The 40606-nt window shown below is 51.3% G+C and carries 23 protein-coding genes; 13 read left to right on the top strand and 10 right to left on the bottom strand.

Features of this window, described 5'->3' with window-relative positions; all coding sequences use genetic code 11:
• Positions 1-108: 108 nt before the first annotated feature.
• Together KKH67_15035 and KKH67_15030 are read right to left on the bottom strand one after the other, a co-directional pair.
• Positions 109-303 carry a hypothetical protein gene (locus KKH67_15035; GenBank protein ID MBU1320497.1) on the bottom strand — a complete coding sequence of 65 codons (195 nt, stop codon included), beginning with the start codon at positions 301-303 and terminating at the stop codon, positions 109-111.
• Positions 304-957, bottom strand: coding sequence for a hypothetical protein (locus KKH67_15030; GenBank protein MBU1320496.1), 654 nt, complete (start codon positions 955-957; stop codon positions 304-306).
• A 463-nt stretch (positions 958-1420) separates the two neighbouring features.
• Between KKH67_15030 and KKH67_15025 the strand changes: the two genes are divergently transcribed.
• From KKH67_15025 to KKH67_14995, 7 genes are all read left to right on the top strand, one after another.
• Positions 1421-4039, top strand: coding sequence for a DEAD/DEAH box helicase (locus KKH67_15025; protein ID MBU1320495.1), 2619 nt, complete (start codon positions 1421-1423; stop codon positions 4037-4039).
• Positions 4040-4226: 187 nt separating this feature from the next.
• Complete coding sequence (gene lon, locus KKH67_15020; protein ID MBU1320494.1) at positions 4227-6701, top strand: endopeptidase La; 2475 nt, start codon at positions 4227-4229, stop codon at positions 6699-6701.
• Positions 6702-7052: 351 nt separating this feature from the next.
• Positions 7053-9386, top strand: a complete 2334-nt coding sequence (locus KKH67_15015) for a hypothetical protein (GenBank protein ID MBU1320493.1) — start codon at positions 7053-7055, stop codon at positions 9384-9386.
• Between the two features lie 358 nt (positions 9387-9744).
• Positions 9745-12027 carry a putative Ig domain-containing protein gene (locus KKH67_15010; GenBank protein ID MBU1320492.1) on the top strand — a complete coding sequence of 761 codons (2283 nt, stop codon included), beginning with the start codon at positions 9745-9747 and terminating at the stop codon, positions 12025-12027.
• 302 nt (positions 12028-12329) lie between these two features.
• Positions 12330-15266, top strand: a complete 2937-nt coding sequence (locus KKH67_15005; protein ID MBU1320491.1) for a response regulator — start codon at positions 12330-12332, stop codon at positions 15264-15266.
• Positions 15267-15408: 142 nt separating this feature from the next.
• On the top strand, positions 15409-16785 hold the full coding sequence (locus KKH67_15000) for an HDOD domain-containing protein (GenBank protein ID MBU1320490.1): 1377 nt from the start codon (positions 15409-15411) through the stop codon (positions 16783-16785).
• A 147-nt stretch (positions 16786-16932) separates the two neighbouring features.
• A complete protein-coding gene (locus tag KKH67_14995) occupies positions 16933-18426 on the top strand; it encodes a leucyl aminopeptidase (protein ID MBU1320489.1) in 1494 nt (497 codons plus the stop codon).
• Positions 18427-18512: 86 nt separating this feature from the next.
• On the opposite strand, the gene KKH67_14990 is transcribed toward KKH67_14995, so the two are convergent.
• A complete protein-coding gene (locus KKH67_14990; GenBank protein MBU1320488.1) occupies positions 18513-19502 on the bottom strand; it encodes a hypothetical protein in 990 nt (329 codons plus the stop codon).
• 143 nt (positions 19503-19645) lie between these two features.
• Here KKH67_14990 and KKH67_14985 point away from each other — a divergent pair, with 143 nt between their 5' ends.
• Positions 19646-19837: a hypothetical protein gene (locus tag KKH67_14985; protein ID MBU1320487.1), complete on the top strand. Its 192-nt coding sequence runs from the start codon at positions 19646-19648 to the stop codon at positions 19835-19837.
• A 65-nt stretch (positions 19838-19902) separates the two neighbouring features.
• Here the strand turns inward: KKH67_14985 and KKH67_14980 are convergent, their stop codons facing one another.
• From KKH67_14980 to KKH67_14965, 4 genes are all read right to left on the bottom strand, one after another.
• Entirely contained in the window at positions 19903-20505 is a 603-nt protein-coding gene (locus tag KKH67_14980) for a hypothetical protein (protein ID MBU1320486.1), read from the bottom strand.
• Between the two features lie 167 nt (positions 20506-20672).
• The gene (nifJ, locus tag KKH67_14975) at positions 20673-24230 is read right to left on the bottom strand and encodes a pyruvate:ferredoxin (flavodoxin) oxidoreductase (GenBank protein MBU1320485.1); all 3558 of its coding nucleotides are present in this window, start codon (positions 24228-24230) and stop codon (positions 20673-20675) included.
• Between the two features lie 245 nt (positions 24231-24475).
• A complete protein-coding gene (locus KKH67_14970; GenBank protein ID MBU1320484.1) occupies positions 24476-25030 on the bottom strand; it encodes a dCTP deaminase in 555 nt (184 codons plus the stop codon).
• A gap of 66 nt (positions 25031-25096) precedes the next feature.
• On the bottom strand, positions 25097-25525 hold the full coding sequence (locus KKH67_14965; protein MBU1320483.1) for an Rrf2 family transcriptional regulator: 429 nt from the start codon (positions 25523-25525) through the stop codon (positions 25097-25099).
• A gap of 305 nt (positions 25526-25830) precedes the next feature.
• Between KKH67_14965 and KKH67_14960 the strand changes: the two genes are divergently transcribed.
• The 4 genes from KKH67_14960 to lipA are packed head-to-tail and all read left to right on the top strand — an operon-like array spanning position 25831 to position 31060.
• Positions 25831-28566, top strand: a complete 2736-nt coding sequence (locus tag KKH67_14960) for an FAD-binding oxidoreductase (protein MBU1320482.1) — start codon at positions 25831-25833, stop codon at positions 28564-28566.
• A 30-nt stretch (positions 28567-28596) separates the two neighbouring features.
• A complete protein-coding gene (gene cobO, locus KKH67_14955) occupies positions 28597-29145 on the top strand; it encodes a cob(I)yrinic acid a,c-diamide adenosyltransferase (protein ID MBU1320481.1) in 549 nt (182 codons plus the stop codon).
• A gap of 53 nt (positions 29146-29198) precedes the next feature.
• On the top strand, positions 29199-30152 hold the full coding sequence (trxB, locus tag KKH67_14950; protein MBU1320480.1) for a thioredoxin-disulfide reductase: 954 nt from the start codon (positions 29199-29201) through the stop codon (positions 30150-30152).
• Entirely contained in the window at positions 30149-31060 is a 912-nt protein-coding gene (gene lipA / locus KKH67_14945) for a lipoyl synthase (GenBank protein ID MBU1320479.1), read from the top strand. Before trxB ends, lipA begins: the two co-directional genes overlap by 4 nt.
• A 240-nt stretch (positions 31061-31300) precedes the next feature.
• Here the strand turns inward: lipA and KKH67_14940 are convergent, their stop codons facing one another.
• Positions 31301-31924: a PadR family transcriptional regulator gene (locus KKH67_14940; protein ID MBU1320478.1), complete on the bottom strand. Its 624-nt coding sequence runs from the start codon at positions 31922-31924 to the stop codon at positions 31301-31303.
• 127 nt (positions 31925-32051) lie between these two features.
• Here KKH67_14940 and KKH67_14935 point away from each other — a divergent pair, with 127 nt between their 5' ends.
• The gene (locus KKH67_14935; GenBank protein MBU1320477.1) at positions 32052-33605 is read left to right on the top strand and encodes a response regulator; all 1554 of its coding nucleotides are present in this window, start codon (positions 32052-32054) and stop codon (positions 33603-33605) included.
• Between the two features lie 5 nt (positions 33606-33610).
• Here the strand turns inward: KKH67_14935 and KKH67_14930 are convergent, their stop codons facing one another.
• On the bottom strand, positions 33611-34711 hold the full coding sequence (locus tag KKH67_14930; protein ID MBU1320476.1) for a site-2 protease family protein: 1101 nt from the start codon (positions 34709-34711) through the stop codon (positions 33611-33613).
• Between the two features lie 347 nt (positions 34712-35058).
• Positions 35059-39927, bottom strand: a complete 4869-nt coding sequence (locus KKH67_14925; GenBank protein MBU1320475.1) for a hypothetical protein — start codon at positions 39925-39927, stop codon at positions 35059-35061.
• Between the last annotated feature and the right edge of the window lie 679 nt (positions 39928-40606).

Here is a 40606-nt window from a genome sequence, read left to right as displayed (position 1 = left end):
TTTCCACTCGACTTTCCAAATTACTTACATTACTATTCCTCATGAGCGTGTCCTCCTGCTCGGATAAACCCGAGTTCTCTTGTTTACTATTAAGAGGATACGCTCATTCTATTCTATCCACAACTTTTGAATATATCTCCGTACTCCAGCCCTTGCAGCTCTGTCACTCAGTTCTATGATTCTCTCCTGTCCGGAACACTCTACAGTGAGTGCGACAGGCTTTGAGGAGAGCGACGGCTTCTCCCTGAAGATTATCTCCAGCGGGAAATCCGGTATATATGCGCATGCGAATCTTTTAGGCATCTATGCAACCAACTCCACTCTAAAACCTTTTTTCGAAATCCTGCTCTTTGTGACCGTAGCGACAAGCCGAGTGCTGCCGATCCTCTCTATTTCAATCCTGAGCGCGATCATGCTCGTCGGGATGATCTCCGAATTGTTCTCTGTCAGGAATATGATTATCGATCCCGCTTTCAGGGTCTTCTGACGCAGCCTGTGCATCATCGCAAGCGGAAGAATTCCCCGGCTCTTGACCAGATCGAATACGATACAGCTTGCGATTTCATGCCGTAGGATCAACTCCGCAGCACGCAATCCCTCGCGAATATCATTCGATTTGACAATCAATATCCGGCTGAGATCGATTCCAGACGACTCAGCCGCAGATGGGAAGAATGAATTGCTGAAATCGAGATATGCTGCGATTTGTTTCTTTGTGAGCGCCGCAAGAATTCTGAAGAGAAAACTTGTCTTACCCGATGACAGGCTACCGGTGATTTCAACAAGCTGCCCAAGTGGGATCCCTTTTCCTGGGAAGAGGGAATCGAAAGCATCCATACCGGTCGCGAATACCCGATCACTTCGCTCGGATGCCGCACTCAATGATTCGGGCCATTTCTTTTTCACAAGTTCCCTGAGCTCATCATACGACGATCTCATAGTTTTCACTTCTTTCATGTCCATCAGATCACCCAATATTGTAACAACTAATGCTGCACGTTTGTGCAGTACTAAGATAAATAATAATTTCCGCCTGTCAATTGTTTAGTTGTAATACATTGGACATCAATTAGTTATAAGGCACACCGCCTACTCAAAAACTTTTTTGGTTGTCGATTCAAGAAAATAATTGACAGGTGCACAAATGTGCAGTATATTGATCTTCGCCCGCGAATTGGTTGCAGCGGGTGGAGGAAAGAGAAATGAGAAGGTGGATTGAAGAAATAGTCAAAAGCGGGCAAGAGGACAGATCTGAATCCAATGCTGATCTGTCGTGCAGGAGAACGGGGCACACGGTTCTCAGAACAACTATACAGTCATGCTGTCCGGAATGCGGGGGGGCTCTGCAATTCCAGTCTGGCTGCCATTTGTGTCCTGCCTGTGGATTTAGCCCGTGTGGATGAATTTCATGGAGGTTTACGTGAAAATATCAACACTGGCGGAATATGGATTGCCGCAGATACTGATCGATGCGTGGGGGGAGAAGCAGGGAGATGAGTTGCTTCCTCTCCAGGAACGAGCTATCAGGGAGCATGGTCTTCTTAGTGGCGGATCACTGATCATATCTGCGCCGACATCGTCAGGCAAGACATTCTGCGGCGAGCTTGCTGCAGCAAGCGCCCTTTCGCAGCGGAAGAAGGCGGTCTTCCTTGTACCACTTAAGGCTTTGGCCGAGGAGCGTTATCGTGAGTTCAGGGAAAAATATGAGCCGCTCGGCATCCGGACAGTTGTCTCGACGCACGATCATTTCGAGAGTGATCGGGATATCGAAAAGGGGAAGTTCGATCTCAGTGTAATAATCTATGAGAAGTTCAACCAGATGCTGCTCCGCAATCTTGATCTTCTCAAATCGATAGACCTGATCGTTATCGACGAGCTTCAGATGCTGGCTGATGAGAGTCGTGGTGCTGTCCTCGAAATGATAATCCTGAAAATACTGAGTACATCTTTCGGGTGCCGGATTATCGGTCTCTCTGCGGTTATGAGCAATGCTGCCGACATCGCGGAGTGGATCGGTGCACGGCTGATGGTTGAATCTCACAGACCGGTCGAGTTGAGACAAGGGGTTCTTTATAACGGTACGTTCTCGTATCGCTGTTTCAATTCGTGCGAGCGCGGGGTTGAGAGTATGTCGCCGCTCGAAGATGCGACTCCAGTGGAGATTCTTCTCGAGAACGTCGCCCATCTTGCGAACGATGGCGATCAGGTTTTGGTGTTTTTGAAGAGTAAGAGTTCGTGCGTTCAGTTGGCCGCCATGCTTGCGGAGCGGTCGTCGTTCTGGTCCTGCGAATCTGCAGCCGAAGAGCTTGCGGTGGGCGATATGACAGTCCTCTGCGAGCCATTGATGAACGCTGTCAGGCAGGGCATAGCATTTCATCATGCCGATCTCTCGTATCGCGAGAGGCACATCGTCGAGCGGCATTATATGGCGGGTGATATCAGGGTGGTGTTTGCCACAACAACGCTTGCGCTCGGTTTGAATCTTCCCGCACAGACGGTTTTTCTCGAAACGTACAGATATCGCCAGGGAGACTATACGGGCAAACCTGTGATCGAACCTCTCTCATGGAGCGATTATGAGAATATGTGTGGCCGCGCCGGAAGGCTGAAATTCCCCAGCAGCTACGGTCGCTCGATCATCATTTCCGAGAGTGAGATCGAATGCGAGATGCTCTGGAGGAATTATATCCGTGGCAAACCGGAATCGCTGACCGGGCAGTTGTTTTCGCGTCAACTTCCCGACTTGCTTCTCGATGCTATCGTTTCGAGATGCGCCAGAGATCGTGCATCTGTTGTAAGTCTGCTGCAGGGGGCGTTCAGCGTAATGCCGGAGGAGATGCCGCAGCAGATCGATAGTATCATCGCGGAACTCTGCACCGAAGAACTGATCCACGAATGCGAAGGTGTTCTTGTGCCTACTACCTATGGGCAGAGGCTCGCTCATCAGGGGATATCTGTGGCAACGGGAGTCAATCTCCGCAAGCTGTTCGAATCGAATGAGGATTTCTCTGAAATAGTCTGGCTCTTCGAATTGGCAGACAGTTTTGAAGGGAAGCGCGTACTCCTCTCGAATAATCTCAGGGAAGATGTTGAACAGCATCTTCTCGATGAATTTAAGTCGCGGATCACAGGAAGCCAGTCACTTACGAAACGACTTGTGAGTATTATTGAGAATCCCGGAAGAATTGGCAGAGAAACGATTTCGCGACTTAGGCTGGTACTCGCCCTCTGTGACTGGATGGCGGGCCGAGATCTCATGGAAATCGAGCAGCGCTACCGTCTCTGTGCGGGGACGATCTGTAATGCAGGGGAGACTATCGCCTGGCTTGCAGAGGGAGCATTTCATCTGATGGGGGCACTTGGCATCGATCGCAAGCGAAGGCTGCGGCTAAAGAAGCTTGCATTTGAGGTGAAGCACGGCTTGCCGGTGTCTGTGCGCAAGCTGCACGCAATAGTGATAAATCATCTATCAAGAAGGGACCTTCTGTTATTGGCGGGGGAAGGGATTTCGACTGTCGGATCATTCCTCTCAAGTGACAGGGACTTTCTTGCAAGTTTAATTGGACACTCGAGGTTGGAGGAAGTCATGAGAAATTCGATCGAGAAGCGCTCTTCGAACAGAACCGAAGTCTCAGGGCGCGAGTATGGTGGTGGTCCGGGGAGAGTTAAGTTGCATCTCTCTGGGTCGATGGTGCGGGACAGGTTTCGTGTGATGTATTGTAGTGCACCACTGTTACTTACGGCCAAGAGCTTTAAGTATCTCTTTAAGTTAGCTGCGCAGAGAAAACTGGATGCCGAGGGCTGGGTAGACAAGGAAGATCTTGAGCCGGGATTCAATCAGGCTCGTTATCTCTACAATCTGAAGAGAGAGCTTTCAGTGCAACGCGACAATGGAAACGAAGTCATCGAAAATGACCGGCGCGGAGGATACAGGCTGAACCTACCTCCGAATGAAATCGGCTTCGACTTCTCAACGCTGAGCGGATCAGATGACTACGAAGTCGCCGAGATTTCGAAGCGCCTTATGTCTATGTCTTAGCTTCAAATCGAAATGACCGTATCAGAATGAAACAGGATACGGATCGTTGCTTGGTCAGATAACATAGCAAACCGGGCTCAATCTCGTACCTGCAGTCATATCCGCAGTATTGCCGAATTGGATTTAGCCGATACTAAGACTAAGGAATCCGGCAATTTGCAACGTTTGCTTAAGAGGTACAATGGGTATGGATAACCGGAACGAGATTGAATCTGCAGCGTATCCTGTGCTGCCCCTGCTCACCACTGTCGTTTTTCCCGGATCTGTTGCGACTTTGCACATTTGCAGAAGGCAGAGCATTAGTCTCATTCACGAGAGAAAAGAAACCGGTAAATGCGTCGTTCTGTCGCTTGCGCGAGATGTTCTTGCGAGTGAAATCAAGTGTGACGATTTGCACGAAATCGGTGTGCTCGCGCACATTGTCAAGATTCAGGAGTCGCTCAAAGAGAGCCTTGTAGTGACTTTCGCAGCGGAGAGGCGGGTCAGGATTCAGAGATTCGTTACGGAAGAACCGTACCATACCGCATACGTTGAAGAGGCGAACGAGGACTTCGGCAATCCCAACGAGCAGTTTTCATTTACGAAGCGGATTGCTGAACTTGTCGGGAGATTAATTGGAAGCGACGATCGCTATTCACCGGAGCAATGCAATCTATTCGATCTGTCGCGCGACGAACCGCGTTTCTACTGCGATACTATCGCCAATCAGCTGCACATCACGCTCGAACAGAAGCAGCGAGTCCTTGATGCACTCAGTGTGACCGAGCGCGCCGGCGTTCTTCTCGGCATTGTGACCGAAGAGCTGGGAAAGGCGACTCTGGAAAGGGAGTTGAAGTCCAAGGTGGAATTGTCAATCGAGAAGAACCAGCGAGAGACATACCTGAGACGGCAGCTTGCTGAAATCAGACGACAACTCGGCGAGACTGACCCCGATGAGAAGCTTGTCAAGGAGTACCTCGAAAAGATTGAAGTCAGCCCAAACCTTCCCGACCACGTGCGCGATCGTGCGTTTCTCGAAACAGAAAGATTGCGTAATCTCTCGCCGGCTTCCGCCGAATATGGTTCGGCAAAGGGCTACCTCGACTTGCTGTTAGGACTCCCCTGGAACAAGCTTCAGCCGGAAGAAAATAGCCTTTCTAAAATCGAAGAGATCATAACAGAAGGGTACTACGGCCACGAGTCTGTGAAGACGGAGATCCTGGAATATCTCGCAATCAGAAAGCTGACAGCAGATATTCGCTCGCCAGTACTTTGCCTCGCGGGGCCTCCTGGCACCGGGAAGACGTCGGTGGCGGAATTGATCGCCAAGGCGCTTAACAGGGAATTTGTAAATATCAATGCGGCTGGCCTGACATCGGTCGAGGAGATTCGAGGAAGGAACCGCACGTTCCTCGGAGCCGTTCCCGGCAGAATCATTCGCGCTTTCTCCAATCTGAAGAGCTGCAATCCAGTGATTTTGCTCGATGATCTCGACAAGCTTTCCGAGCATCAGCTCGGCTACAGTCTGCCGTTCCTTTTCATTGATATCATCGATCCCAGGCAGAACCGGAATTTCATCGATTACTATCTCGGGCTACCGTTCGATCTATCGAATGCGATCTTCATTGCCACCATCGAATCTCTCGATTCGATTCCCGATACGCTTGCTGAACGGATGGAGGTTATCGAATCGATCGGTTTCATCGAGGATGAGAAAGTCAGAATCGCGACGAACTTCATAATTCCAAGGCTCATGAAACGGCACAGACTTGCGCCATCAGACCTCAAGTTCTCACCGAATGCGGTGAAGAGAATCGTTAGATATTACACGCTCGAATCGGGGCTTCAGGGTCTCAAGCGAGAGATCGAAGTGATCTGCCGCAAATGTGTGAGACAGAAAGCGTCATCCGGCAAAGTGTCGTGGAAAATCAGTGAGAGGAATCTCGAACGGTATCTCGGCACGCCACTCTACATACCAGAGGTCGCGGAGACTCAGCCGGAAGTCGGACTGGCGACCGGTCTCGCCTGGACCGGATCGGGCGGTGAATTGATGATGGTTGAAGGGCTCCGCATGCCGGGAGCGGGTAACGTCTTTACGACAGGTTCTCTCGGCGAGGTAATGCGAGAGTCGATTCAGGCCGCGCACTCGTACATACGATCGAAAGCGGAACTCCTCAGCATCGACTACGCTGATTTCGGCAACTATGATGTCCATATACATTTCCCATCAGGCGGCATTCCGAAAGATGGTCCGTCGGCTGGTCTTGCGGTCTGTGTCGTGATAGCATCAGTGATGTCGGACTGTCCGATCAGAAACGATATCGCTGTCACCGGCGAGGTTTCGCTCAGAGGGAAGGTGCTGACCATCTCGGGCCTTCGGGAGAAAGTCTCGGCGGCTCACCGGGCGGGAATCCATAATGTCGCGATTCCGGAGGGCAACAGAAAAGATATCAAATCTCTGCCAAGTCAACTTCAGGATGACATGGTGTTTATCTTCGTCGAAACTGTCGAGGATGTGTTCGAGTATACACTGCTGAATTTTGATCCGGACGTGCTCTCGTTGCAGCAGATGGTGCAGAACGAAATCGTCAAGGCGACGAGGAATATCCGGAAGCAGAGCCAGTATGGTCGCGGCCCTGCGTCGCAGAAGAGGAAGCGATCCGCTTCCAACAGGAAGAAGTAGCTCAACCATCTTGCGGCGTGGACGGGAGATATCCCGTATGCCACATCATGCGCGCTACTGTCGATATGTCCCCTTCATGGGAATGACATCGGCTGAATTACCTCATCCAACGGTATGACGGCGCTCCGCGATGTTTTCGATCCGCTCAACTGCCTTTCTAATCAGGTTCCGACTCCTCCCACCCCATTTCAAATACAGACTTGACAAATCGTCCTTCAAGCATTAGCTTCAAGTAAGGTTACCAATCGCATGGACTTATCTTATCTGTGGGACGCCTTGATTAGGGTGGGAAATTCATTATCAAAGAAACGCTTCGGTTCATTCTGATAACATTTAACGTTTGGAGGGGAAATGCATAGGAAGCATATTGCCCTGCTGGTGGCCTTAGCCGCAGCATTTATCTTGACCGTTCCATCGCATGCCCAGGATCCGGGCGCGCTGGACACAATTCAGGTCGGCGTCGCAAACGTTGACGCAGGAGATCACTTCCCTGTACCCATTCGCATGTTCAACGACGAGACTGTAGAGGCTATATCTCTGGGGTTCTGGTGGAATGATCCTGATGTATTTCTCGATTCTGTATCGTGGATAGGATCAAATGCCATTCACATTTCGACAAGACCTATTGGCATCGACAACGTGAACTTCAGCGTCCTGATTGGTGTCATCAAGATATTTGAGGCGCCGATCCAACCGGGGGACAGTCTTCTTGCGACCCTCTGGTTTACGGCTGATGGTGGTGCTGTCGATCAGATAATCCTGATCGACTCGGGATTCGTACCCCCGGCGGGAACCTGGAAGTTCAACATAGGTGGTGGCGCGGCGAGTTTTGGACCTCAGTACATTGAGGGCAAGATTATTATTGGTGATCCGCAACCCCCTCCCGAGTTCGTTGTTTCTACCGGCGCTCTCGATTTCGAAGCATTTGAAGGTGGTCCCGATCCGACTCCGCAGACGTTTAGTATTATAAACGGTGGTGGGCAGACGCTCAACTGGACGGCGGCATGGAACTCATCGTGGTTGAATGTGAGTCCTCCGACCGGAACTGCGCCGTCGACAGTAACAGTGAGCCCCGACATATCGGCTCTTCCGGCAGGTGCTTACGAGGACACTATCACATTGACCGATCCGAACGCGACCAATTCACCACAGCAAGTGGTCGTCACGCTTGATGTGATCGTTCCCCCTCCGATTATTGAGTTGGTTCCGGATAACTTCACTTTTCTTGCGCAGCAGGATTCCGCGAATCCGGCAATACAGTCGATGCAGATCAATGACAATGGGTCGGGTGCGCTTAGTTGGACTGCGGCAAACTCAGAGGCGTGGCTGACTCTCTCCGCATACAGCGGCACGGCTGGCGCTTCAGTCGATCTTATGGTCGACATCACCGGCATGACATTCGGGACTTACTTCGATACAATCGTAGTCACCGATCCTGCGGCCAGCAATTCGCCTCAGCGAGCACCGGTCGAACTGACGATTGTGTCTGGTTTCCCGATCATAGCATTGGAGCCCGACAGTTTCTACTGCGCCGCGACCGCCGGCATCGATCCGTACGACAGGCCGATATTCATCACCAATGAGGGTGGAGACTGGCTGCGTTACACGATCACATCGAAGAAGGGGTGGATGTCCTTCACGCCCAATATCGACTCGGTCCTGGCAGGGGAGACCGTTGCCCCGATTGTTTCATTCAGCACCGATCCCCTCAATTATGGATTGCGCTACGACACCATACTCGTTACTGCACCATCGGCCCTGAATTCTCCGCAGGAGATTCCGGTCACTATCTGGAAGATGGAGGGTAATGTTCCAGAACTCAGCGTGTCACCCAATCCGGTCGTCATCAACGCTTGGGAATGCTACAATTGGCCCCGTCTGACTCCCGTACCGATCACAGTCGAAAATATCGGAGGAGAATTCCTGAACTGGACGGCTTACTGGGATGCACCGTGGCTCTCGATATCTCCATCGACAGGTGTCAATGACAAGACCATCTATGCCAGCGCGAGCATCATTGGAATGCCGATTGGCACCTATATTGACACGGTTGCTATCGTTCCCGAGCTGTCCATCAATCCGCCGGAATCGATAGAAGTTGTCCTCACCATTTCCGAACAGACGCTGACTCCTGTACTGGGTGTTCCGAAGACGTATTATCGGTTCATTTTCAAGAATAAGCAGGTTGGCACAAACGAGCAGCCCGTTGACATTGTGAATTTGGCCAGCGGGTGTATGGACTGGTACGCGACGGAAAACACTACATGGCTGGATGTCTCTCCTGACTCCGGCGGAATAAATGACGACGTTTGGGTCGGTGTCAATGGCTTTGGACTGCCGCTTGGCAAGACGTCAGGCTCATTCGAGATCAACTCGAATGATGCGACCAACGGCCCAATCGAGGTCGATGTAGATCTATACATCTGGACATTTGGGGATGCCAACTGCGACGGTCAGGTTGACATTGAAGATGTGGTATATGATCTCGCATATGTCTTCCTGGGTGGCCCCGCACCTTGCCCGGAAATCTGGGTGGGTGATTTAAATTGCTCGCACACTGTTGATATTGATGACGCGGTTTATCTGATCGCGTGGATTTTCTTGCACGGTCCTGCCCCGTGTGATTACGATGTGGGGCCGCCTCTGGCTCCTGCGGTTCATACCTTTCAGGATGACATGAAATAGGTGGCTAATCATTGATGATACAGGCCCGGGAGGAGTCTCTTCCCGGGCTTTCTATTGATGGAACATTGACGTTCTGAGCGTGGTTGATACTATCGAATGGTGTAAAACTACAGACATGCGGATGCATTGTGGCGCGCAGACGCATATAAACATTGACACATAAGGTACGATTTAGTATATTCAATCCGGCTGAGGCTCAATAGGTTAGCTTCGCACAACGAACTGAAGGTTACTCACCGCGCCTTGTAATTTGAAAAGAGTTACAGATGTGCCTGTCTTTATAAGGCTATTTAATCGATAATATGATTGAGATACATATATGGAGCAGAAGCTGCTTTTGACACAATAGGAGGACCAGGTGCGCATCATCATTCTGCTAGCATCATTTGTTTTCGTTGTTCTTTTGTCTGCACTTCCTGCGGTTGCCGAGGATGGCAGTCCCGGGCACGACCACAAAATCGTGAAGGCGTCTGATCTTGACAAGATGTCGCCTGAAGAGCTGAGAGAATACATTCAGGAATGCCACGATATGTGCAGAATCGGCAAGGCTGAGAGACTGCAGAAGGCACGCAATGCACAGGCTGAGAACTTCACCAAGCAGGCGGCCGTATCGCAATGGCAATATGACGCCAACTACTATGATATCTACTTCGACATTAATTTCACCACGGAGATCATTGACGGCTATGTCACTATGATGGCCACCAGTCTCTTTGACGGCCTGACTTCAGTGGAGATTGATCTCTATTTCAGCATGATTATCGATTCGATTGTTCAGAATGGCTCTCAGATTGCATACAGCAGATCGGGAGATCTTGTGACGGCCAATCTTGATGCTGGATACGATGACGGTGATCAATTTACTATCACGACATACTACCGTGGCCACCCGACGGAAGGCGGCTTCCAGGCATTCGAGTTTTCAAGTCACGGAAGCCCGGCAACCGACATTGCGACTACGTTGAGCGAGCCATATTTTGCCCGTACATGGTGGCCCTGCAAGGACTACCCGGACGATAAAGCTGATTCTGTTGATATCACAATCAGGCATCCCGTTGAATTTGTTTGTGCTTCGAATGGTACACTTGTCTCGATCATCAACAATTTTGATGGTACCGCGACAACTCACTGGCATGAGCAATATCCTATAACAACATATCTTGTGTCCATCTGTGTCACAAACTACCAGACGTTCTCGAACTGGTACGTCTCAATGGAAGGCGACAGCATGCCGGTAGATTACTGGGTGTATCCTGAGAACTGGTCGCCTGCTAATTCCGCCTATCCGGTCACCGTCGACATGATAGGGGCACTTGCCCCGGTGATGGGGGAGTACCCGTTCATCGAAGAGAAGTATGCGATGTCCCAATTTACCTGGGGCGGGGCGATGGAACATCAGACCAATACTTCAATGAGCTCCTCGGCGTACTACGAAAGCATTATCGTTCACGAACTAGGTCACCAGTGGTATGGCGACATGATAACCTGCGAGAACTGGCATGAAATCTGGATGAACGAGGGATTCGCATCGTATGTCGAAGCTCTCTGGGTTGAGTCGCAGTCAGGTGCCACCGCTTACAAGAACTACATGAACGGCATGCGATATACATCGGGTGGGACGATCTATTGTCAGGACACGACCAGCGTATGGTCAATCTTTTCCAGCCGCGTATATGACAAAGGCGCTTGGGCGGTTCACATGCTGAGGCATATCGTCGGCGATGCCACATTCTTTGATATTCTCGCCACGTATTACGATGATCCTCGTTACAAGTGGGGTGACATCACCTCGCTCGAATTCCGCGATCTTTGCGAGGATGTCTCAGGAATCGATCTGCATGACTACTTTGATGACTGGATTTTCGGCGAGTACTATCCTAAGTACAGATACTCGTACACGTATGCTCCGGCAGGTTCGGGCAACTACTATGTCTACCTGCATCTGCGACAGGAACAGACGACCAACCCGCAGGTTTTCGACATGCCGGTTGATGTCGATGTCTGGGATGGCACAGCATATCATCCGTTTGTCGTGCAAAACGACCAGCGCGGACAGAATTACATCCTGTATATGACGGGAGCAGCCAATCCGCCCCAGTCGATTTCGGTCGACCGCAACGATTGGATTCTTAAGACTGCCAGCTCGGAAACGCTGAAATTCCATCTATTCTACGATCCGCTGGCCGATGGCACTCAATTCGCACCTTATCTCGACTCGGTGATCGCCAAGGGTGGGGCGACGCCGTATTCGTATTCGATAATAGCCGGAAGCCTGCCGACCGGAGTGGAACTGGGAGCCGCGACCGGGAAGTTTACCGGCACTCCGACCGAGAGTGGCCTGTTCACATTCACGGTGAGAGCTGCCGAAAATGGGCTCGACTTTGAACAGGCTGAGTACACGCTATTTATCGGGGAATCGACCTATATTCCGGGCGATGCCGATGGTTCCGGCACCGTGGATCTGGACGACGCAGTCTATCTGATTTCGTACATATTCACCGGCGGACCGGCTCCGACTCCGATCGATTCCGGTGACGCTGACGGTAGCTGCGCTGTGGACATCGACGATGTCGTCTATCTGATAGCTTACATATTCACTGGCGGGCCAGATTCTCTTGAAGGGTGTGTAACGGCAAAATAGAAGCGCGCTGAAGAGTGTAATGGAATGCCCGGAGGTTCTGCCTTCGGGCTTTCTGCTTGTTTGGAGAAGCTTGTGACGAAGGGATGGTGCTATTTCATTGCGATTTACCAAGTTTTTTGTTGAATCCCCTGAATCGAATCGTATCATAATAGGCGATGAGAAGATTGGGCCGTGTGCCGGCATAGGTTCTTGCACAGCCGACACTTCGAAAAAGCTTACACATCGGTTCGTTTGTATGATGTCTCCGAATTCATGTCACTTCAGTGGGCTGATGTATTGGACTATGTAGGGGAGGTCTGAGAATGACAAGTCTGCCTCTTTGGATGGGATCGGTTCTCACCGCGCTGGTGATAGTATCACTCCTGGCGTTCTCGGATCGTTTCAGTCGCTACGGTCTGGCTGGCTGGAAAACTGCACTTCTCGGCATGGTTCTCATATTTCTCTCGTTTCTTGCACGTGCCGTTTTGTCTATCGACAGTTTCGCGGAATTGTTCATGAGAGGCATTCCGGAGTTTGTTGCGCAGATAGCCGACATCGTGGTCGCTGTCGGAGCTACTATTGTAGCAATGTCGGTATTTGTGGCAGTGCGAAGGCTTGCGATCGATAAGGAGTCGGATAAGCAGAAGGAATCTCAGCTTCAGTTTCTGGACAATCTCAAGAACATCATCTTCGAACCTTACTCTCTCGTCGAAGTTTTGAATTTCTCACTAAATGAGATCTCGCATACACTCGATAACTGTGGAGGGGCGATATTCATCTACAACCCGTCGGCTCGGGATCTCTATCTGTCATCCTCGATAGCGCTCGATCAGGCGCTGGAAAGAAATCTCGAGCGAATAAGCATCGGGGGAGATATTATATCGCGCACTCAGAAGATGTCGAGGTCGCATGCAGTCGGCAAAATGACGAACTCTGACAAGGCTACGCAGGCACTGTTGGCAGGGCGAAGTGTGGATTCGGCGCTGACTGCCCCGCTGATGTCAAGGAACGGTCCCGTCGGTGTGATTGCAATTTTTGGTCAGCAGCCGTACCAATTCTCGAGGCGCGAGTCGGAAATCCTGTGCTCTGCCGCTAACCTGCTCGGCCCGGTCATTGCATCGTTTCGCATGGAGCGTGAAATTCGCAGGCTTAATGATCGAGTCGATTCAACAGTGGAAAAGAGCCGCAGGCAGCTCGAAATTATCGGTGAGCTTGGAGGAAAGAACTCGAAATTGGAGAATATCGGCATTCTGCTCGAACACGCTGAGGAAATTGTGCATGGCGATGGCAGCCTGCTTGCTGTGAGGGCTGCCGATGGTAAGTGGAAGATAATCAGGTCGACCGACGACTCAACATTTGATGTCGATATCTCCGAAAATTTCGCTCGACACTTCGACAAGGCTGTTTCAAATGGCAAGCCTATGATTGTGAAGAGCACATTCAAAAATGGCGCGCAGTCGCGTTTCCTGGTGTTCCCCGTAGAGACAGGGACCTCCGAAACCGCTGTACTGCTTGCATCAGTCTCATCAAGCCGTGAGTCATTTACGTCTGACGAAATCAACCAATTGCAGCTTGTACTTAAACTGGTCGGGATGCTAATCTCGCACGCGGATGAAAGCGCGCCTGAAGCATCCATCGATTCGGATGAGTTCACAGAGGCTTTCAGATCGGTTCTGCAGTCAACCTCAGTCACGGGGCTCGCAAGCGGGATCGAGAAGGTGGTCTACGCGACCATGCCGGAGTTTGACGCGGGCATGCTGCTTGCGGTCGATACAGACAGACGGTACATGAGAGTCTGTTCTTCATTTGGCTACGATGGCCGCAGAGTGAGCGATTTCAAGCTGGAAACGGGGGGAGGACCGTGGGGAAGAGCCGTCAGGCTCGGTACTGAGGTCTTCTGCGATGAGCGCAAGGAACTCGATGAGATGTTCCTCTCCCTCGCAGCTAACGAGCTCACCTGGTTCATGGAGAGAATCTCCGGCAGAAGACTGCCTGCATACTGCCGTGCGGTACCGCTTGTGTACAGAGGTCAGAACGTGGGAGTTCTGTTTGTTGAAGGGGCTGAGGACACACTTCAGCAGAGGCGTGACAGCCTATTCGACAGGATGCTTCAGGACCTGCTTGCATTCAAGTTAAAGCAGATATCGGTCGGCTCCGGTAAGATTGAGGGCCTCGATCAATTGCCTCTCGAAGGCGATGCAGTTTACAGCCTCAATCAAGTGAACAACATACTGACGGGCATTATTGGGAAGGCGCAGTTGCTCGGATTCGGATTGCGCGATGATGAAATGCGCGAGAAAGACAGCGTACTGCTAAATCTAGATATGGTCGCCGATGAGGCATTCCAGGCTGGCGAGATCGTCAAGAATCTGCAGCGGGCAATCAGGAAAGAGGAGCCACTGAGCGGCGAACCACCGACTCTTAATCTCTCAGAGCTTCTGCAGAATGTCTCCATTGTACGATACGGCAGCGACCCGCATTTGCATTATCTGAGAGAGAATCCGACCATAGCGTTCGAGACGGATCTTCCGGCAACTGCTGAAGCACGCGGGAGCATTGATGAGGTAAGACCGTTGCTAAATGAAGTTATCCAGTATGCCTGGGATGAGTTCGGAGTTGATGAGCGCATGGTAATAGCACTGAAAGACAAGGGCGACTTCAGTTATCTTACAATTTCTGATGAGAATCTGTCGGAAGAGGAGTCCAACGTTGACAATTACTCATTCAGGCCAATAGGAATGCATCCTGATCTGTCCCAGAGCGACATCATCGCTGATGTCAGAAACCTCGGGGTATCGTATCATAACGACACTCTGCAGGATGGTGTCCGCCTGTTGTGTCTGAGGTTCAATCACAGCGCAGCCGTTGTCGATGAGACCGGTGAGTCCATATTCAGCATCCTTGCTATTGACGATCAGGAGATAATACGCGAACTTCTCTCGGGGATGTTGATGCAGCTTGGGTACAGTGTAACTGTCTGTTCTTCCGGTATCGAAGGCGTGGAGGCGTTCGGGAAGAAGCACTACGATCTCGTCATAACTGATATCGGGCTTCCCGATATCGATGGCTGGGCTGTCGCGGAGAAGATCAGGGGACGAGTCTCCGATATTCCGATAATCATGATCTCTGGCTGGGGGTTGGGACAGGAAGTGGAAAAGGCGAAGCAGATGGGGATAGACCACATTCTGCCGAAACCATTCCGCCTCGAGAATCTCAGCGAATTAATTGAAAAAGTGAAAACCCGCAAAGCTACTGCCTGATTCAACTGCTTTTGATGTGACATTTTCCTGGAAGCTGTGTGGCTTTCCGAAGAATACCCGTTTGTGAATCATGTGGTCTGGCATTGAGACATTGCATTGTTAAGTTAATTGCATGTAGGCCGATAACTAGTGTGAAGGCACTATGACAGACATCAATCAGCAGACAGACATAACTGCTCATCTTGATAAGATGGATGAGATGCTCGCCCTTCCTCAAGTGTTGGTCGAGATTCTTCACATGGTCGACAATGAGCAGACGACGGCCAGCAAGCTCGCAACAGTAGTCATGCATGATCCCAATATGACCGCGAAGCTGCTCCGGATGGCCAACTCGAGCTTCTACAGTCGGGGCAAAGAAATTACAACTGTCAAGCAGGCAATTCTGATATTGGGAGTATCGATGGTGAAGTGTCTGGCGTTATCCACATCGATTTTCCAGTCCGAAGCACTGATTGATGAAGACAAGAGCTTTGACATTCGCGATCTTTACAGCCACTGTCTCGGTACCGCGATCGCCGCCAAATTCATTGCGGAAGAGGCGGGGTTTAGTCGCCCTGAAGAAGCGTTTACTGCAGGGCTTCTTCACGATCTGGGACATCTGTTCCTTCTCAAGGTATATCCCGATCATCACATGAAGCTGCTGCTGAAGCATCAGTTCGACCAGGATCTTCCGGTACGAGAGAGAGAGGCCTATGGCATCGACCATGCCGAGCTTGGCGGTCTGATAGCAGCCAAGTGGCATCTTCCGCAGTGCTTCAGAAGCGCGATCGAGAATCACCACTGCAATGTGAGCGTCGACAGCGTTATGCAGTTGGATAAGCTCGATCTCGTCGTACTGTTTGCTGACTTTCTTGCCGGGAGAATTTACTCCGATTCTGAACAGAATATCGAGTCGAGTCTTGAAGCCCTCAGCGTGTTGACAGATGCACTCGGACTGAAACCCAGCACCGCAGGCGAGGTCAGCTTCAAGCTGCTGAACGATATCATGATGGCTGCGGAATTTCTCGGTGTCGATATCGGTGATCCTTTAAAGGTGCTACAGAAAGCCAATCGCAGATTGTTCGAGGCCTATGCCACTGTGGAAGATCTTTTCAGAGAGCGCCGTGAGCTGTCTCGCCGTATCATCCAGGAAGAGCACCGCATCGGTGCGATGCGGTGCAAGGACATTGCAATTGCAACGCTGTCGCACTATATAAACAATGCAGCCACCATAATATCGGGACGAACCCAATTGCTGCAGCTCATGCTCAAATCGGATCAACTTGAGGATCCCGACCGTAAGCTCGATAGCGCACTTCAGATCATTGACGAAGCTCTTCTGAAGATCATGGCTGTGCTTGCCGAACTGAAATCACTCAGTTCACTGGATGATCTCAAATTCTACAACGATTCCGATGCAATCAACATAGATGAGAGCATCCAGCGAAGAATGGACAAGATGGCCGTGCAGGGTATGGAGATCTTCGATGAGACCCAGCCAGATCGTGAAATTGCTTCCCCCACAGAGCCTTCCAGATAATAGCTTGACATTGTAGCCGTCTCTCAGTTTTTTAAAGCTTCAACGTGCGTTGCATCAGTCTGCATGCGGTACGATTTCGGTGTGCCACGAAACGCACGTTAGAGGTTGGAAAATCTTTCTTTCATATATCAGAATGGAGGAGACACTATGAAGTTTGTGTCGCGACACCTGACAGTTGAAGCACCCGGGAGTGAACTCGCTGTATTCTATGCCTTTGAAGGGAAGTTTTCAGCCAACACTCACCTCAAGGATGCGGATGTGTGGTTTGATGGATACTTCTCCAATCTCTTTTCTCTGGAGCAGTTTTCGGGAAAGGCTAATGAGACAGCACAGGTGTTTCCCAAGGATGGTATCCCTGTCAAGAAGATTCTTTTGGTAGGACTCGGGAAGAAAAGTGATCTCAAACCGGAAGCAGTCAGAGAGTACGGCGGAACCATCGGCAAATCTCTCAAGGATTTCAAGGCCGAAACGTGCACGGTGTTTCTTCCGGAAGCTAAGTCGTCGGTGATTTCTGCGGTACAGATTGGTCAGACGGTGACAGAAGGCATACTACTTGGATCACACACGATAACTGAATACAAATCTGATCCGAAGCCGGATAAGCTACCGACCGAAATCTGTCTCAGTCCGTCAGCCAAAGGCATGGTTGCGGCGGTCGACAAGGGGGGAGCGATCGGCGAAATCACCGCCTGGGCGCAGAATACCACGCGTGAACTGGTCTCCCAGCCTGCAATGTTTCTCACACCAACCAAGCTGGCAAAATACGCTGAGCAATTCGCCGCAGAGTATGGCTTCAAGTGCAAAGTGCTCTCTACTCCTGATATCAAGAAGCTCAAGATGGGCTGCCTTCTGGCTGTGAACGCCGGTTCTGATCAACCGCCTAAATTCATCGTGCTCGAATATGTCGGACCGAAGGCGCACAAACGCAAAGTCTGTCTCGTTGGAAAAGGTATCACTTTTGATTCGGGCGGTTACTCGCTCAAAGATGCAGTGAACATGCTCGACATGAAGGGCGACATGGCCGGCTCAGCGTGCGTGTTGACGTCGATTGCTGCCGCTGCAAGGCTCAAACTGCCGGTGCATGTGATCGGACTCATTCCGACCACTGAGAATCTTGTTTCCGGCAAAGGCTACAAGCCGGGAGATATCCTCACCTCCTACAACGGCAAGACTATCGAGATTACGAATACCGACGCTGAGGGGCGGCTGATTCTCGCAGATGGACTCGGATATGCCGATACGTTCAAGCCGGACGCTCTAATCGATATCGCAACGCTCACTGGTGCGGCAAAGATCGCTCTCGGATACACCGGCGCGGCCTACTTCTCGAACGATGACCGGCTGGCGAAAAAGGTCGAGAATGCCGCTGACACGAGTTGCGAGAAAGTGTGGAGGATGCCGCTCTGGGAAGGCTACCAGGAATATATCAAATCGGATCTGGCCGATATCAAGAACTCCGCAGGGCGTGCGGGTTCACTCTGCACATCGGCAGCGTTTCTTGCGAACTTCGTCGGCAACAACAAATGGGTGCACATTGACATCGCCGGTGTCGACGTCGATGTCAAAGGTGGCAGCTATGTCAAGAAAGGCTCATCGGGACTCGGAGCACGTTTGTTGATTGATTTTCTGCGAAGCTGGTAGGTATCCGCAAGGCAGACCTGATCATCGAAAAACAGAAGCGCCGCTGAATTCAGCGGCGCTTTCTCATAGAAATCTTTCTGCTCTGTCTATCTGCTCCAGGCTGGGAATGTGTCTGATCCCGGTCCTGAGATCATCTTGGCGTTGCTGCCGTCGCTGTTAATAGTGAAAATCGCACCATTCAGCGTTCCGAACGCCAGTCTCTTGGAATCGGGCGACCATGTTGGAGGCGAACCAGCCAGCGTGATCCCTGCGGGAGGCTCATATATCAGCTTCTTGCCGGTGCCGTCAGCATGGATAAAATATAAACCTGCGTTACTGAGATCAGAAGAGACATAGGCAATCCAGTTGCCGTCAGGCGACCACGATGGCGATGTCGAGCCGGACAGTTTCTTTGCCGCCGCCATTAGCTCTTCTGCCGTCTGTGTGACTTTCGTAGCACTCGTGACCACAATTCCAATCGGTATTACCTGCTTCCCGTCAAAGCGAGCGAGATTGAACGCGACTCTGGAACCGTCAGGAGAGAGCGTCGGAGTCATTGCAAACAGTGCGTCACTTGAGCGAGGAAGCGAAATATCTGAGATAACTCTGGTTTTGACATCGTAGAAACCAACACGATACTCAGGCCAGGTTGAATTGGCCATAGCGCCATTGACGTCATACGTGAATGTCACTTTGGAGCCGTCTTTTGACCATTCCGGACTCTGAGCCCCGAGAGTCTCAGTAATTCCCATCCAGAAGTTGTTTGTTGAGTCGATGAAGGCAAAGAAAAGGTCATAGACTCGATGGTTGCCGCCGCCGCCATCTGGATACTTCAATTGAAGACTGCCTGAGCGGGAAAACACAATGCGTTTGTTGCCGGGCTCCCAACTGAGTTTGCCCTTGGCGTTCTGGATGCCACCCACCAGCGGACGCTGATCAGCCCCGTCCGGGTTCATCAACCAGATATCACCGTTGCGGATGAAAGCGATCTGCTCTCCTGCCATGGCGGTCTGAGCTGAGAGGTCTCCCGACGATCCCACCAGGATTGCGCCAGTCAAAAGAACTGCGAGAATTATACTCGGCCTTAATTCGGTCATGGTCTGATTCCCATGTTGGTATTATTGGTGTCTATTCTTGCCTTTTTACACCGGCTCTCAAGCCAGGTTGCACGTTATTGCAACCCGAACTATAATAAAACAGGCCTGCTGTGTCAAACCGTTTTGGCTCAAAGAGTAAAGTAATGCTTGATCGACAGATTCAGTCTCGGACCCGAAAAGTCGATGTCAATCGGCTGGTGCGTGTCGGAATTGACCAGATACAGTTCATACGTTTCAGTCATCTGCTTGCTGAGCTTGTCGAATTTGAGCCAAACGTATTTCGCATCAGCGGCAAGAATCAGACCTTTCCATGCTGGATATTCAATGCCGGCTGATAGATGGAATCCCGGTCCGGAACCCTTCAGATGATCGGTGAGTACGTAGTACTCATCAGTGCCCTCTATGAATCCAGCAAACCCTTCCCACAGATCCCAATAGGCGCCATAATGCCGATGCCTGCCCCAGCCCTCGCCGATAGTCCTCTGATGCCGAAATACGGCACCGGCGGATTGTGAAAGAAATACTGGTAGTCGAGATATACTCCCCAGACTTTGATTTCGCTTCTGAGATTGAAGTCTTCCACGTCTTCATGCGTGCCCGCAGTCAAATCTGTGTAAAACTCGAAATCACCCTTTTTCGACGATCCCACGGTCAGCCAGTAGTCAAATGCCGCCGACAGGAGTCCCCGATCTACGAGGAGCGACAGACCCCCTTCAAAGCTCGTTATGCGGTGGATGCTGGCAAGAGCCGTGGCGTCTGTCGAATTCACCATTCTGACATACTTATTGGTCTCGCCCGTGAAATTGTGGTAACCGGCTGGATCGACTTTCCCATAAGAGAATGAGAAGAATGGAGCCACCATCGTGTGCTTTTTTACGGCATCATTCTTTGCCAGGAACTGCTGAACCATCTCTTCTTCTGAAGCCGCCTTGAGAGTCAGCGGGAGTAGCAGCATTGTGATCAACAGAATCGAAAACAGAAACAGACGCTCCTTGCCTGTCATAAAACCTCCCATAGAATTTAAAGGCACTCTATTATTCTGTATATCGGTAGGAATCTGCTGAGGTTAAGTCTTCGGGGAGGAACAAGACTGTTTCATTTTGAATCATACAAAAAGAGCCGCGGGTGTCGCGGCTCTTAAACGTATACAATCAACAACTATCGATTCCGTTAGGCATCCGGCGTATCGACATAATCCATCTCGGCCATCTGCTGATACATCTTGAATCTCATGTTGACATCTTCCTGCGACAGCTTTAGGAGCCTTGCTGCACGCTCAGGATCGATTTTGCGCAATGCACGGAATCTGTTCTCGGCATATGCGTACTCTTCATACTTGATCTTCGGAGGTTTGCTGTCGAGTAAAAATGGCCGCTTACCCTGTGCGATAAGATCCGGATTGAAGCGGAACAGAATCCAATGTGCGGACTGGACGGCCCGCTTCTGAGCATCAGTGGCTTTAGTCATGTCAATGCCGTGAGCTATGCAGTGCGAGTAGGCGATTATAATGGACGGCCCGTCATAGGCCTCAGCTTCCATAAATGCCTTGACTGTCTGCGTCGGATTTGATCCCATCGCAACACGCGCGACATATACGTTGCCATAGGTCGCCATCATCATGCCAAGGTCTTTCTTCGGAAGTGACTTTCCCGCAGCAGCGAACTGAGCCGTTGCGCCGCGAGGTGTCGATTTCGACATCTGACCACCGGTATTCGAATAGACCTCGGTGTCGAGCACGAGGACATTCACATTTTTACCCGATGCCATCACATGATCCAGGCCGCCGTATCCTATGTCGTATGCCCAGCCATCTCCGCCCAGTGCCCATACGGACTTCTTGACGAGATAGTCGGCTATCGATAACAGCCTCAATGAACGATCGTCATTCTTGCCCTTAAGAGCCGCCCTGACCGCGTCAACTCGCGCTCTCTGCGCTTCGATACCTTCCTGCGTCGATTGATCGGCTGCGATAATGTCATTAGCCAATTCCGGAAGCAACTCTGCAAGAAGTTCCCTTGCATGCTCATTCAATTTGTCGACCGAAAGCCGCATACCGAATGCAAACTCGGCATTGTCCTCGAATAAGGAGTTGGACCATGTAGGACCGCGGCCATCTGCCCGCTTGGCGTACGGTGTCGTCGGTAGATTGCCACCGTAGATCGATGAACATCCTGTCGCGTTGCCGATCATCAGGCGATCACCAAACATCTGTGTCAGCAGCTTGACATATGGTGTTTCGCCACAACCTGCGCATGCACCCGAGTACTCGAAGAGTGGTCTGACAAACTGACTTCCCTTGATCGTCGCTACGTTATAAAGAGCGGGATCGGTCTCAGGAATGCTCTGGAAGAATGAGTAGTTGTCTCTTTCGGATTTACGCAACGGTGGTTGCGGCATCATTTTCAATGCTCTCTCATCGGTGAGCTTGCCGTCGGCGCCCTTCTTGTGTGCCGGGCAGACAAAGACGCAGAGATTACAGCCGGTGCAGTCCTCGGGGGCAACCTGCACAGTGTACTTCAGTCCCTCAAACGCCGAAGTCCGCGCATCTGCCGACTTGAACGTCGATGGTGCCCCATCGAGATTCTTGGGATCATAGGCTTTCATCCGGATTGCCGCGTGAGGACAGATCAGAACACATTGGCCGCACTGCGTGCAAATATCTTCATCCCAGACTGGAATTTCGACCGCGATATTCCGCTTCTCGTATTGAGTCGTGGCGGTCGGAAACGTTCCGTCGTTCGGCATAGAAGACACCGGCAGTTCGTCGCCATTGTTCAGCATGATCTGTGAGACAACCGTCTTCACGAATTCCGGCGAGTCGGCAGGAACGATCGGAGGTCTCTTCGTCTTGCTCGTCGGTTTGTCCGGGACCGCAACTTCGACTACGTTCTCAAGAGCGGTGTCCACCGCTGAGAAGTTCATCTTAACGACGTTTTCACCCTTGCTGCCGTAGGTCTTGCGGATGGCGTCTTTGATTGCGGCAACAGCTTTGTCTTTCGGAAGGATACTCGATATCATGAAGAAAGCTGTCTGCATGATCATGTTTATCCTTGCTCCCAGGCCTAGCTTTCTGGCCAATCCGATACCATCGATGACATAGAATTTGAGCTTCTTATTGACTATTGATTCCTGGACTTCATAAGGAAGCTTGTCCCAGACTTTATCCTTATCATACTGGCTTGTGAGAAGGAACGTGCCGCCATTCACGATATTTCCGAGCATGTCGAATTTCTCGAGGAATGAGAAATTGTGACAGGCGACGAAATTCGCTCTGTCGATGAGATACGGACTGCGGATGGGATCTTTCCCGAATCTGACATGAGATATAGTGACAGCTCCGGCCTTCTTGGAATCGTACACGAAGTACCCTTGTGCGTAGCTGTCCGTGTTGTCGCCGATTATCTTAATGGAGTTCTTGTTTGCACCGACAGTCCCGTCAGCGCCAAGCCCAAAGAACATGCCACGGAACACATCATCCGGAGTCACACTGAAGTCAGGGTCGAAGTCGAGACTGGTGTGCGTCACATCGTCGTTGATTGCGATCGTGAAGTGATTCTTCGGCGACCTGGAAGCAAGATTGTCAATGACAGCTTTGGCATGAGCCGGATTGAACTCCTTCGATCCAAGACCATATCTGCCTCCCACAACCATAGGTAGTGATTTGAACTTAGTTATTCCCAGCGATATCGCCTCGTTCAGTGCCGCATGGACATCAACGTAGAGCGGTTCGCCAACAGCGCCGGGCTCCTTCGTTCTGTCAAGAACGGAGATTCGTTTGACCGTGGCCGGAAGCGACTCTGCAAATGCCTCAACAGAGAACGGACGATAGAGCCTCACTTTGATCATTCCAACAGACTCGCCGTGCTCATTGAGATAATCGATTGTCTCATGCATGCACTCTGCGCCGGAACCCATCATGATGATCACGTTTTCTGCGTTCGGATCGCCGAAGTAGTCGAACAATTTGTATGTTCGACCCGTAACCTCTGCGAATCTGTCCATGTGCTTCTGGACGATATCCGGGGCAGCAAGATAGAACTGGTTGACTGTCTCTCTCGCCTGGAAGAACACGTCCGGATTCTGCGAAGAACCCTTAAGTGTCGGTCTGTCGGGTGAAAGCGCCCGCAAGCGGTGAGCGTTTATCAGATCATCCGGAATCATCTTGCGCATTTCATCCTTCGAGATTTCGATAACCTTCTGGACCTCATGTGATGTCCTGAAACCGTCAAAGAAGTGCACGAAGGGTACGCGGCTTTCCAATGTTGCAGCCTGAGCTATCAGTGCTATGTCGGAGACCTCCTGAATCGAACCGGAACATATCAGCCCAAATCCGGTGCTACGAGTCGCCATGACATCAGAATGATCGCCGAAGATTGAGAGAGCGTGTGATGCCACTGCGCGAGCCGAGACATGAAATGCTGTTGGCGTAAGCTCGCCGGCAATCTTGAACATGTTCGGGATCATCAGCAACAGGCCCTGTGACGCAGTAAACGTCGTAGTCAGGGCACCGGCCGACAGCGCACCGTGGACCGCGCCAGAGGCGCCACCCTCAGATTGAAGCTCAGATATAATCGGAATCGTCCCCCAAATATTCTTCTCTCCAGCAGCCGACTTGGCATCCGCTATCTCTCCCATCGCAGAGGAGGGCGTGATTGGATAAATCGCACAGATTTCGTTTGTTGCATGCGCAACGTATGCCGCCGCCATGTTGCCGTCTATGTTGATCATCTTCCGGACTTCGCTCTTCTTTCCGGACGAAGAAGCTCCGTCAGGTTTGATCTGGCCTGCAGGTACTGCCTTGTTTGCCATCTACTGTTCTCCTTCCACAGAAGTCCTAACAGCGATCAGGTACTGTTGATCGCATGGATCATATTTGAATCAGAAGTTCCTTATCAAAAATAAAAACCGAGATCACACTCATTCGAGCCTCGGAGTCGCCACCGAGTTCCGCCGGGATGCTGTCGGGATCGATCCTATATCCTCGGCAGTGTGATATCGGTCTGAGCCTGGTACTTTCCTTTCTTGTCCCTGTATGACACTTCGCACATTTCATCCGCCTGAAGGAAGATGATTTGTGCTATACCTTCATTTGCGTAGACCTTGGCCGGCAAGGGTGTGGTGTTGGAAATTTCGAGTGTAGCGTGCCCTTCCCATTCAGGTTCAAACGGTGTGACATTTACAATTATACCGCAGCGAGCGTAAGTCGATTTCCCGAGACAGATTGTCAGTATATTTCTCGGGATCCGAAAGTACTCAACCGTCCTTGCGAGCGCAAATGAATTGGGGGGAATAAGAATCGAATCTGCTTTGATGTCCACAAACGAAGTTGCTGCGAAGTTCTTTGGATCTACGACATCAGAATTTATATTCGTGAAAATCTTGAAGTCATCTGCTACCCGTATGTCGTAACCGTACGAGGAAACACCATACGATATAATGTTATCCCTGACTTGTGCATCGCTGAACGGTTCAATCATGCGGTGCTTGGTCGCCATCTCCTTGATCCAACGGTCTGCCTTAATCGGCATGCCTGCTCCTTGTTGCTAGTTATCCTCACATTCGACCTATCTCAGAAGTAGGTCACCTGCTGGATGCTAGCTTGTGGGAAGGCTGTCCTTCTTGCCCCAGATGACCAGGTCCGAGATGGTGTTGCCCTCGAAAACTTCCAAAATCCGGTCTTGCGTCATCTGAAGTAGCCTTCTGACGGAACAGTCGCCGGATTGCTTGCAGATGCTTGCATCCGCCAGGCATTTGGAAATATAATACGGACCTTGGATCGATTCAAGTACTTCCTTGACCGTGATCCGGTCCGCAGGCTTACCCATCGAAAACCCTCCCTTTACTCCTCTGTGAGATTTCACCAGTCCGGTCTTCGAAAGGCTCTGGAATATCTTCGCGAGGAATTTCTCCGGCACCTGCTGTGCATCGGATATCTCCGAGAGCGGAGTCACCTTACCATTGGGTTGATCGGCAAGGTACATAATTCCGTGGAGTCCATAGTCTTCTGCCTTAGTGAACTGCATTTGCGACCTCGACTCTCATGATATCGACCCGGTGCTTGTTAAAAAATTCACAAGCTCAGGTCCTTGTTGAACGATATTTCCTCAGTGCCCGCAACCGTAAGAACAGTCACTTGCTACCGCTGCCAAATAATAAAGATACCCTTGTGATCCGGTATGTCAAGGGGAAAGTTATCATTTTCACAAAGACATCTCGTTACTAACTTGCCGACAGTAATTTGGAGCCGCATACGCTTCAGAGATAGTATGAATCAAATGCCGCAGAAACTTCTTTCGTCTCTATTCTGAATGCGTATTTTAGTGATGCCATGGCTGGATTGAAATCGTGCATCTATCGTTTGAAGAAGGACCTCGGCCCCGATAGCGTGCTCACAGAGTGGAGTGCCCTGCAGGCATACAGCTCTGATGCCTCACCATATGCTGTGAAGCCGGCTGCCGTTGTGCTGATCCGATCAGTCGAAAGCGCTGTCGCTGCCAGGCGCATTTGTGCGTCAGCGGGCGTCTCGATTCATCCTCGTGGGGGTGGGTCAGGCTTAGCAGGTGGCGCACTCGGCACGGGCGTCATCATGGATCTCTCACACCTCGATAGAATCCAGAAGATCGATATTTCTCGCAAGACGATTGAAGTTCAGTCAGGCGTAGTGCTTGACAGGATCAATGACAGCCTTGCGCCGATGGGGCTGATGTTCGCACCTGACCCATCATCAAGCGACACTTGCCAGGTCGGTGGAATTCTTGCCAATAACTCATCGGGTCCTCGATCTGTAAAATACGGGACTACCGCGGATTACGTGGACATGATCGATGTCCTGCTCCCGGATGGCAGAAGGTTCGAGCTCAGCGACCTGAGAATAGACAGCTCCGAATTCAGACAGCTTCTCGATGCCTACAGACCGTTCGAAGTGATATACAGGATCATTAAGGCCAAGGCCGATCTTATCAGAAAGATCTTTCCGAGGCTGAAGAAGAACTCGTCCGGCTACAATCTGCTCTCCGTTGTCGATCAGTTCGACAAAGGCATTTTCTCGCTGCCAAGACTTTTTGTCGGATCAGAGGGCACACTCGGCATGTTTCTTGGTGCAAGGTTGAGACTTGCAAAACTCCCCTCGAAGAAAGTTACTCTGCAGATTCTATTCAATTCGTTGAATGAAGTAGGAGAGGCCGTTATGGAACTCCTCCCAACAGGACCGGCCGCGCTTGAACTTGTGGACGGTTCATCGCTCGATCTTATCGGCAGAGACAAGTTCGAGATTCCGGCAGCAGCCGACGCCATGCTTATCGTCGAATACGATGAGGGACCTTTCGACGAGAAGATCGAAGATGCTCGCAAGATTGCCGGAAAGTTCAATCTGACTGCAGCAGTTGCTGTGGAAACCGATCCGGCGAGGCAGGGCGAGCTTTGGGAGGCTCGCAAGGCGATCGTACCGACCCTGTACCGTAACAAAGGTAGAGCCAAGCCGTTTGGATTCATTGAGGACGTGGAGGTGCCGATCGAGAAAGTGCCTCAACTTGTGAGATTTGTCAACAGGGCATTCGCGGACGAGGGACTGACCTCAGGCATTTACGGTCACATAGGCGACGGGAATGTGCACCTGCGGCCTGTTGTCGATCTATCGACCTCCGAAGGTCTTAAATGTGCGCGACGGCTCTACAGCAAGGTGTACGAGCATGTAATCAGCCTGGGCGGTTCCACGACGGCAGAGCATGGCGATGGTCGACTAAGAGCGGCCATGGTTGAGCGGCTGTACGGTCCTGAACTGTACGAGATATTCAGGAAAATCCACCAGGAACTCAATCCTGACAAGAGCATCAATCCGGATGTGAAGCTAAGTCGAGTCGATTTCACAGAGAACCTCGATTTTGAGAAAGTGACGCGACTCTGTGCATCGTGCGGCAAATGCAACAACTACTGCCCGGCGTTCGATGTCTACCGCACTGAAGAGATGAGTGCTCGGGGTTGGGTGAGGATAATGCTCTCCTCAGAGTACAGCCGGAGTCGAGCTGAACGTGTGCTTGATGGCTGCCTGAACTGCAAGAATTGCCTTATGGTCTGTCCGGCAGGTGTGGACGTCTCCGAATACGTCATGGATCGCCGCTCAGAGAAGCATGGGACGATTGCTCGCACTATCTTCGATCTGCAAGCTGATCCTGAAATATTCGACAAGTGGGTCAAACGAGGTGGACGAGCGATGCGGCTGATAAACAACGCTCCCGCGCGATTCCTCTTCGGCCTGGCCACCAGTCCCTTTGTCCATCTCGACCGCAATCGAATCATGCCGCAGATCGCTTCAAAGACACTCCCTGAGCGGTTCCCTGAGTTGGTTGATAATGACGGAGCGGACATTGCATATTTTTTCGGCTGCGCTGACAAGCTGATGGATTTGGCGTCCGGTCCTGCCGCGATCTCGGTGTTGTCGAAAGCCGGATTCTCTGTGTCGCTTCCGAAGCAGCACTGTTGCGGAATGCCTCAGCAGAGTTATGGCTTCTTCGGGCATGAAGCGGATTTTGCTCGCAAGAATATCGACAGCCTCAGCAAGTACCGCTATGTCGTAACAACGTGCGCCACCTGCCTTGGAGAGCTGCTTCACTACCGATCTCTATTTGCTGACGATGAGATTTACCGCGAGCGCGCCGAGCAGCTTGCAGAGAAGTGCTTTGATATTTCCGAATTTCTGTGGAAGTTTTCGGATCTTCGATTCAGAGATGCGGATTCCGATAGAAAAGTGTCATTCCATCAACCGTGTCACTTGCGGGAAGTCGGCAGAGTAGCTGAATCTCACAGAATGATAGAATCGCTACCGGGAGTAACGCTGGTCAAGATGGAGGACGCGGATCGTTGCTGCGGTGCCGCCGGAACATATAACGTATTTCAGTACAAGAACGGCATGCAGATATTCGGTCGCAAGAGAGCTGCATTCGAGAAGTCCGGCGCCGATCTTGTCACATCAAGTTGCCCGACTTGCGTTCTTCAATTCATTGACGGCCTGAAGGCTCCTCGCAAGGTTATGCATGTGGTGGAACTTGTAGATGACCTTACCTGTTAGAATCTAAATCGCATACTGGAAAGGAAATTAATGAACGAAGCTAAGAAACAACCGATGGGTCTGGTGATAGTCTACACGGGTAATGGCAAAGGCAAGACCACTGCATCGCTTGGGATGTGCATTAGAGCCGCAGGTTACAAAAAGAAGGTCAAGATCATTCAGTTCATCAAAGGATCCTGGCACTATGGCGAGCTCGATGGTATAAAACTTCTCTCGGAATTCGTCGATCTGGAGCAGATGGGCAAGGGCTTCGTCGGAATAATCGATGACAAAGAAGACATCTCTGTTCATATCGCTGCAGCCGGGAAAACGCTCGCTCGATCGCGCGAGGTGATGCTGTCCGGCAAGTACGATATTCTGATTCTCGACGAACTCAATGTTGCTCTGAAATTGAACTTGATAAAGCTCGACGATGTCCTTGAGCTCATTCGAAGCAAGCCGGAGAGCCTCCACCTTGTAATCACTGGCAGAGACGCTCACGAGAAAGTCATAGAGCTCGCGGATCTTGTCACGGAAATGAAGGAAATCAAACACCCATTTCAGAAGGGCATTCTCGCTCAGCAGGGAGTTGACTTCTAAAGCCGAATCCTGTTTATTGGGGCAAACAGTGTTTCAGAGCTGGGAGACAAAGAATGAAAACAGATTATGATATCATCATAGTGGGAGGCGGCCCGGGTGGACTTACCGCCGGATTGTACGGTGCCAGGGCGGAGCTGAGGACAATTCTCCTCGAGAAGTACCTCCCCGGCGGGCAGATCGCCAATACTGAGGAAGTCGAAGACTACCCGGGATTTGAGCATATCTCCGGCCCGGAACTCGCAATGAGAATGACCAATCATGCGAAGAAATTCGGTCTTGAAATCGCTTCCGAAGAGGTGGAAGAGATATACTGTCGGGATGATATCAAAGTCGTCAAGACTTCGGAACGCGAACTTACCGCGCAGGCCGTAATTCTTGCCACCGGTGGTAGTCCCAACAAACTGGGAACGCCGGGTGAGCTGGAATTCTCCGGCAAGGGTGTTTCATATTGTGCCATCTGCGATGGTGCATTCTTCAAGGGTCAGGTGATTGCCGTTGTCGGCGGAGGCGATGCAGCTGTGGAAGAGGCGATGTTCCTGACGAAGTTCGGATCGGTTGTTCATCTGATACATCGTCGCAACCAACTCCGCGCACAGAAGATTATCCAAACTCGCGCTGCCGCAAACGAGAAATTGAATATCATTTGGGATACAGTCGTCGAGAAGATCAATGGCGATTCCAGAGTCAGATCGCTAAGCCTCAAGAATGTTAAGACGGGTGAGGCTTCGACTCTCGATGTCGGTGCGATTTTTGTCTTCATCGGATTCGTTCCGAATTCGAACATCGTTCGAGAGGACATCAAGAAGGATGAGGGCGGTTATATCATCACGGACCATAAGATGGAGTCGTCCATTCCCGGCATCTTTGCAATCGGTGATGTTCGCGCTCAACTGGTGCGTCAGATCACAAACGCGGTAGGTGATGGTACGACTGCCGCCGTAGCCTCTGAGAAACACATTGAGAAGCTCCACGACAAGCAGTTGGACATGAAAGCCTCCAAGGCATGACCCTCGCGCGGCGAAAACCTCCCTGGCTTAAGGTCAAGGCTCCTCTCGGTGAAACCTATTCCGAAGTGAAGAAGATCCTCGGCGGACTTTCCCTGCACACTGTCTGCCAGGAGGCGAATTGCCCCAATCGGATGGAATGCTGGTCGCAGAAAACGGCGACTTTTCTGATTTTGGGAGATGTATGCACTCGTGGGTGCAGTTTCTGTGATGTGTCACGCGGGAAACCGGGCGAAGTCGATCGCGGCGAACCGGGGCGTGTTGCCGAAGCCGTTGATCGCATGGAGCTGGAATACGTGGTGATAACCTCGGTTACACGCGATGATCTTCCGGATGGCGGCGCATCTATCTTCGCAGACACGGTGCGGGCGCTCAAGGACATCCGACAAAGCATCGGAGTTGAAGTGCTCATTCCTGACTTCAGGGGAAGCAAAGAAAGCTTGATGGAGGTGATAGAGTCGGCCCCCGATGTGATAAATCACAATCTTGAAACCACGCGACGCCTCACTCCAGTAATCAGAAGGGGTGCGGATTACGACCGATCCCTTGAACTGCTCAGAAGGGTCTCAGAATGGGGTGGAAATATCAGGAGCAAGTCTGGCTTGATGCTCGGTCTTGGCGAGACTATTGATGAACTCAAGCGAACCTTCGCAGACCTCGCCGAGGCTTCCTGCGAACTTTTGACCATAGGTCAATACTTATCGCCATCTGAGCGACACCATCCCGTGGAGAGGTTCTACACACCCGAGGAATTCGATGGACTGAGAGAGTCGGCACTGACGTTTGGCTTCTCTTCAGTTCTTGCCGGTCCCCTTATCAGATCATCTTATCATGCTCGCGAGCAGACTAATGGAGTGACCAGCCGCGAGACTATGCAGGACAGGTTTCTCCGAGACGTTCCAACTTCGTGAAGTCGGCAGCAGTGAGCGCATTCCCGCATTAGGACTTGTTGAAGAACCCCCGCAACCGTCACTGCGAGCGAAGCGTGGCAGTCTCGCTGTCTCAAAATTGCGTCGCCTCTCAGAGAGATCGCCACGTCGCTCCGCTCCTCGCGATGACAGAGTTTAGCGCGACATCGGCTTTTGCAACAGGCCGTTTACTGAGATGACAGCGTCGCTGATCTTTTGGTGATGATGCGGTTTAGGTTGGAATCACTTCAGTTCTTTAAACGTTTTCTTATAGAAATCGATCTCGTTCTTGAGGAATCTAATCCGGTGCCGTATTGCGATCTCGCTGATGGGAGATGATTTTTGCTCAGCCGTCTCTGCCTCACGCCATGCGTCCTGGATTTCCAGCAGATCAGACGACAGGCTTTCCAGCCGCTTTTCAATGGCCTTTTTCACGCCCGCACCGTCAATCCCGATCTTATCTGCAAGCGGGAATATCATATCCGACCTGAAGCGAATTTGCTGCCCGAATATCAAATCATCCTCAAGAAAGCCCTCCAGTACGTGGCGCCCCAGATCGTTGAGGCTGTATATCTTTTGATCAGGGCGAGACTTGTTTTTCTTAACTTTCAGACCGACCGCACCCTGGGCATGCAGTTTGCGCAAAGCGTGATATACGTTGGGCACAGAGAAGCCAACGATGGCATCCAGGTTGTCCTCTTTCATGCGCTCGATTAGCCTGTAGCCATGCTCCGGCCCACCTGCAAGGTAAGCCAGTATGATATAGTCTGTTTGAGTCAGTGTCATAGTCTCGTCCCCATTGTAAGCATTCGCTATAAGTCTGTCAACTCTATAATCGATCTGCCTGCCGGCTGAAAAGCTGGACAAACATAAACATCTTAAATCTACCAAGAGCTGCTTAAATAAAGGTCAAATCGCTATTTCAGGACTCCGGTCACCTAATCAAAAACTAAAGGAAACCGATAACGGTGTTGATAGGGAGGTACTACAATCGATGAATAAAAGAGCTCGCATCCTGGTCGTCGATGACGAAGATTACATCTGCTCGATTGTCCACAATGCCTTGGCTGACGAGAAGAGTCGAGTTGTGAAGAGCTGTACCGACTCTCGTAAGGCCCTTGAGTTGATTAAGAATGAACGCGTCGATCTGATACTCACTGACATGGTGATGGACAACGTAAGCGGCGTGGATATTCTCAAGGCCAGCATGAAATATCAGCCGGACTGTGTCGTCGTTTTCATGACCGGCCACCCGACTGTTCAAAACGCAATCTCTGTTCTCAAGCTCGGCGCGTATGATTATCTCGTGAAGCCGTTCAAGCTCGAAAATCTCAAAGCATCGGTCGAGCGAGCACTTGAGAAACTGTGCCTGAGTCGCGAAAATGTTCGACTGAAGAACACAGTCTCATTGTACCAAATTTCGGAAGCGATGGGCAGCAGCATTCACGTTGACGCGTTACTGAAACTCGTGTTGAATTCCATCGTTGCTGAATTCAACGCGTGCATGGCTACCATTTCTCTGATAGATCCACACGCCCCGGGAGTGCAGCTCCGTGCCTTTCATGGCATTTGGGATGATATTGCGAAAGTGCCTCTGCTAATCGGCGAGGATAGGGTCAATACCAAGGTGATCAATTCCGGCAAAGCAGAGATGGTCAGGGATGTCAGAATGCCCGTGACAGGTCCGGACGGTAGGAGGCGGATAGACGAAGCCGCCGGTGTCTCCGTGCCGCTGTATGCCAAGGGTAATGTAATCGGCACATTGAACATCGTTCGAACAGGCATGAACCGCTCTTTCACGATCGGCGATATGCATTCGCTGTCGATCATGGCTTCAAAGGCGGCATCTGCGCTTGAAAGCTCGATGCTTTACGACGAATTGGAGGACGCGTACCTTTCCACAATCAGGGCACTGGCAAATTCGGTCGAAGCGAGAGATCACTATACGCGCGGTCACACTGACAGAGTCACTCACGTGGCCGAAGCTATTGCCCGCGAACTAAGCTGGAGCGAAGATGAAGTCAAGTGGCTGAAAATTGGCGGAACTTTGCATGACATTGGAAAGATCGGGATTCCCGATCGAATTCTCAACAAGCCGGGGCCGCTAAATCAGGATGAAGCGGAAATCATGCGACAGCATCCTCAGATGGGAGCGAAGATGCTCGACGGCATCCCATTCCTCGAACCCATTCTACCGTACATTCTGTATCATCACGAAAGGTGGGACGGTAGAGGTTATCCGCACGGTCTCAAAGGAACTGACATTCCTATCCAAGGTCGCCTGCTGGCGATTGCGGACACGGTGGATGCCATTCTCTCAGACAGACCATACAGAAAAGCCAACGTTCCCGAAAAAGTGATCGACGAATTGCTTGAATTCAGAGGAGTGCAGTTTGATCCGGATCTGGTCGACGCTTTCGTGGAGCTCTGGAAATCCGGGAAGCTGGACCTGAGGTCCCTCTGCGGTCAGGTAGACGCGGACTCGTTCGGGAGTGGTAACCTGGACAATGCTAAGAGCCGCGAGGGAATAACTGTGCAGTCCGGTTAGAAGTGTCAGAATGAAACAACACTCAACGGCAGCGGCATAAAAGTAACCACGAAGATTAGGATTGCGATCCAGCCCAGCCTTCTGCGCACAGGATCAATCTCGATCTCATCATCAAGAGTCGGGGGGTGCTTCACTTTTACGATGAATACCACCAGAGCAGCCCAGAACAGCCATCCCGTCCAGATGAAAGCGAGCCCCAGCATCGCTACCAGAGCTGTATTTGCTATAAGACGGTGCCTCTTCCGCCCGACGAGCGCATATATTATATGTCCGCCGTCCAGTTGGCCCATCGGCAGGAGGTTCATCATAGTGACAAACAGTCCCACCCAGCCGGCGTAAATCAAAGGTGACAAGACGAGCTGTTGACCTTCCGGCACGGTCGGCATGAAAAGCTTGCTGAGGACCATGAGAAGCAGCGAGTCACCAAACTCAAAGAACGTATCTCCCGGCTTCGGTGCAGCCGTCGGCTCAAATGTCGCCGTAGCGAATCCGACAATGAGAATTATCAGTGCCGGAACGAATCCTGCCAGCGGACCGGCAACCCCCACGTCGAAGAGTTCGGTACGATTCTTAAACGGTGATCTCGACTTGATAAACGCCCCCAGCGTGCCGAACAACGTCGGAGCCGGTATGAAATACGGCAGACTGACATCGGCTTTGTGATACCGCCCGGCGAAGTAGTGTCCGAATTCGTGGAACGCAAGAATGCACATGAGCGCGAGCATGAACCAAACCCCGGGCAGCAAAAGACTCGTATCTTCGAAGATAGCATTTCCACCGTTGAGGTAGCTGAAGCTAAAGACCATCGAAAACACAGTCAAGACCGCCAGGACGATATTCAGCCACGGCACCCTCGACTTCTGAGGGCGGATGTCCTTTGCGACAATGACAAAAGACCCATCACGCTCGTACAGGTGGAGGAAGAAACCGAGATCAAAGAACCTGCGCTTGAGCGCTTCTAGCCAGACCTGAGGAGCAATCTTCGGTGCTATCTCGAAGATGACATCACCGCCTCGATGGTATACAGCAACGATGTCTGCAAACTGAGATACCTCGGGATACAGAAGTTTTCCGACACGCTGCAATTCGAGTTGATCAGTCGACATGGTAGCTCCTCTTGACGAGCTTGCTGAAAAACCCTGGACATCGTCCTTGCGAGCGAAGCGTGGCAATATCGTCGTATTATGCGCGGGTGGGAATCCTTTCCTGCCCGATTTATTCAGCTGTCAGCAGGAAGGGGTTACTGACAGCGCAGTATAGGAGATCGCCACGTCGCTTCGCTCCTCGCGATGACGTTGATTCGCAAGATCGTGACTTTCTCAACGAATTCTGCGAATCAATCTCTGTGAACTACTACAATAGTATCGGGGATTGGTTCAGAAAATGCACGCAAAAAAGAAAGCAAGGGCAGAAGCCCTTGCTTTCCATCTATTCGATAATCGAAAAATTCGATCTATCGAACCAGTTTGCTCATCGGCGGGGGACCACCGTTGAACATCCAGTCGTACATGTACTGCGCATCGGCTGCATCGACAACGTCGTCACAGTTGATGTCGCCGAGGTACTCGAACGGGCAGATAGGACCGCAAGGACCGCCTGTGCCGCCGATCAGGTGGACAAGATCTAAAAGATCAATCTCACCGTCATCGTTGACATCGCCACGTCCGTAGCCAGCCCACTTATTGGCAAACTTCATCATATCGGTGATTTCGCCAACAGTTGCGCCGCCTGGGTATGCGAAGACAACCATCGCACCCTGCACGGTTTCGTAACCGGCAAAGCTGTGGTGACCCGCAGTCATGATTTCACTTCTATCATCCGGAGGTGATCCGGGCATCGCATTCGGGCTGTACCCGACATTGTCCGGGCCTGTCGCAATTACCTTGTCCATGAAGGTCAATGGCAATTCCGCAGGCGGATAGACATCATCCGGGTTGTTCAGACCGACAGCATTGTACATTCCGCCGGTCGGATCTCCGGTCGGGCAGAGGAAGCTGCAGTCAAGCGGCAACGCACCGTAACCAGCTACTTCACCGGAAACTTCATTGTACTGCCAGATTGCGCTGGCATCGATGTCGCCGTAGACCTGCTCGTAACCACCTGCATCACCGGGCATATCCCAGTCAGCATACAGACCCCAGTAGAGATCGTCCACTGGATTTGCATAGCGGTTGCTTAAGTCATAAGCAATCAGCTTGAAGTTGTTGAAGTAGTCGGTTCCGCTCTCTGCAAACGCACCATACTCTCTGTACACCATGCGCATGCCCAGTGTCAGTGAGTCGGCAAGCACTCCATCAGCGTAGTTGAAGATTGAGTCGATGACAGCGGTTTCGAAGTAGTCACCATAGATTTCAGTGCCGTCGCAGAACTCGTCGAGGAGAATCTCTTCGGCGGTTATGCACGTTTCATCTGCAAACAGGTGATCGTAGCCGTTACCACCTTCTTCGAGCCATGCCAATCTGTTCGCTCTGGTTCCCCACCAGAATGTTCCCAGATAGAGAGGATCGTCCATATCATCGACTATGAAGTTGTCGCCGCCGTTGCCATCATCGAACCAACCGGAGTTGTTCGTGTACTGCCAATCGTCGCCGCCGAATCCAAAGTCAAGGTAGAATTCACAGAATGCAAATCCTACAATAGCTTCCATCTCAATCATTGCGTTGACTTCCAGCCCATTGCAGAGCGGAAGAGCAGATGGACACTCATTGTAGTCAGGATCATCTGTCGCAACAACAAGATAGAACAGGTTCGATCCACGACCCATACTCGGTGTGTCGAACGCAAATGTTGCATCATAGCACGCGTAGGGGCCAAGAACGCCTGTCGGAGCAGAAACGAGTGTGACCCAGGTCGGTGGAACCGAAAGGCTGAAGTCAGACTGCTTGGCTTCCATGACGCGATCGCCATACTCGGACCTCAGGACTGACTTGTTCTGCATCTTTGCAGCTTTCCATCCGTCCATTGCGTTGAAGTCGTCGATAGTGTATTCGGTCACTTTTGCTGCGTTCTTGTCTGCCTGAGTCAGACTGTACGGATTGACAGTCGTGACATAAGCTGCCGCCGGATAGGATGGATGAGCTTCGAGTGCCAGGCAGTATTCGAGAGAAACACAACCGCCGTTGCAGAATGCATCGTCGACAGTACGCTCGGTACCGGCCGGATCGATGAATTCAAGCGGTGGCTCGATTGTGATCGCACCGGGAGCAACCAATCTCGGACGGTCGGCGCCCATGGAATACATAGTAAGTCTTCCACCGCCGCTTCCGCAGTCAGACCAGAGCTGCGTATTCGCCACGTACGGGACACCAGCATACTTCGCGATCGCGGGACCGAAACCATAGCCGGTAAGGTTGTACGTGAAGATCGGGTCTCCGTTATCCGCATTGGAACAGTTGAATGTTCCGTACGGAGGTACACGAGTACCCCAGAATACATTCGCGTCACAGGTAAGACCAGCCGGGTTAGTCATGGCACCCCTGGTGAAATCCTGCCACACAGTGTTGTTGTCATAAGTACGACACCAGATACCGTTAAACCGGTCATCCTTATAGCCCACGTTGCCATAGTAGTACAACTGGGCATCTTCGAACAGAGCAATGTTCGCATAGAAGCCCTGGCCGCAGACCCAATAGTCGGCAGTTGCCGGGTCACCGGTTGCCGCATTAATGATCATGTTGTAATGATCGAACGAGGTATGATCAGCCAGACCAAGCTGCGTGAACAACTGGTCAACAGAGGCAGCATAGCTCGCACCATTTGTCGAACCTTCGTTCCATCCGAGCAGGCCGGTAAATCCGCCGTAAGGCCATCCGGGATGGAGTGCGAGATTCGGTGTGTACTTGTAAATGCCACCAACAGCAGCACCAGCGCCTGCATCGCCACCAGTCAGACCTGCCGAGCAACCGAAATAGAGATCGGTGCCGTCAGATGACGGGGAGACCCAGACACTATTGCCGTAAGGAGTGGCAGCCCACGCGGACGTAACGCCGGTGAACTTGTCGAGCTTGTACATCGTACCACCGTCACCACCGAAGTAGACAAAGTCGCCGATAATGACAACCGGAGTGAAGCGCATGGCACCTGGAGCGCCTTCAAGAGCAGTGCCAAGTATCGGTGACCGATGCCAGACAACAGCTCCGGTGAAGGCATCCGCCTTCACGAACGATTCAAATGTACCACCGCCGAAATAGATGAAGCCATCTTCGATGGTCGGGCTTGCCCGCAAGCTGCCACCGAGAATCTGCGGGTACAGAGGATCGGCCGTAAACGTGCTCCATACCGGAACCGGATTGCCGGCGCCGTCACCTGCAACGGTGAAGCACTCAAGGTGCACACCGAATGCAGCATAGACGAGTCCATTGGCCATTACCGGATTCGCGAAGTAGCAATAGTCTACCGGTGACCAGTATTCCCAGATCTTCTGGAAACCGCAAAGATCACCGATTTCGATCTGACTATCACCAGTACGAGCGTAGTCGTGAGAGAGTGTCGGCCAGTCGTAGTCTGCCTTCGCATCAATACAGAAATGCTCCGTTGGCTCGACTACAGGACAGCAGACATTGACATCCATCAGGAAGCAGACGTCATATCCCCAGTCGTCAACCATCAGGCCCCAGTATCCGTTCCACCACTCACCGCCGCGACCTGTGGCTGATGAACCGTCGTCAGACAGAACTGCCAGCACATCGCCCGGATCGTTGTAGATCGGAGTGTAGCCAAGATGGAATTCGCCGTAGATGATGATGTTGTCAGCTTCCACGTCAACAGTCTCATAACCCGGGAACCAGCTTGTTACAACCGGCACCGGATAGACAGCGACAGTATCCGTCGGATACGTGCCGTCTGAGTTGAAGACGATGAAGTCAGCGCCGGGAGCGCCTACAGAACCACCCTGATAGAAGGCGATGTTCAGATCCATCAGCCAGCAACCCATGGCGGGCATGGTCATACGAGTATTGAAATAGTCGTCGCCATACGCGTCAGGAATGGTCCAGTAGTAAGCCGCGTCGCCGTTGTAAGTAAGGAGATAACAATCAGGTGCAGGTGCCACTTCCCAGCAGACTTCGGCTGCTATCATGAAGTCGACATCAACACCCCAATCGTCGATCATCAATCCCCAGTAACCGGCCCAGAGCTCAGAGCTGCGATACTCTGCAGGACCGGAACCGTCATCCGAAAGAACCGCCATCACGTTGCCGGCTCCCTGGTTGACAGTAGTATATCCGATGTGGAAATCGGAGTTTGCAGGAATGATGATGTTGTAAGATGTCAGGTCGACGAGTGTCGCACCTGGATACCAGGTGATCGACGCAGTCGGGATATTCACGATCTGTAAAACAGAACCCGGAAATCCACCGCCATCGTCGTTCCAGACATATAGATCGATTCCTTCGCCGGTGACATCAACTGAACCACCCTGATACATATTGATCTCGGCGGTCTTCAGTGTGCACGCGACAGCTTCATCGTTGGAGAATCTTTCGTTGAAGAAATCATCTCCATACGCGTCAGGAATCGTCCAGTAATAGTACGCGGAATAAGTGCCATAGAACAGCCAAGCGCATTCCGGAATGGGGATATCACCATAGCAGACATCAGCTTCGATCACGAAGTTGACATCAAGTCCCCAGTCGTTGCCCATCGTTCCCCACATTCCAGTATAGAACTCTGAGGAACGAAGACTACCGGTCGTGCCCTCGTCTGACAGTAAGGCATAGACGTCGTCGGTCTGATTAACCGTTGTAAAGCCGACATGGAAGTCCGCATCCGTAACTTCTATTGCGAGCGCGGAGAAATCTACCACGAGGGCAGTCGGGTACCAAACCATATCGACGGCAGCAACATTGATGCGGGCAAGTTCAGTTCCGGGGAATCCGAAACCGTCATCGTCCCACACAACAATGTCGACACCATCACCCGAGACCACCGAGCTTCCGTCATAGAAACCGAGATACACTACGTCTAATGTGGCCGTTCCCGCCGCAGGCGTAAACCTCATGTTGAAGAAATCATCTCCATACATGTCGGGGATTGGCCAGAACCAATACGGAGTGCCGTCCCAGTACGAAAGCGTTTCGCAATCGGCTGGAGCGCGAGTAAACGTACCGTTGACAACCGCAGGCTGAGCAGCCGATACTGGCTTGCTGTACTGCGGTGGCATCTCCGGGAACGCCACATTACGCTCGAATGACGCTTTCGGTGCATCGGGAAGCGAATTCGGCAATCGCTTGAGATGGTTAGGGTCTTTGAAAGCAAATGCTGCGCTGCTCAAAGCCAGTAGGAAGCTCAAAACAAAAACAGCAACAAGAAGTTTTTTACACATCTATTTCCTCCTTATAGCTAGGAAATGTGTCATTTTGAAAGCCAGCCATAGGCGGACGTGAACCCACCGGTCCATACTCTTCTCCTATGTTGATAGGTTCGTTCTCCGAGAAACGCATTCGCGCCTCGCGAAGAATATTGAAGATTCAGACCAATCAAACAAAGAGAGCGATTGTCTAGGGCGTTCTCAATGTCTAAATCAGGGCCGACTTCTTCAAAACAGATTCCTACTTTTGGAGTCAGGAGCTCAGTCTCAATTCATGTTTCGGTAATTCCGACACTGCCTTGAGACAAACCCCGAAAAAGTTGTATTCAAGTTTAAGTGATTCTGTAACTATGCCGACTAAAGATACCTCCCGGGTAACTTAGTATCACCTCCCGATTTGTATGCTAACAAATAACATAAGACTTGTTTCAAGTTAACGTTTGCATAGTAACGAAAGAGATGAGGTGATAGAAAGAAGATACAAGCGAACTAAAACATACCGGACAGAAACAACTTATTCTGTCTCTGTTATCCTGTAGCTATCGTTACGCTTTGAAGAAGACGTTTACAGTTGCGGGCCTAACCACAACTACAAACTTAGTCGATACGTTCAAACCGCAAGCAAGTTAGCTAATTATGCGGAATTGTCAAGAGAAATCTCATTCAGGTACAGAGTTTTTTCGTGAACCAGCAG

Source organism: Candidatus Zixiibacteriota bacterium, assembly GCA_018820315.1.
Classification (GTDB): domain Bacteria; phylum Zixibacteria; class MSB-5A5; order JAABVY01; family JAHJOQ01; genus JAHJOQ01.
This window is presented reverse-complemented; position numbering and strand designations above follow the sequence as displayed.

Excerpts from the sequence above, each read along its gene's own strand:
- KKH67_15035 (MBU1320497.1), bottom strand. The coding sequence starts at position 303 with ATGCCTAAAAGATTCGCATGCGCATATATACCGGATTTCCCGCTGGAG.
- KKH67_15030 (MBU1320496.1), bottom strand. The coding sequence starts at position 957 with ATGAAAGAAGTGAAAACTATGAGATCGTCGTATGATGAGCTCAGGGAA.
- lon (MBU1320494.1), top strand. The coding sequence starts at position 4,227 with ATGGATAACCGGAACGAGATTGAATCTGCAGCGTATCCTGTGCTGCCC.
- KKH67_15015 (MBU1320493.1), top strand. The coding sequence starts at position 7,053 with ATGCATAGGAAGCATATTGCCCTGCTGGTGGCCTTAGCCGCAGCATTT.
- KKH67_15005 (MBU1320491.1), top strand. The coding sequence starts at position 12,330 with ATGACAAGTCTGCCTCTTTGGATGGGATCGGTTCTCACCGCGCTGGTG.
- KKH67_15000 (MBU1320490.1), top strand. The coding sequence starts at position 15,409 with ATGACAGACATCAATCAGCAGACAGACATAACTGCTCATCTTGATAAG.
- KKH67_14995 (MBU1320489.1), top strand. The coding sequence starts at position 16,933 with ATGAAGTTTGTGTCGCGACACCTGACAGTTGAAGCACCCGGGAGTGAA.
- KKH67_14990 (MBU1320488.1), bottom strand. The coding sequence starts at position 19,502 with ATGACCGAATTAAGGCCGAGTATAATTCTCGCAGTTCTTTTGACTGGC.
- KKH67_14985 (MBU1320487.1), top strand. The coding sequence starts at position 19,646 with ATGCTTGATCGACAGATTCAGTCTCGGACCCGAAAAGTCGATGTCAAT.
- KKH67_14980 (MBU1320486.1), bottom strand. The coding sequence starts at position 20,505 with ATGACAGGCAAGGAGCGTCTGTTTCTGTTTTCGATTCTGTTGATCACA.
- nifJ (MBU1320485.1), bottom strand. The coding sequence starts at position 24,230 with ATGATCAACATAGACGGCAACATGGCGGCGGCATACGTTGCGCATGCA.
- KKH67_14970 (MBU1320484.1), bottom strand. The coding sequence starts at position 25,030 with ATGCCGATTAAGGCAGACCGTTGGATCAAGGAGATGGCGACCAAGCAC.
- KKH67_14965 (MBU1320483.1), bottom strand. The coding sequence starts at position 25,525 with ATGCAGTTCACTAAGGCAGAAGACTATGGACTCCACGGAATTATGTAC.
- KKH67_14960 (MBU1320482.1), top strand. The coding sequence starts at position 25,831 with ATGGCTGGATTGAAATCGTGCATCTATCGTTTGAAGAAGGACCTCGGC.
- cobO (MBU1320481.1), top strand. The coding sequence starts at position 28,597 with ATGAACGAAGCTAAGAAACAACCGATGGGTCTGGTGATAGTCTACACG.
- trxB (MBU1320480.1), top strand. The coding sequence starts at position 29,199 with ATGAAAACAGATTATGATATCATCATAGTGGGAGGCGGCCCGGGTGGA.
- lipA (MBU1320479.1), top strand. The coding sequence starts at position 30,149 with ATGACCCTCGCGCGGCGAAAACCTCCCTGGCTTAAGGTCAAGGCTCCT.
- KKH67_14935 (MBU1320477.1), top strand. The coding sequence starts at position 32,052 with ATGAATAAAAGAGCTCGCATCCTGGTCGTCGATGACGAAGATTACATC.
- KKH67_14930 (MBU1320476.1), bottom strand. The coding sequence starts at position 34,711 with ATGTCGACTGATCAACTCGAATTGCAGCGTGTCGGAAAACTTCTGTAT.
- KKH67_14925 (MBU1320475.1), bottom strand. The coding sequence starts at position 39,927 with ATGTGTAAAAAACTTCTTGTTGCTGTTTTTGTTTTGAGCTTCCTACTG.